The sequence below is a fragment of the Photobacterium sp. GB-210 genome, from assembly GCF_003026075.1.
GTDB lineage: Bacteria > Pseudomonadota > Gammaproteobacteria > Enterobacterales > Vibrionaceae > Photobacterium.
Genome location: NZ_PYNU01000006.1, coordinates 57,672 through 115,342, shown reverse-complemented (window position 1 = coordinate 115,342; position 57,671 = coordinate 57,672). Strand labels below are relative to the sequence as shown.

The following is a 57,671-nucleotide window of genomic DNA, read 5'->3' as shown; positions in this document are numbered from 1 at the left end:
ATATTTTGATGTTATACACAGAGCGTTATCATGATTACACCTTACCTGGTGGTGGCATTGATGCTGGAGAAGATAAAGTCGAAGGGTTGATCCGAGAATTACAAGAAGAAACTGGCGCAAGAAATATTCGAGATATTAAAGCGTTTGGTCAATATGACGAATATCGCCCGTGGTATAAGCCAGATCATGATGTGGTTTATATGAAATCATACTGTTACGTTTGTACTATTGATAAAGAGTTAGGCGCAACTCGCTTTGAAGATTACGAAATTAAAAATGGTATGAAGCCGGTATGGATCAATATTTTTGATGCGATAGCGCATAATGAAGAGACGATGAAACATTCTGAGAAAAAGGGGATGTCGATTGAGCGTGAAACCTTTTTATTGAAATTGATAGCAGAAGAGCTCATCACTGTTAATGCATAAAAAAACGGAGGTATTGAGCCTCCGTTGCATTGAAATCAATCGGTGAATTATTTTACTTTCTTAAATGTCACGGTGTGACGTTCAGAGCTGATAATCAATGTGTTCTGGTTCACTAGGTAATCTGATGGACCTGTTAGCATTCTTTTTACGAATCCATCAACAATAGCTTGTTCGTTTTGAATACACATTTTACGGGTTGACGCTAAATTTTTAGTCAGTAAATTCTGGCCAGTTAGTGTCAGCTTGCCTTTTAATGTATTACAGCCGTGGTAAGTGACCGTCAAATTATTATCAATCACTAATTCTGGCTTTTTAGGTAATGCATCTACAGGCTCTGAATGCCCATCAATCGCCATTACTTCCCATGTGCTTGGAAGCGCTGCAGCATCTTTAGGAGAAGAACTACAACCAGTTAATAGTGATGTCAGTAAAAGCGTACTTAATAAAATCTTTTTCATTATTTTTCTCATGTCGTACAGCAAGAAGGTGCGTTAGATACAGGTGTTGACGATGATAAAGAGCAACGGTCAATAGTCAGATGTGTCAAAAATAACGCAATATTATTCTGTGTCTTGCTTACAAAAGTCAGATGAACATTAAAACTTAACAAGCCATGAAGTGTGACAAATAACCGTAAAAATGTAAACGGCATCTGTTTTTTATTTTTATGTTTTTATTCATTCATAAATATATGAATAATAGACGTACTCATGATCATTAAGGATAATTATTTGATGCAGAAGATTACGCTAAGTTCACCCACTGGAGATAAGTATATAACACCATCAAAAGTGGTATGTGTTGGTCGAAATTACGTTGAGCATATCTATGAGTTAAATAATGAAATTCCTACGCAACTTGTCTTGTTTACGAAACCCAATTCTGCCATTTCTCAACAACTCAAAGCTAAGCATAGTAACGATTTCCTACATTATGAAGTTGAAATTTGTTTTATGTACCAACAAGGTCAGTTTATGGCTGCGGGAGTGGGAATAGATTTAACAAAGCGAGAATTGCAAGCGACCTTAAAACAAAAGGGCCTACCGTGGGAACGAGCAAAAGCGTTTGATGGATCCGTGCTTTTTAGTGATTTCGTGCCACTTCCTAATATTGCTGAAACGGAATTTGAAGTGGTGTTTGAACAACAACAAGAGGTTTTACAGCGAGGCGTTAGCTCTCAAATGATCACAAAACCTGCCGCTATTTTGCAGGAAATCCAATCATTCATGACATTAGAAGATGGTGATATTGTTATGACGGGAACACCAAAAGGTGTCGGCGAAGTGAATGCTGGTGGTCATTACACTGCAAGCCTTTATATTGATGGGCAAAGAGTGGTCGCCCAGTCATGGGATGCGGCATAGCGTGATAATCAACTGATTTTTAATTGACAAAAATTTCGCATATTTACAGCTAAGCATTGTTACAATACTTAGCTGTTTTTCTATGTGAAGAAAGTAATGTTTCAGCAAGAGCATGTGATTAAATTAGCAAATATGAAAATGCCGTTTGGTAAGTACGCCGGTCGAATCCTTATCGACTTACCTGAAGAGTATTTATTGTGGTTTCAGAAACAAGGATTTCCTGACGGTGAGTTAGGTATGCTGATGGCTTTGGCGCTTGATTTTAAAATTGAAGGTCTCGAAAGCGTGATTCGACCATTGCGCAAAGACTAAGCGTCGTTTTAATACAGGTAATAGAAAAGATTTTTAAATGAAAAAAGTATTCTCATCTATATTGCTGTTTTTGGGTGGATTGACATTGTCAGGTTGTGCCCAGCATTATGCGGCAATCAGTGATATTCCGTTTGCTGATGCTAACTTTAAACGTTGCGTCATTTTGCAAGGCAAAGTATATAGCGAACACATTACTGAGTTGAAATGTGACGGTTTACATATATCAAAAATTAAAGAATTAAGTAACTTTCCTAACTTACAACAGTTAGATTTATCACATAATCATTTAACCCAGCTTGATGTTAGTCATAATCCAAAATTAGCGCTACTTAGTGTTGAAAATAACCAGCTTAATAAATTGAATATTAAGCATAATAAAAAATTAAGAGTGCTTAATGTGAGTTTCAATCACTTAGTATCGCTTGATGTGAAAAAAAATAAAGATCTCACGTATTTAAATTATTCAGGAAATCATATTAAAGATGTGGATATTCAGAATAATCCACATTTATTAGCCCCTTATGAAAAAGCCTACATTACTAATGGCCCCTCTAATTAATCTCGTTAAAATCAGATAAGGAAAGCATTTTATGTTTAACGGAATGCATCATGTTGCGATCATATGCTCTGATTATCAGCGTTCTAAGTACTTCTATAGTCAAATATTAAAACTAGAGATCATTAATGAAACCTATAGAGCGCAACGTCAGTCGTACAAACTCGATCTACGTTTACCAGATAATAGCCAAATCGAACTGTTTTCTTTTCCTGATGCACCTCAAAGACCCAGTTATCCTGAGGCCCAAGGGCTACGTCATCTGGCGTTTTCAGTTGATGATGTGGAATCTGTAGCAGCATATTTAGTTGAACATCATATTGAGGTAGAAGCGATCCGTATTGATGAATTAACGGGAAAGAAATTTACTTTTTTTAGCGATCCAGATGGATTACCACTTGAGTTGTATCAGTCTTAACGTTGAGAAGTGTGGGTTTTTAGCTAACAAAGATATGCATATAAGGGTATATTGTATTGGTTAATAATTAATCATTGGAAGGGATGTAATGCGCAGGATTATATTTAATCAGAAAGGTGGGGTGGGTAAATCAAGTATTACCGTAAATTTAGCGGCTATTAGTGCGGCGAAAGGGTACAAGACATTGGTGATAGATCTCGATGTACAAGGTAATTCAAGCCATTATTTAGGGTTCGATATTAATCAAAAAAGCGATAAAACCATTGCTGATTTACTTAATCAAACCGCTTCTTGGTTTTCAATGGCATCACCAACATTGGATTACCCCCAACCGACCGATTATGATAATTTATTTCTTATTCCATCGAGCCCCAAATTAGATAAATTAGAGCCAGAATTAGAACGCCGCTATAAGATCTATAAGTTACGTGAAACATTAGATGAATTAGAAAAAGAATATGAACACATTTATATTGATACCCCACCAAATCTAAATTTTTATACTAAGTCGGGATTAATTGCGGCGCATAACTTATTGATTCCATTTGATTGTGATAGTTTTTCACAACAGGCATTGATCAATTTAATGGACAATTTAGCAGAGCTTCGAGACGATCATAATCGTGAGTTGTCATTAGAAGGTATTGTGGTCAATATGTTTAATGCTCAGGCAAATTTTCCCCGTCAAATTATTGAGAGTGTCAAAGAATTAGGCTTCCCAGTATTAGAGCCTTATCTACCTCAATCGATCAAAATGAAAGAATCACATTTTCAACAAATCCCGCTTATTCATTTCCAACCAAAGCATAAGTTAACTCAGCAATTTTCGCTATTACATCAACAATTAAGTGATGTTAAACAAGCTGTCAAAAGTTAGCCGTATTTTTTATTGCTTACAATTAAAAAGAGCGAGATTAATGCTCGCTCTTTTTCAGGTTAGTCATCTTTGTTGGGAAAATGCTTTTCGTATTCTTCCATAAAATCTTGTCGAATTTCTTGCTCTAAATGTGTCGCTTGCTCTGTTGGACAAAATAACATGAAGTGAACAATTTGTTCGCCTGTCGCACCACTACTGATATGGATGTGTGGCTCTGAGCCCGGTAAATCAACACCCGCATGTTTTTCTATCATGCTGTTATAGCGACGAGCGACGTCTATAAAATCTTCACAATGGTGCTCTATTTTTTTGACCATAGTTGGTAGTAAAGGGTAGAGGTTGAGGAAATTGGGTACGACGATAGAAAAGTTATGGTAAACATAACGCTTCATAAAATTGAGGTTTTTTACTGGGTAAGTGAAAAACATACTATTAGGTAAGGTTGCTGTTTTCCCTGTGTAATGATATTGGCCATGATGAAGATCGATTTCTTGGATAACCGTTGCCATCATATTGTGTTCGATGACTTCGCCGCATAACTTGCCCACTTCAATCCAGTCACCGATTCGAAACGAACGTGAGCTTGCGCGTTGAATTGATCCTGTAATACAAAGAATAATTTCTTTCGATGCGACAACAATGGCAACCGCGATCGCTGTGACAGATAATGCAAACTCATTAATTTCTGAGCGCCAAAGGATAAAGAGTAAAAGGATAAGAATAGAAAAGGTGCCATTTTTGGTTCGAGACATCCATTTTCGTTGTTCTTCTGAAAGAAAGAGTTCTTCCCCTCGAATTTTGGTCAAAACCAGACGACGGATCAGTGAAACAATCACAATGATCAGAGCACTTAGTAGTAATTTGTGTGCGATGAGGAAATTAATAACTTCCGTAACCTTATCCATCGTTATTCCTTTTTATTTCAATACATCAATAAAGAGTTATATCAAAAAAAACAGATGAATGTGTTAGAGAAATCAAAACTTTATAGAATTGGGTATAAGACAACTTGGTATTTGAAAATAGAGTACAGAGAAAAAGAGCGATAAGCTCCTTTAAAAATGTGATGAGATCTTATTTATTATCGCGTTTGTATCATTCAGTAAAAGAACGTTGGTAAGCGACGGCAATTTTTTTGATGATTTAGTTGGGTGTTAATGGTGAGTGCAATATGAGGTTTTTGATAAAAACAGCCATTATCGAGGAGATAATTAGTGAAACTATCAAAAGTCCATGTTAACTGATTCTATTTAGAGCTTGATATTCATGTTAGTGTTTTCATTGGGTGTTTTTTATACGGAGGTGATGGTGAAAAAACAAGTATGGACACAGTTCAGAAGATAAAGCACAAGCATATAATGAGTTTGTAGTGTTTAGCTCAGTAACAGTCGTCTCTTTACTTGCTAGCATCGCAGGCTTAATAACATGATTGGTTGGTATCAGCTTACCCTTCTTGTCATTCCATTCATGTTCGTCATTATAGCTATGTTATTTATGTTTAAACCTAAATTAATAGTTTCGATTTAACCTCAAAAGTAACGCTATGTTTATGATTATTTATCGTAATTTTAAGGACTTCAGTCTAAGTTTGATAAAGATAGAATCATAAAATGTAGAGAATCTCTGAGTATGAAAAGTGACATAATTCTTATCGGTAAGGGCGAAAACAAAATTGGGATCCATCCTAAATATGCCAATCGTCATGGTTTTATTGCTGGAGCAACAGGTACAGGTAAAACGGTAACACTTCAATGTTTAGCTGAGGGTTTTTCATCCCTTGGTGTCCCCGTTTTTCTTGCTGACGTAAAAGGTGACTTATCAGGTATGGCGAAGGCTGGTACTGATAACGCCGTTGTTCAAAAACGTTGTCGAGAAATTGGTATTGATGATTTTCAATTTACTTCCTTTCCCGTTGAGTTCTGGGATTTGTTTGGGAAGGAAGGGGCAAAAATCCGCGCGACGTTAGAAGACATGGGACCGCTATTATTAAGTCGTTTGTTAGATTGTAATGATGTCCAAGAAGGGCTAATTAATTTAGCGTTTGAATATGCAGAACAAAACCAAATGCCGATGTTGGATTTGGATGATTTTTCTACCGCACTAAATTACTTAGGCGATAACTCAAAACAACTGGGTGGGATGTACGGACGTATCAGTAAGTCCTCTATTGCTGCTATTGAGCGGCGTTTATTGGGCTTTAAACGCCAAGGTGGTAGCGAGTTTTTTGGTGAGCCAGCATTGGATTACCATGATTTCATGAAAACTGCCGCAGATGGTCGAGGCATTATAAATATTCTGGATGCAAGTACCTTGATCCAATCACCAAAGTTGTACTCAACCTTCTTATTATGGTTGTTGTCTGAGCTTTATGAAAACCTACCGGAAGTCGGTGATCTCGATAAACCTAAATTTGTGTTCTTTTTCGATGAGGCTCATCTCCTGTTTGATGATGTACCGAAGGTCTTCTTAGATCAGATTGAGCAAGTGGTACGTTTGATCCGCTCTAAAGCGGTTGGGATCTATTTTGTAAGTCAAAATCCAACCGATATTCCAGATTCAGTATTAGGACAGCTGGGTAATCGCATTCAACATGCGTTACGTGCCTATACCCCAAAAGAGAGAAAAGCCGTAAAAGTTGCAGCTGAATCATTTAGGGATAACCCAAATTTAGATGTAGTTACCTTACTGGGTGAATTAGGCGTAGGTGAAGCACTAGTATCAGTATTAGAAGAGGGCGGTGTACCATCGGTAGTTGAACATGCCACTATTCGCCCTCCAGAGTCGCAAATTGGTCCTATTCGTGCTGATAAGCGCATTGAAATGCTAAACGCCAGTCAGTATTTTCAGCAATATAAAGTAGCAGTGAATCGTGAGTCAGCCCATGAGATATTAAATAAGCGCACAGAGCAGAAAAAGCAGCAAACACAAGAAGCTGAACATGAACGTGCAAGTATTCGAAAACCTCGTCGCTCTCAGCGCCAAACATACACTGAATCGTTTATTAAAACCTTATTAAGGCAACTTGCGAATGCAATCGTAAGAGCGTTATTCAAGCGGCGTTAATTTGATGACTAAATCTCTTCTGTGTTATCGATAAAGAGATACGGTGTAAATCTTATATTGTTGTCGATAAATATGTTACTGAGCCCATGGCTTTTTTATAAGAAAAGCGTAAGGTCTTAAGCTTCTATTTTTAAAGGATAATAGTAGACGTGCATATTTTTACAGATAGAAAAAAAATCCTGATTGATACGCGAAGTTCTGATGAGTTCTTAGCGGGTCATGTTGAAGGTAGTGTATTTGTTGGATTTGGCGGGAAACAATTTAAATGGTGGCTTGAATTAATGCTGCCGGATAAAGACATTCAATTAGGCGTTATTGCTTCACCTAATAATCAAGACCAAGTAAAAGAAACATTGCAATCACTAGGTTATACCCATATCCGTTTTCAAGCGCTTGAGGGGACACTGTCTCAGGTTGAACACATATCTGCTGAAACGTTAGTAACGAAGGCATCAGATCTAAATATTTTAGATGTGCGTGAACAAGATGAAATAGCAAAAGGTGCGCTACCTAATGCTGAGGCATTACCGTTATCCGATATTGTGCAAGGCAAACTGCCTTCAGAGAAAGATAACTTTGTTGTCCATTGTGCGAGTGGATACCGTTCTTTGATTGCTATCTCATTGCTTAAATTACTACGACAATGCCATTTTATTCAAATTGATGGCGGATTCTCTGCAATTAAACGCCATATATAACTGTTTTATATAAAATTAAGTCATTGATAAATAATGTTTATTGATATTGTTTTTTATAAAAGTTATCGATGGCTTTGTTTTTCTCCTTCTAAAAAAAACTTTTTTTGGCCTAAAAATAGCTTTTCGAGGGGGATTTTTAATACGGTTAAATGTTATCAAAATGTTGTTGATTGTTTGCCTCTTGTTGCAAAATCCATGAAATCTAGAAATTCTTGTACGAATATTTGTGCAAAAGAATTGATCCCTGACTTATTTTTTTTGAAAAATAGCCAGTCTCTGAAATGCTGAATACATGTTTCTACTAATAAAAAAAGTCATACCCTGTACCAGACGTAGAAGCATTATATGCTTAATGTTGAGTATAAATTCAAGGATTGAGAGATAGATTATGATTCGATTTAACCTTTGTGCAGCAGGAATATCCCTTGCACTGTCAGGCGCTGCTTTCGCGGCCCCTACGGCACCAAGCATTGATCTGTATGGTTCTAACAACCTTCAGTTCTCTAAAATTGAGCTAGCGATGGAAACAACATCTGGCTATAACGACATGGTTAAATACCATGACAAAGCTAAGATTAATGTGAAATTTAACCAATGGAGTGGTAAATCAGGCGATACTTACAACATCTATTTTGATGGTGAAAAGGTCGCATCTGGTCCAATCAAAGGTAGTCAAACCACCGCTTCTTTTGAGTACGAGCAAGGCGGCTTGTACCAAATGGAAATCGAAGCCTGTGACGAAACAGGATGTGCGAAAAGTGCGCCAGCACAAATCACCATTGCAGATACAGATGGTTCACACTTACCTCCTCTAGCAATGAATGTTGATCCAAACAACAAATCATTTGATACCGACCCAAGCGTTGTTATGGGGACGTATTTCGTTGAGTGGGGTATCTATGGCCGTGAATATACAGTAGATAACATTCCTGCAGACAACTTGACCCATATTCTTTATGGCTTCATCCCAATTTGTGGTCCAAACGAGTCTGTGAAATCGGTAGGTGGTAATAGCTTCAACGCACTACAAACTGCGTGTAAAGGTGTTAATGATTACGAAGTTGTTATCCATGACCCATGGGCTGCATTCCAAAAGAGCTTTAAGCAAGCAGGTCATGAATATAGCACACCTATCAAGGGTAACTACGCAATGCTAATGGCATTGAAACAGCGTAACCCTGATCTGAAAATTATCCCATCAATCGGTGGCTGGACATTGTCTGACCCATTCTTTGATTTTGTAGATAAAGCAAACCGTGACACATTCGTTGCCTCTGTTGAGAAATTCCTAAAAACGTGGAAATTCTATGATGGTGTAGATATTGACTGGGAATTCCCTGGTGGCGGCGGCCAAGCAGCAGATCGTGGTGATGTAGTAAAAGATGGTCCTGCTTACATTGCTTTAATGCGTGAACTGCGTGCGATGCTTGATAAGCTAGAAGCTGATACAGGTCGTACTTATGAGCTAACATCAGCAATCGGTGTTGGTTACGATAAAATTGAAGACGTTGATTATGGCGAAGCTATCCAATACATGGATTACATCTTCGCAATGACATACGACTTCTACGGCGGTTGGAACAACGTTCCTGGTCACCAAACAGCACTTTACTGTGGTAACTTCATGCGTCCTGGTCAGTGTGACGGTACTGGTCTAGATGAAAATGGCGAACCGTACAAAGGACCTGCATACACCTCTGATATTGGTATTCAGTTACTGCTAGATCAGGGCGTTCCTGCTAACAAACTGGTTCTTGGTGCTGCAATGTATGGTCGTGGTTGGACGGGTGTAACACCTGATACGCTAACAGATCCAACAGATCCAATGACAGGTACAGGTACTGGCAAACTGACGGGCAGCAAAGCTCAAGGTGTTTGGGAAGACGGCGTTATTGATTACAAAGGCATTAAATCATACATGCTTGGTGCTAACAGCCAAGGTATCAATGGCTTTGAATATGGTTACGATGAGCAAGCAGAAGCACCGTATGTGTGGAATCGTTCAACAGGTGACTTGATCACATTTGATGATGAGCGTTCTGTTAAAGCTAAAGGTAACTACGTTAAATCACTTGGCCTTGCTGGTTTATTCTCATGGGAAATTGATGCGGATAACGGTGATATCCTAAATGCAATGCATGAAGGTGTATCGGGCGCGGTGATTGATAAGCCAAACAAGGCACCAACAGCAGCAGCTGGCGTGGATCAAACGGTTTCAGGTCCTGCATCTGTAACACTTGATGGTTCAAGCTCGAAAGACTCAGATGGTAGCATTGCTAGTTATGCTTGGGAGCAAGTATCAGGTACAGCGGTAGCATTAACTGGTGCTGATTCTGCTACAGCAAGTTTTGCCGCTGCAGAAGTGGTAGAAGCTGAGCAATTAACGTTCAAACTAACAGTAACAGATAACAAAGGTGCATCGTCATCAGATACTGTTGTTGTCACTGTAACCCCTAAAGATGTTGTCGTACCACCAACAAACACGGCACCAGTTGCAAGTGTAACTGCACCACAAACAGCAAACGCTGGCGATGTAGTTGTTGTTGATGCATCAGCTTCTTCTGATGCAGATGCGGGTGATACGCTAACATTTGATTGGACATTACCAGCTGGTGTTAATGCAACAGTTAATGGTTCACAAGTACTATTTACTGCGGCTGAGTACTCGCAAGACACTAACGTAGTCTTTACTGTAACGGTATCTGATGGTGAAGCAAGCTCAAGCGCTTCAGCGACAGTTGTTGTTGCTAAACATACAACGGTAGAGCCACCTGTTGATACATGTGATAACGCATGGGACGCAGCAACAGTTTACACTGGCGGTGACCAAGCGACTAAAGATGGTAAGGTTTGGGAAGCTAAGTGGTGGACACGTGGCGAAGACCCAGCGAAATCTGGTCAATGGGGTGTATGGAAAGAAGTTGGCGTAGCTAACTGTCAATAAGCGTAAAATTAATGAGCTGGTAATAGTGCAGTAATAACCTACTCATCAGCCATTACAACATGCTTTAAGTAATTATCCCCTGAGACATTTAGTGTCTCAGGGGATTTTTTATTATGCGGATAAAAAAGGCGCTAAGCATTAAGCAAAGCGCCTTTAAGATATTGATTACATTATGTTAGTTAATGTATTAACGGCTAAGAAATGCGTAGCCTGTTGTAAATGCAGCTTCTTGGAATTGACGTAAACCGGTATCACGGAAGTCAACCGCCATTGGGTTACGCTTTAGCTTTTGCTTAATGTCAGCATTGGTCATGAAGTTAACATCAACATCTGGAATAAGCTGGATAGCCGATTCTAATTTAAAACCTACTGCGCTACCTGCAAATTTGCCACGCGTTTCACGGTTACGGATAACAACCTTATCTACTTGGTAATCATCCAGTAGCTTTTTAAATGCGAATTGGAAATCACGCATTTGTTGGTTATCTAGAGAATCTTCCATGATGAACTTTTGTGTACGACATTGTGGAATATCGAACATGCCATTTTGAAGTGAAAGAAGGCAAATAACCGCTTCGTTACTACGTAGCTCAACAGCACAAATTTTCATGTTAACACCTGAATCTGAATATTTTGGCGCTTATTGTAGGCGAAAAAGTGATTTGCTGTTAGTACCTATTACATTTTTATCGTTCTTTGAGTTAGAGGCGCCTAATGAGTGAGTCTTCGTAAAGGACAATGAAAGAGAGGGGAAATGAATAAGATGTGTAAACGCATTTTTTCGTAATGGTATAGCGTTGCATTATTTTATGATGAACTACATCGTAAAAATCAAATCATTTTAAGATTGTTAAAAAGTAATATGAATAATTACTACTAAGTATTTTGCGTGGTAGTAGTGACAATGTTTCTTAACTTTTTAAGGGTAATATCGGTTTTTTTTTGTAGAAAGAATGGCTCTGATACAGCAAAGCTAGATTTAGCTATCAATGTTTTAGTGCGTTGTATGAAACAACCAATCATGCATTTAGGGCTATTATTGTTAACCATGGTTGTTTCGGTTAACGCAAGAGCTGATAGTGATCATTTATTATTACCTCAAGATCCGGCTTGGATCACTGGAAAGCTTGTTACAGGTTTTACATATCACATATTGCCAGTTGATGAGCAAAGCGATCGAATACAGTTATATCTTCGCGTTAAAGCGGGCTCTGTACAAGAAACGGATCAGCAAAAAGGTTATGCTCATTTGCTTGAGCATATGGCATTTAATGGCACAAAACATTTTCCTAAAAACGAAATTATCAGGCTTTTTGAGCAAGCTGGATTAGAGTTTGGCCGTGATCTAAATGCTTTTACAAGTTTTGAAAATACCGTCTATCAACTAAGCATTCCTGAGGGTAATGAGCAATTATTAAAAAAAGTTTTACAATATTTAGCTGATATTAGTTATCAAATAAATTTGGAACAAGATGAAATAGCGAAAGAGATAGGTGTTGTCCAAGGTGAAATTTATGCTCGTGCTAATTTAATTGATAATCCTTATATTGCTTATATGGAGAATTTTGGTGAGGGAACTAAATATCAATATCAGAAAATAACAGGTACAGTTAATAGTATAAAGAAAGCTACACATAAAGGTCTTAAGGCTTACTATGATAGTTGGTATCACCCTACTAATATGGAGCTTTTAATTGTAGGAAATGTAAAAGAGAAGACCACAGTTAAATTTATAAAAGAACAGTTCTCTGATTTTAAAGGGTATCGTCAATTAGAGTTGAAACAACCACCGCATTTACCAACCTTTAAGCAAACGCCTTTTACCGTTTTTAGCTCACAGATAAAAGAAGAAACGTCATCGCTTGTATTTAATTTGTCAGATTATCAATATAAAACGTATCAAGATGATTATCATAATAGATTAGTTAACTTTTTGAATCAATTGATTAATCATCGTTTAACGCGAAGTAATGAGTTGTTAAAAACACCTTATAAATATGCATATTCTTATCTTGGGACACCGAATGATGCCGGTAATAAGTGGGTTTACTCATTAGGTGTTGGTCATGATAATTTTTATAAGAATAGAAGCGGAGCAATAAAATTTTTAGCAACTGAAGTGGCTAGATTACATCAATATGGTTTCACCAATGAAGAGTTTGAGCTACAAAAAAATTTATTATCAGCACAGATAATAAAATCAAATGTTGATTATAAAAATCAGAAATCAGTTGATATTATAAACAGAGCGTTAGATTCATTAATACATAATAAAGTGAATGTTTCTCCATCGTTAGATAACACTTTAGCGAAAAAATTTTTAGCTGAAATACGTTTAGATGAAATTAATAATTTTACGTCTGAAGTATTAGTTAACCCACAATTTAGCGCGTTTTATACAAAAGGGGCAGGGGCTCCAGATACAGATAAGATTATTGCTGATATTCAGCAGATTCTTTTGACTAAGCAGAGTCTACCTAATGGTAGTTTGGTCACAGAGAGTAAAGCATTAATCGTCAATTTACCTTCCTTAGGTAAAATTGTTAAAAGTAGTGATCATCCTAAATATAATATGCAAGAATTACATTTAGACAATGGCGTCGCGGTTTTATTACAGCCTGATGCCAGTGCTGATGGAAAAGTGTATTTAGAATTTTCAGCGCCAGGTGGTATTACAATACTTGATCCTAAATATAGAGCTGCTGCTGTTGCGTTAACCGATATATATTTTAACAGTGGTTTGTCAGGTATGACGAATCAGCAAACGACACAGTTGTTTCAACTCAATAATACTCAGCTAATTCCTTATATTAGCAATACTACACAAGGCTTCACGATAGAAACGGTGGCAGACAATTTAGATTTTGCGATGTCGAGTATTTATGCTGCTATGTTAAACGGAGAAATTGATGACACTGTGTTTCACCATGTTAAGCAATCTATGATTCAATGGACCAGAAATAATGATCCTAACTTTGAGTCGGTCACGAAAGGTGACTTGTTTTCACATAATCCTTATGAAGGTAAGTTATCACTTAAACAGTTATATGATCTTGATAAAGACAAAGTCAAAACTGTATATAAGCGGTTATTTGGTCATGCGAATGGGTATAAACTCACTGTAATTGGTGATTTTGAACCGTTAAAAGCGAAAGCCTTAATAGAAAAATATATAGGTAGCTTACCAGAAGGCAAAAAGCATCAATATACAACGAAAAAACAACCCGTTTTAAATAAGAAAGTGAGTTTAAAAAGGGGGATTAATAAATTAGATCGTGCAGATTTAGTGTTTAATTTTATTTTTGAGGCAACAGAACCGAATATTAAAGATATATATGCATCGGATCTTATCTCTCGAATCTTACAAAGAAAAATGCTTACCTATGTTAGAGAAGAACTCTCGCTGACCTATTCACCTAACGCTTGGTGTGGCTCTGCAACACCTGGAAGTAATTATGCACGATGTCAGATAAACGTGGTAACTGATAAAAAAGATGCAAAAAAAGGTATTGAGGCGGTGGAGTATGCATTAGCTGATCTTTATAAAACAGGAGTACCGCAATTTGAGTTGGATGAGCATAAAAAAGCTTTAGTTTTAGCGATGCTTGATAATGATAAGTTGCCGAAAGATCGGGCTTGGTTTGTTCATCGAGATTTTATCAATGGCTTTCCTATCGGTGCAGTTCTAGAGCCACAAACTGTGGTTGATGAAATTGATAAGGCTTATATTGACTCATTGATTAACCACTATTTAAAAAATGCGGGGCAGGTCACTTTAACTGTTTTACCTTAGCGTTTTTCAGTGATAAAGCTTTTTAAATTAAATAAGGATAATAAAACTAGAAAACTGTTCCATATTTCTATATTCATGACGTTTTAGTCAGTGTAATTGCATCGATAATGGTGAAATAGGGAAGGGGAAAATCGCATTTGTTCTGTTTTTAGTTACGGTTATTTTTAGCAAACTGAGTACAGTTTCTAGAGAGGAGAACCGTTATGACTATAACGAATGTGATGTCGCAATTTTACCTTCAACGTCTTAATGATACTGAAAATAACGAAGAATATGATGCCATAATCAAAATGCTTACGTTATGTAACTGGGTGCCTCGTGTTCAAGATGAAGAAGAATAAGTGTGTAGCTAGAAACCGCCAATAAAAGAACGTTATTGGCGGTGTAAATTCTTTCGTATTAGCTACGTTTTGCAGGTGTGTACGAACGACCTGCAGCTTGATACGTTTCTTTATCGTTAATTTCAAAGGTCGTGTAGAAGAACCATGCAATGAAGCGCATCAGCTCATCATTAGCATTCATTACCCACTCGGCAAACTCTTCTTCTTCGCCTTGATCGTTTTCTTGAGTGAAAACGTGGTAAATACGCTGTTGCCCGTCGATTTCAGCAAGACTAAAGTGACCAATCATTGCTGCTGCTGTTTCTGCAATTTCAGGCTCATCGTTGTCTTTTAAGGCATTTAGGATCGCTGAAACGCTATCGAGTGCTGCCAATTCTTTTACTAAAATCTCAAATTCTTCTTGTTGCATGCTTAATATCTCTGTGACGTTTTACGTTATTGTAATCGTAATTAAATCGACGACCTAATTTTTCCATAGAAAGAGGAGTACTGGCCTTAATCGTTTTTCGGTTGAGAATAAATTGGGCCTAATAGTTCGAGTTGGGTCAGGTACATACGCATATCGAACTCCAATTGGTGATAGCGAGGTTCCATATGGCAACATAATGCGTAGAACGCTTTATTGTGTTCTTTCTCTCGCAAGTGTGCCAATTCATGAACCACAATCATACGCAGGAATTCAAGTGGCGCAGACTTAAAGACGGAAGCAATACGGATTTCATGCTTGGCTTTTAGCTTACTTCCATGAACACGCGAGATGAAGGTATGTAGGCCTAGTGCATGATTAATAACGTTGATCTTATTATCATAAGCCACTTTACTGATCGGTGCTGATTTTTTTAGATAGGCATTTTTAAGTTCAACGACATAATCATACAGTGCTTTTTCTGTTTTGATGTTATGTGGCGTCGGGTAGCGCTTTAAGAGCAGTGTCTTGAGCGTATCATTATCGATAAGCTGTTGTACTTGCTCAGTAAGATGAGTTGGGTAACCCTGTAGATATTTTAGTGGCTGCATAACGTGACAAAATAGATAAAACGGTCATGCTATAAGTTGATCGCATTTGAGGCAAATAAAATATCTACTGGATGTAATTATATCTATAATATCAAAGTGATACTTAATCTGTTTTAGAAGGCTCTCTGTATGTCGTTGCGTGTCCCTCCTCCAATATTATTGTTATTATCCGTGTTAGCCATGTACTTACTTTCTCGCTTTTATCCGATTCTAACCATTGACTTTAGTGGTAAGAGTTTTCTGGTTTCGGTGTTGTGTTTTATTGGCGCTATCCCAGGATTTACAGCGATAATTGCGTTTGCAAAGGCCAATACAACAATTGATCCCCGCCATCCACAGAAAACATCACGGTTGGTGACGACCGGTATTTATCGCTTTACGCGTAACCCAATGTATATAGGATTAGTCTTTTTTCTATTAGCTGTTGCTTTTTATTTTTCTGCGCTGAGTTGCTTTGTGATCGTACCTGTTTTTATATGGGTGATGAACAATTTTCAAATAGAGCCAGAAGAAGAGGTATTACTCGCTATGTTTGGTGAAGAATATTTGCAATATTGTAGAAATGTTCGTCGTTGGTGTTAATACGTCAGACGATATTAATTGATAATAGAGAGTGTAAGGAAAATAACGGTTTACCTCGACGTCATTTTCCTTACACTTGCGAGCACGTGAGTTTATTACTTAAAAGATTAAGTAATAAAGAGACAAAAGAAAACTGAGGGAAAACGAATGAGCAAAGCGAAAATTGGTATTGTTACGGTAAGTGATCGCGCAAGTGCTGGCATTTATGAAGACATTTCAGGCCAAGCGATTATCGATACGCTAAATGATTATTTAACCTCAGAGTGGGAGCCTGTTTATAAGGTGATCCCTGATGAGCAAGATGTGATTGAAGCAACACTTATTGCAATGGCAGACGAAGAAAATTGCAGCCTTATTGTTACGACAGGCGGCACTGGCCCTGCTAAGCGTGACGTGACACCTGAAGCGACTGAAGCGGTTTGCGATCGTATGATGCCAGGTTTTGGTGAGTTGATGCGTGCTGAATCACTTAAGTTTGTACCCACTGCGATATTGTCTCGCCAAACTGCGGGTTTACGTGGCGATAGCTTAATTGTTAATTTACCAGGTAAGCCTAAATCGATTCGTGAATGTTTAGATGCTGTTTTTCCTGCGATTCCATACTGTATTGATTTAATGGATGGTCCATTCTTAGAATGTGATGATGCGGTGATAAAGCCTTTTAGACCAAAACAGAAGTAATATAGCGCTATAAATAAAAAAGTAACCTTATGGTTACTTTTTTATTTAGCCAGAGTAAAAAGGCAGTGTATATATATACAGTATTATGAGTTCCATATCTTTTCTTGTTATTTTTTTGTAAATGAAATTAGTACTTGCTCACGAAATTAAGCATAATATAAATATGAATTCCAAAATTATTTATTCATATTCTCAAAACTGAAATTCAAAAAAAACACGTAAAAAATAAAATCATTTAAAAACATATGGTTAGTTATTTTTGTTTTTTAAATATATACTTAAACTTATATTTGGTGCCTTTTTGAACAGTATTTGACTTTATATTAATCATTTGTTTTTCAATTGCTAATATAATATTCTATGCGACCAAAGAGGAACATCTCTGATATTTATTACACATACTGTGTATTTATCCATTATATAAATAAACAGTATGTTTTATGGTTTTTAAAGCAGGCTAGAATATGGATGTTAAACAAAGCTGGGGTTTTATTTCAATTTCAATTGGCGTTGTATCGCTATTATGGGCAAGTATTTCTTTAAGTGGTATGGTCGGACAAGAGCACGTACTAATGGAAATGGGTGCATATATTCATGCGAGCAGTACTGATTTGCCTAATGCCAATTATGCAGAAAAAGTTTTAGCCGCTGAACGTCATAAAAACTTTGTGGTGTTATTAACGGGCCTTGTCATGGCATTGATCGGCTCGATCATGGTTAAAGGTCGATTTAACAAGTTTTAAATTACTTTTTCTTATCAGAATACCGCAACCATGTATGTTAAAAGTACATGGTTGCGGTGTATAAACCGATATTACTGCGCAGATTGTGGTGTTACGTCTTTGGGTACGTAAGCTTTCGTTCCCCAAAGAGGCACAGTTGATAAGCTATGCTTGTAGCTACCTGATGTTTCTTTTGTTGAGTATGATAAATACATCAATGTTTCAGAAGCAGGATCATAAATACGACGAATTTTCATTGTCTTAAAGAAAATACTTTTCGACTTTTTAAATACCACTTCACCCGATTTTGATTTGTCTATTTTTGCAATCATATCAGGTGTAATTTCACCTGTTTGACGACATGAAATCGATGAATCGGATGGATCTGCAAGGCTTAAATCTGCCTCAATACTTGCTATATGACAGGTAACACCGGGCACTAATGGGTCAACTAAAGTATTTAATTTAATATCTTTGGTGGTAAATACCCCTAGTGATACATCGCCAACTTCATTATCTGAACAACCACTTGTTAATAGCGCTGATGCTACCAATCCTGCCACCATTATGGCTTTTTTCATTATTCTCTCCTTAGTCTATTCGCCGTAATCGATTTGTTTTTATTTACGGTAGATCGAATATATAGCTTTATACGTGAAAAATGTCTTATTTTCACTAAACGTTTGATATTTAAACCACATATTAAGGTTTTGCTATTTTTAGGACAAAAAAAACCGAGATACGGCTTGAGTAACTCGGATAAGTGGCGCTACAAGGCTCCAAATCAAAAATGTTTTGTTAGAGGAAATGCATGAAAATCGAACAATATTGGTCATCGTTGATAGTTGTACGAAAAAAAAATAAGAAAAGTTTAAATTTATTTTTATTTGTTTATCTATATGTTTATTAAAGGTTTTATAGAGTTAGGATAGGGCATGTTAGATTTAAAAAATGTTATACTTATAACGTTTTTTCAAAATTGTGCTTTTCAGAATGAATAAATACACATAGGATAAATGTAACGGTATTGTTACAGGGAAATTTGTTAGGGACTTCACAGTTACTGTCTATGGGAGGATATTATGTCGAATATTCTTACTTTTCCAGTAAAAGAACAACCGAGAGAACGGACACCTTTAGAAACCATTGTTGAGCAGGAACTGCTTGATTTAAATGCTGATCAATACATGATTGATGTCGTTTTAGAGCGAATGGAGAAGTTTTTGGCTCTAGCATCTTTTGAGTTTGATTTAAAAATGAAGGTATCAAAGGAATGTTTAGATGAAATGCATGAGAACGTATTTCCTGCTATATCGGAAATGCAAGCGTCAGTTCGTGACAACATGAATGAAATTCTGACAGAACGTGTATTACATGAGATCCGTCTTTATAATCTTGAAATGCAAGCAGTAAGATAATATATCTATTTTTTTGAGTATCGACTTTGTTACAGATAGCGTTTATAAATAATTTACCGATATAAAGCCACTTTAAACAGTGGCTTTATTTTTGTCATTAAAACGGCAATAGATTGAAACCCCTTCGTCATTTATCCTTTTTATACTGACACCAAATTCGGTGATTTGCGGTGAAAGTATGGAAACGGACACGCCTTTTTTACTTCCAAGAAAAACGCCACTAGGTATTGCTGAGAACGTGGCTGAATGGGTGACAGGACTAAAGCAGCTTAATCAGTATTATTTAAAACGCCCCGTTGATTCAGATAGAACAACTTTTGTGCGCTATGCGTTAGAATCGTTAGGGATTGATTATCAACTCCAACAAGGCTCGGTACAAACGATCCCACAGCAAGGCTCAACCTTGATTGTTGCCAATCATCCTCTTGGCGGTGTGGAAGGCATTATTCTTGCTGAGCTTCTGCTCTCAGTTCGTGCAGATATAAAAATTTTGGCTAATCAATATTTAAAAACAGTGCCTGAATTAGATTCTCTGTTCATTGGCGTTGATGTTTTTGAAAGTCAATCCACAGTAAAAGCGAATGCAAAAGCAGTAAGAGAAGCACATCATCACCTTGCTGCGGGGGGCTTATTGCTGGTATTCCCAGCAGGAGAAGTATCGACTAAAGATCAAAAAAAAAGGTTAGTCGATAAAAGTTGGAATCGCTCGGTCAGTCGCTTTATTCGCCGTCATAAAGCAGTTGTAGTGCCGATTTTTATTAGTGGTGAAAACAGTAAAAAGTTTTATTTAGCAGGGAAAATTCATCCTTTATTACGTACAGCAATGCTTGGGCGAGAGATGCTAAATAAACGCCAACAATGTATAGGGCTAGCGATCGGTGAAGCTATACATTATTCGGAAGTGAAAAATATTAATGATGACTATCAATTAGTTAATTACTTACGGCTCAATACATATCTTTTAGGTTCAAGCTATTTATCTCAGTCAACAAAGCAAGAACCAGTATCGAACCCTGAAATGGCTACGATCCATCCTCCTATCCCAGCTCAATTACTAGCAGCAGAAATTGCACATTTGCCACATGATCAGAAGCTTATTGAAAATTCTCGCTTTGATGTTTATTGCACCACAGCTGCAGACGCGCCACATTTATTAAAAGAAATTGGTAGAGTGCGAGAAGTTAATTTTAGGGCTGTCGGGGAAGGCACTGGAAAAGCATTGGACTTAGATCGGTTTGATGACTTTTATTATCATTTATTCGTATGGGATAAAGAGCAGCAGCAGTTGGTTGGTGCATATCGTTTAGGTGCATCTGATCAAATCATACAGCAGCAAGGGATTGAAGGGTTATACTCAAGAACCTTGTTTAATTATGATCAGGCGTTAGTGAAACAGTTAGGTAATTCATTAGAATTAGGACGTTCTTTTGTTGCTCAGCCTTATCAGCGTAGCCTTAGCCCACTATTGTTACTGTGGAAGGGAATATGCGAATTTGTCTATCGTCATCCGCAATATACGCACTTATTTGGTCCTGTGAGTATAAGTAATGACTATAGTTTAGAGGCTCGCCAATTATTAGCGGCTAGTCTAGAGGTGCACTATTACGATCAGCAGGTAGCAACGTTGGTAAAGCCGAGTTATCCTTTGCCGAAAGGGGATCGTTGTTATCATCATCCCGATATATTGGCCGCGCTTACTGATATTCAACTGCTCTCAAAAGTTGTGAGTCGATTAGATAACGATAAGAAAGGTGTTCCTGTCTTATTAAGGCAATATCTAAGCTTAAATGGCAAGCTACTTTGCTTTAATGTTGATCCTGCTTTTAATGATGCGTTAGATGGTTTAGTTGTGGTTGATTTACGTCAGGTAGCAGAAAAGACGCTGGCTAAGTATATGGGACTTAAAAAGGCCAAACAGTACATAGCCTATCATCGATAGAGATTGAATCGATGACTTTCATAATGGGATAGCTTTACTATTAAGCTATCCCATTTTCATGGTATGGAAGAATGTGTTTTATTTACTGATAAGGTTGCCATAACTTTTCAGCTCGTGTTCCGATAAACCAAAAGCTAAGAGCAAGTATCGCAAAGAAAAGTGCTTTATGGATCTCGCCCCAAAAATACGAGAAATATTCGGTATACAGCACAACTAACATAAAAGTAATACCGAATGTACGCGTCATAACATCATTAGCTTTGATGCCAATAACAATTGCGATAGTACAACAAGTCAAAGCTAAAAGACTCCATGCCCATAACTCCACTTGTTTTATCTGTGACCACTCATGAAAACTGTCATAGTTGCCGAATATAGTCAGTAGCCATAAAAAAGTGAAAAAATAGAACAGTCCAGCAAAACGCGTTGCTTCCGTTAGTGGTTTTACTATTTTTATTTTTGGAAAAAACAGACTAATTAAGATAATGATAGCGCCAAAACAAGTAAATTGTAGCGGAATATTCATTCCTAAAAAGAGGTAATGGCTATCACTTAAATAGGACGTTTCTGAGAGTAAATAAAGCCCTGCGCTTAGTAAGAAAAATAACCAAATTAAAACCGATCTTAACTTGATACCTAACCCACAATAGATGCTGGCAGGAATAGCAATAAATAGACTTTCTCGCCAATGTTCAGCGAGTGTTGTTTTACTTAAAAAACCGACAGAAACAGCTGTGAGTAAAACACCAAAAAAGAAAATGGCTTCATTACTAATGCTTTTTTCAGGGAACTTAGTACGTCTTCTAACACCTAGATAGTATAAAGCGGCGGATAAAAACGCGGTAAAAATAGTTAAAACACTGGCAGGAGTATTAATCAATTTGGCCAATAACGACATTAAATAGTTATCAGCAACTAATAAAATGACGGAGAGGATAAAACAAGCAATAGCTATCCAGAATGAATAAACAGCAAGCAGTTTCCAGTCAAAATTTGCGACTTGATAACTTTGCCGTAAGTGTTCACTTTGTTCCATAGTTACAAGTTTTTCTTGTTCCCAGTGCGCAATAGCTTCATCAAGGATTTGTGCTTTTCTTTTATTAAGCTTAAGTGTCATTTCACTGTCCTAGTAACAAAAGGCGTGCAAAGCGATCTATATAAGTTAGAACGCCATTTATTATTAAGCGAGAGGTTGCTTTGATAAGCACTGACGACATAAGCAGCGTCCTGAAGGACAATCTGCAGTATCGCGTTTATCTAATTCGAAACACCAACACGTTGTCTTTCCCGCACTAATATCGCAATGTGCGGGCTCATGGCATTCAGGGCAAAAATGAGTATCAGGCTGCCCCTTTATTTCAGCCATAACTGATTCTCGCTTGGCATCATCAAAGTTTTGCCATTCGATAACTTCTTTCATGGTGCGTAAGCAACCACTACATATACCATCACTATTTTTACACTTGGCAACACATGGGCTTTTCACTACAAGATCCCTTTTTACGATAATTTTTGATGTTGGCGAGTATATCAAAAACATCACTCACTCATAGCGTAGCTTATCAACAATATACTGAGCGATAGGAAAGCATGACGTAGCCGCTGGTGAAGGCGCGTTACATACGACAAGACTTAATGTTGTTTGATGAAACATAAAATCATCAATCAGTTGGCCTTGTTTATTCACCGCTTGGGCTCGTATCCCACATGGATACGGTTGTAAATCAGAGGTTGTTAATTGAGGGTAATAGCTCTGTACTTTAGCTAAATAAGAAGGTTTCCATACTGCTTGAGTAAACTCTGTCAATGCTGATGATAAGTGTTTGTATAGCAGAGGATATAAGCCTTTAAAGCTAAGTAAGTCCAAACTATCTTTAAGATTAAACATTGGTGAATCATAAGCTTCACGCGCAAAATTGAGGACGGCATTGGGTCCAACAGTAATGCTGCCATCGATCATTTTAGTTAAGTGGATCCCTAGAAAAGGCAAGGTAGGATCTGGGACAGGATAGATTAAATGGTTTATTTGATCGTAGTGCTTGTTTGGGAGTTGATAGTAATCGCCTCTAAAAGGAACAATAGAAAATGAGGGTTGAGTACCGAGCATAGAAACAATTCTATCGGATTGTAGTCCAGCACACGCAATTAATTTACCCGCGACAAATGTTTTCGTTTTACATTTAACAGCAACGCTATCAGTCTTTTCTTCTATTGCTTCAACGGTTTGGTTAAAAATAACATGACCGTTGTGATGTCGGATCAACTCAACAAGTTTTTGACAAATCAATCGATAATTAACGATGGCAGAATCTGGGACAAAAATAGCACTCATGCCTGTAATGTTAGGCTCTTGTTGTTTCAGTGCATGCTGATCAAGAAGGGTGATATCAATATCAAGATGAGCAGCTCGTATTGCTAGTTGTTGTAATCGTTGTTGCTCGGAAGTGTTTGTGGCAACGACTAATTTTCCGCATTGTTCGAAAGGAATATCAAATTCATTACAAAAGGCTTTAATAGCTTGATTACCACGAAGACAAAAATCACTTTTTAAGCTGCCTGGAGGGTAATAAATACCAGCATGTATGACACCACTATTGTGGCCTGTTTGATGGAAAGCTTCATGAGCTTCTTTTTCGATAACCCATATCTTTTTTTGGGGAAAACGTTGTTGCAGCTCCCATGCTGTACTTAATCCAATTATTCCAGCCCCAATAACTAGAAAGTCACAATCTAACACTAAAACCTCCCATTGGTATGGCGATGCGTGATGAGAGTTATCATAAGGCTACTTACTATACGGAGTCGTTATTCAGTCGGTATCATGCTGAGGTTGTGATCTCATACAGTGAAATGTCATCATTTATATTGTCTATAGAAGCAATAGAAAGTTTATCAACAGGGCACATACCCACTTTTAGCATGACCTTTGCAGGATCTGTGATGCTTTTACTGTGGCGACCATAAATATGTTTGAGATGTAATCGGTTAAAACCAAACTCTTTAAGACGTTCAACCGCTTCAGTACAATATCCATTGCCCCAGTAAGGTACACCAATCCAATAACCCAATTGACCACTCCCGTTTTGTATATTTTCAAGTCCAGCACAGCCAACCAGTTGGTGATTTGCTTTTAATGTTATCGCAAAGATTGCTGAGTTCTGGGTGAGCCAACCACCTAAATGCTTACCAATCCATTTACCCGCCATACCGTCAGAGTAAGGATGAGGAACATTGATAGTACTATTTGCAATATCGATGTTGCCTGCTAAATGTTGAATTTTTGTCGCATCTGATAATTGTAGTGGACGAAGAATTAATCTGTCAGTTGTTAGTAGTGGTTGTGATTGGTACATAGTCTTAACGACCTCTCAACGTAGTTATTAATGCAATTAAAGGCATATTGTTGAGCTATTAAAACGTATTTTGATATGTACGTCCTCGATTCAATCAAAGATCGCGCAACAAGAGGCATGTTTATGGGAAGAGAAAATCAAAAATGTAGAGTTGATCGCGATTTGCTGTTGCGCATTATTTAATGCGGGCTTTGGTTGGAATGTCTTTTATTGAAGTGGTATTACGTGAATAAGGTTTCGCTGTCGTTGTGGATTTCCACATATCTTCACTGTGTTTAATAACGTTTGCTAGTGCTTGTTTTAAGAAGTTTTGTATTTGAAACTTAATTAACCAGCCAGTGCCTTTAATTTTAGGGGAAAAAGTAATGCGATAATGAATTTTACTTTGGGTTGCATTGATACTTTTAAACTTTATCCACCCGCCATGTTCATTCACTGGAGCGCCTTGAATTATTTGATAGTGAATGTGTTCATTTTCTTTAAAATCAATGATTTGCTCTTGATATGTAAATGGCCCTTGAATGACTTCGCGTATAGCACCGATCCCATTAATCTCTGGTTTTCCTGAGCGAATCAACGAGTACTGAGCATTAAAAAAACGCCCTAATTTAGCGTGATCAGAAAGTAATGCAAAGAGGACGGTTTTAGGTACATTAGCGGTTACCTCTAAAGTAACGGTATGAATCGTCATTATCGTCTCCATAGCACTTAATTACATCTAACATACCATTTACAATTGGTTGTTGGAAGCCAAAGCGCAAGCTTTAAAGGGATTTTTTCTTTTTTATGATGGTATTAAAAGGAATGAATTGGTGATGATATTAATAATAAAAAGTGAAAATTGGCTGTTTTGATTAAATTTTTGAGAGGGTAGGACGTTGGTATAGATTGCCGATAGCTATAAAAATATACTTATTTTGCAATAGGTTAAGATTATCGTTAATAAGGTATGATCACTTGTATAATAAAATAAAGAGTTGAATCACAAAAAAAATCTATTTTAGTGGTTGTCAAATGAGCAAAAGATACATATATTAAATTGTCGATATAAATTGTTCGAGGTTTTTTAAAGTAAGAAAACGTAGCTGATAATATTTAGCTATGGTTGCATTTCAATACTTCCTATCGAACCCATATCTATAAAAATCATTTTAATAATCTACTGTGAACTTTTCTGATAGTTTGCTGCCTAAGATATATTAATAAAAAAGATGTTCACAAAAAAACTATTGTGATGTCATGTTTATGTCACATCAAGTTGTTTAAGTAGAACAGATAAGTAAAGAGTAAGAACGGTATTAATTTTAGTGATATCAACCTTACTCATATAAGATTAATGAGAGGTTTTAAATGAAAACACGTAACCGTAGACAGTGGTTTTACTATAAAAATCAAACTACTAAAGTTGAAAAAGCATAATCAATGCTGACAGAAAGGCTTTCTTTTAGGTGATTCAGAAAGTCTTATACATTTAGCAAATCCCCCGTTAAATGTTCAAAATCTTAGGAATGTAAATTTAAATACTTATTGAGTATCAGTGGCCAGAAATAAATGAATATTTCTGGCTTTCTTATATTTAAATTCGCATTTAACTATATTTAGATAGGCATTTAAATTAAAAGGCAAACGATTGCTATTTTTAAATGCAAAATAATCCAATGGCTTGTTAATTGATAATACGACCTTTTATTTTTGCATTATCTGGAATGCTTGTTATTTGAGTGCCCTTAATGTGGATATCGCCATCAACGATGATTTGATTAGGAAGTTTAGTTATTTTGCTGTTGTTTAAGTAAAGATCCCCTTTGACATAAAGGTTATCTGGAAGCGTTTGGATCTCCGTTCCCATTAAACTGAGATCTCCCTTTACTCTCATACCATAGTTAAGTGCTTTAATTTTTGAATGAGCAAGGTTAACGAATCCATCGACGTTAAATACCACGGGGAGGTACTCAACTTCAGTATAAGCAAGATTAAGATTACCATTTACAGTCAGGCTACGTGGAAGTTGTGAAATCTTGCTTTTTTCAAGATTCAAGTTACCAGTGATCACAAGAGGATCGGGTAGTTGTATATCTCTACTATTTCTTAATGAGACATTGCCATATGAATCGACATAGTTCAGTAAGTGAATAGGTGAAAGAGCATAAGCATATAGCGGCGCAGAGCTAGCTAGCAATAAGAAAGTGGCGAACGTATGCAGCGTCAATCTTGTTTTTAATTGTTTTTTCATGATTTCGTTATTCGTCATGCTTGAGTTTGGTTGTTCACGAGTGATGTCCATATTATTGCTATCGTGTTTAAAGTGGTTAACTTTAATTATTACCTTATTAGTAATGAAATTTTGTTATTAGAGTAAATAGCGAAAGACTGTTTTGGAACCAAGCTCAACATAAACAAAGCATTCATTCTAAAAAGTCATTAGCTGACAGTCTACGCGAAAAATAAAAAGCATAGTAATGAACCAGAAATCGATTTCTATTTTCTAAATGAATTATCATGTGTTTGAAATAAATACTTACACTTGAAGTGCTTTTTAGACGCTTAAATTCAGCTCTATTCAGGTTGCATTTAGTTAATAAAATAGTGTTTTATTTGTTAAGTTTTCGTACAGGAGAGATGCTTTAGTTTTGTTGCTAACGAAAAGACACAGGTATTTTGAAAGCCAATTAATCTTCCCTTTAGATTAATGACTTTCACTAATAACAATAAGTTAGGAATAAAATCATGAAAAAGTCTATTTTATCTACGGTCGTTTTAGCAGGTATCGTATCAGCGCCAGCGATGGCAACAAATGTGGAAACATTTATGGGTGGTGGTGTGGGTTATCAATTAGATAACTTTAAAGATGCAGCTAAAATGCATAGTGAAGATGCTAGCTATCAAATCCGTGGTGGTGTAATTGTCGATAACCATCACCGCTTAATGGCAACTTACGGTTATAAGAAAGATAAATTCAATATCGCTGAATCTGGAGAAGAAACTATCAAGGCTAAGCATAAACAAGATTTATTTTTAGTTTCTTATGATTACCTAGTACCAGTCACTTCTAATATTAACCTTTTTGCTGGTGCGTCAATGGGTGCTGCTCATAATAAATTAACAGCTAAGACATCAGAAGCGAGTGGTAAAGATAGCTCTACTGATTTTGTATGGGGTGGACAACTAGGTGCAATGGTTCAACTAACGGATAATATTTCATCAGATCTTACATACCGTTATCTTGATCAAAATTACAAAACAGATGGTGTTCGTTTAAAAGGAACAGAGCAAATTGTTTGGAGTGTTGATTATAAATTCTAATAAATTTAATTATTTATAAAAACGTAGCACCTCACATAAAGTGGGGTGCTATGCGATGTAGAAGCTAAAAGGTAAGCAATAAAATTATTTATTTGTTGTAATACTATAATCTGAATCACTACCACTAAGCATAAATGTATTGTCGATAAATCTTTTTATCCTGCCATTTTCAAGTTCGGATTGTTGCATAACACGAAAAGTTCTCTTGATTCCTTCTGTATCTACGGAGTGAGATAAATGCGTGTCTGTTATCTTAGTGCCGTCTTTTGAGGTAAAAAAGTTAACTACTTCAACTTTAACCTTTGCATTCTTTTTCAACCAAACCATACGTTGCTTAAAAGCATCAGCATCATATTCTTTATCGTTAATATTTATATAGCAATCTTCCGTAAAATAATGATGAAACTTTGATGTATCAGGGTTGACTAATATTTCCTGATATAACTTCTCGTAAGTTTTTATATTATCCCAGTCAGGAGCTCTTGATTCTGTCATTGAGTGTACCTTTTGTTGTTTTATTAAAGCTGTGGTTACTTTAACAGACTGTTTTATTTTGTTTTGATAGTACACGACAATTGCTAGTGATTTTTCGCCAAAGATTAAGCGACATCTTTAGTCATTATATCTGTCAATGTTACTTTTAATTGATCGTTAAATGCTCTTTTAGGGGGATCTTGTTCTAGATAAGTCGCTTTTTAGGAAGATACACAATGACGAAAATATGAATTCAGACAAAGTCGTATTATGATATGGCGCGTTTGAGATCATAGGCAGTAATAGTGAATAAGCAAAAGTTATTAAATCAGGTACAAATTAGGCTACAACAAATATTAGAAGCGGCGACTGAAGCGGCTTTACGTGCCTATAATACGGCGACTGATGATGAAAATGTTGCCGAAAATCAATATGACACATTGGCGCTTGAAGCGTCTTATTTAGCGCATGGTCAGGCACAAAGAGTAGAAGAGTGCAAAGCTGATATAGCAGCTTATCAAGTATTACAAGCTAACTTACCTAAAGCCTTTGATACTGTACTACTTGGGCATATTGTAACGTTAGCTGATGAAGATGATAACGTGCGTTTTGTTTTTCTGGGCCCCAGCTCTGGTGGACTAGTCGTAACGTTTGATCAGTATTCTGTCACGATAGTGACACCAACTTCGCCATTTGGTGATGCATTGATTGGTCGTGAGATCGGTGAAGAAGTCGATGTTCATATTGGTGATAATGTCACTTGGTATGAAGTTATGGCGATCAATTAAATCATTTTATTTAAAGGTATCTCGGTATTTTTGATAATACTGATAAATATGCTCAATGAAGAGTTTCACTTTCATTGGTTGCTGTTTGGTATACGGATATACCGCATAAATGCCTAATGATTTCGCAACATAATCAGTGAGAACTTCAATCAAGCGACCTTTTTTAAGATCTTCAGCGACTAATACTTTGGGAATGTAGACTAAGCCTTGTCCGTGTAATGCCGCGCCACGTAAAGCAGAAGCGTTATTAGTGGTAAAGTTGCCTTTTACTTTAACGGTATGAATACCTAATGTATCTTCAATTAGCCATTCGTTCGCCCCTGTTTCTTGGAAGCTATAACCCAGACAGTTATGTTTTTCTAAATCATAAGGCTGTGTTGGTATGCCATATTGCTTGATATAGCTGGGGGATGCACATATCACCCAGCGAGCTTGAACCAATTGACGGGCAATAAAGCTTGAATCTGGCATTGCGCCTGTTCTTATCGCAATATCAAATCCTTCCTGTACTAAATCAACAAAGCGATTGTCGAGTTCCATTTCAATATGAATCTCAGGATATTGACGGCTAAATGCTGCAATTGCTTCGGGTAAAATAAGTTCGCCCGAAATGGTAGGGACAGTAATACGGATTTTACCGGTTAAGCTTTCTCCCAATCCACTCATTGCATCTTCTGCATTTTGAACCGCATTGTAGACTTCTCTCGCATGATGATAAAAAACATCACCAGCTTCTGTCAGTGTCAATTTGCGTGTAGTCCGATAAATAAGCTGAACGCCTAACGCTTGTTCAAGTGCTGTGATACGTTTGCTTACCACCGATTTTGTTAAGCCAATGTGTTCGGCTGCTTTGCTAAAAGAGCCTTTATCAATTAGGTGATAAAAAAGGAGTAGATTATTCGTCGTCTTCATTTATTAGTGTACTTTTTTCAACAAACATGTGAATTAGTCAATATTTATCAACCATACAGAGTAAAGTAGAATATACCTATAAGAAATAAAACAATTAACTCGTATATATACATGGAGCCATGATGCAGCAGCCCTACCTTGAACTGATTGCGCTATTAGAACAACAAATAGATAAAAGTCGCATTATCACCGATCCAACACTCGCACTGGCCTATGGTACCGATGCTAGCTTTTACCGTTTAACACCTCAAGTTGTCCTTCAACTGGATAGTTTGCAAGAGGTGATTTTTGCCGTTAAAACGTGCTACGAGCGCCAAATTCCGGTGACATTTAGAGCTGCTGGTACTAGCTTATCTGGTCAAGCTCAGTCCGATTCTGTGTTAATCACGCTGACTCGAAATTGGCGTGATTATGAGATATTAAATGATGGTGAACAGATTTGGCTCCAGCCGGGAATCATTGGTGCTGAAGTCAATGCGTATTTAGCGCCATTTGGCCGTAAAATTGGCCCAGATCCTGGCTCAATCAATACCTGTAAAATTGGTGGTATTGTCGCTAACAATGCGTCAGGTATGTGTTGTGGCACTTCAGAGAATAGTTACCGCACAGTTGCTGGGATGACGGTTGTTTTAGCTGACGGTACAGTGCTAAATACATTAGATAGTGCCAGTGTTGAAGCTTTTAAACTCAGTCATGCAGAAATGATTGATGAGTTGATGACACTCGTCACCCAGTGTCAGGAAGATAGCGAACTGGCAGCTAAGATCCGCCATAAGTACCGTTTAAAAAACACCACAGGTTATAGTCTTAATTCACTGATTGACTTTGATGATCCAATTGACGTTTTGCAACACCTTTTCATTGGTTCAGAAGGCACATTAGGTTTTATTGCTGACGTAACTTACAACACAGTTGTGAATCATGCACACAAAGCATCTGGGTTGTTTGTTTTCAGTGATATTGAGATCACTTGCCTTGCAGTAAGTGAGTTGAGTAAAACTTCAGTCGCTGCGGTTGAATTAATGGATAGCCGTTCTTTAGCTTCTGTTGCCGACAAGCCAGGAATGCCAGGTTTTATCGCAGAGCTTGGTGAAAAAGGTGATACTGAAGCCGCGGCATTATTGATAGAGATTCATGCTGAGAATGAGGCTGCATTACAGCAACAAATTGAACAGTTGCTAGCTATTATTAATGGTTTCTCGCCGATTGCTCAGGTTGATTTTAGTCGTGATACCAAAACCTGTGAGCAGTTATGGGGGATCCGTAAAGAGCTATTCCCATCAGTGGGGGCTGTGCGAGAGACTGGAACCACAGTTATCATTGAAGATGTAGCCTTTCCGATTGAACAATTAGCCCCTGCTGTACGTGAACTACAGGAGTTATTTACTCAGTTCAATTACCATGAAGCGATCATTTTTGGTCACGCATTGGCGGGAAATCTACACTTTGTATTCACGCAGTCATTTGATAGCCAAGTAGAAATAACACGTTATAGTGATTTTATGGATGCAGTGGCTCAGTTAGTGGCCGTTGATTATAAAGGGTCATTAAAAGCAGAGCATGGTACTGGGCGTAATATGGCGCCGTTTATCGAGCTTGAGTGGGGCGCTGATGGCTATCAATTAATGCAAAATATTAAACGCATTTTTGATAAGCGCGGCATTTTAAACCCTGGTGTGATCATCAATGAAGACAAAGAATCACATATCAAAAACTTAAAAGGGATGCCTGAAGCGGATGAGTTGATTGATAAGTGTGTTGAATGTGGTTTCTGTGAGCCTGTTTGTCCTTCTCGTAATTTATCGTTAACACCACGCCAACGTAATACAGTATTTCGTGAAATCTCTCGCTTAAGAAAAACTAACGAAGATCCTAGCCGTCTTGCTGAGATGGAAAAAACCTATCGTTACTACGGCCTAGATACCTGTGCCGCAACAGGATTATGTGCCGATCGTTGCCCTGTTGGGATCAATACCGGCGATCTTGTTCGTAAATTACGTCAAAACCATACAGATAAAGCAAAACAAATTGCGAACTGGACTGCGGATCATTTTTCAACCGTTACGTCAGTAGCTAAAACTGGTTTAACTGTCGCAAATGGTATGCATAAGGTACTTGGCACTAATAAAATGCGTAAGTTGACGAAGGCGGCTTATGACTTATCGGGTCATCGTATTCCGATGTGGTCTTCACATATGCCTGTCGCGGTAAAATCCACTGAAATGTTGAAAGTTAAAAAAGTGGGTCGAGAAAAGATAGTTTATTTCCCGAGTTGTTCTGCACGTACAATGGGCACTGAAGCGAATGCAAAAGATCCTCGACCATTAGTCGATGTGACGATTTCTCTGCTTGAAAAAGCGGGCTATGAAGTTGTTATTCCGAAGGATTTAAACAATCAATGTTGTGGTATGCCATATACCAGTAAAGGTTTTCCTGAAACGGCAGCGAAAAAAGCACAGCAATTAGAAAATGCGCTATGGGAAGCATCTAGCCAAGGAACCTATCCTGTATTAATGGATACCAGCCCTTGTGCAAGTACAGGAAAAGAAACACTACGCAGTGAAATTAAAATCTACGAGCCTTTTGAATTTGTCGCAAATTATGTATTGCCCAAATTAGCTATAACACAGCAAGAAGAGCCTGTGATGTTACACATTACCTGTACTTCACGTCGTAAAGGGTTAGCTGGGGTGATGGAAAAAGTCACGAAAGCTTGTGCGAAGACAGTGATTATTCCAGATGACATTACCTGTTGCGGTTTTGCTGGCGATAAAGGTTTTACCAAACCAGAACTTAACGCAAGTTCACTAGCGCCTTTAAAACGTCAAGTACCTGTAGACTGTACTGAAGGTTATTCAAATAGTCGTACTTGTGAGTTAGGGCTATCTGAACATAGCGGGATAGAGTATCGCTCAATTCTCTATTTAGTTGATAAAGTCAGTATGTAAGTGATCAATTTTTAAATGAAAACGCTGATATGAAAGTATCAGCGTTTTTTTATGTTCAATGAGGGTTATTTATAAAATAAGGCTGTTTGGTTGGAATGCTATTTTAAATGGCTTATTTTGATATATTACATTGCATAAATGATTGGCTGAAAGTTAAGAGAACATGTTGTTTTTTCGTATACTATTAGATCTATAACTCTATTTAAATATATAGATAGATTAGCCGATAGGTTCTTTTCGGATTTGTAATTTATCCGTTATTACTCATCTAACGATGAGTGAATATTCAGCTATGGATTATAAATCCCATATAATATAAAGGGTTTAATATGCATTTTCACTCAACTGCTCGCGGTATTTTAATTAACGATGATGCAGTGCTTGTAACCCGAGTTAAAGGTGATGATAAAACATTTTTACCTGGTGGACATATTGATGCAAAAGAATCAGCAGCGACAACGGTGATTCGAGAATTGAATGAAGAAGCGAACTTAAAGGTTAACATTGATTGTTTTTTGGGGGCCGTAGAAAATAACTGGCATATAGGGCAAGAATTAAATACTGAACTATGCTTATTATTTTTATTGTCATCAAAAACAGATAATAATCTTGATACTATTAAGAGTTGTGAAGCTCATATCGATTATTTTTGGTTAAAAAAAGAAGATCTGGTAACGAGTAATTTATACCCATTAGCATTAAGAGAGTGGCTAATGTCTTCGCAATTAGAATTTACAAAATCCCAACCAGCATTTTGGGGCAGTGATTTGTAAATACGTGATTTATTACAACAATATATATTTATCATCTAGACTCAAATTTAGCGATATTTCAGCTAAATAGGATATTTTAATGGCAACGACTGATAACTCGCCGTCTGAACAACTTCAGACGCCAGAAAATGATTCACATATGTTCCGTAATCTATTAATTTTTGTACTTTTAGCGGCACTGTTAGGAACGGCTGGGTATTTTTATATTCGCCATCAAAAGTTATATCCAGCGACGGATGATGCCTATGTCCACGCCAATATTTTATATGTTGCACCACAAATTAGTGGCAAAGTACTTACAGTCAATGTGAATGATTACCAGCATGTAGCGGAAGGCGATTTATTATTATCGATTGATCCTGCTCCTTTTGAAATAGAGTTAGAAAAAGCAAAAGCTGCGTATGAAGTTGCGACACAAGAAAATAAAGCGACAGATGATGCAATTTTAGCGGCAAGTGCTAATGTACGATCAGCAGACGCTACGCTTGTTGATGTGCAAAAAAATTATCGTCGAGTAATGGATTTAGTGAATCGCAAATTATTACCTTTACAGCAAGGTGATGATGCTAAAGCTAAATTAGCCTCCGCTCAAACAGCATTAGAAGCTGCACGTGCTAAAATGAGCCAGTTAATTAACCAGCAAGGTGCTAAAGGTGATGAAGCGCCTCAGGTTAAGCAAGCGGCGGCAGCATTAAGCCAAGCGACGTTGAATTTATCCTACACCAATATTTATGCTCCCCATGACGGTAGTTTAGGTAAGGTGAGTGTCCGACCTGGCAGTATTGTATCGCCAGGGTTATCTGTCATGCCTTTAATTGAAGATAATACGGCGTGGCTTCAAGCTAATTACAAAGAAAAGTCGATTGGTTTATTAAAACCAGGCATGAAAGCCAGTATTGTTTTAGATATGTACCCAGATGTGACATATCAAGGCCACGTTATTGCCTTATCACCAGCAAGCGGTTCATCGTTCTCATTACTCCCTCCTGAAAACGCAACGGGTAATTGGGTTAAAGTACCTCAACGTTTCCCTGTTCGTATTCAATTTGATGATTTAAAAGGTAAGCCTTTACTTCGTGTTGGAGCGAGTGCGGAAGTCACTATTGATACGTTAACAGAGACTAAGTAATGACGGGTGCTACGTTAACGCCAGCCAATCGGTTGTTGATCACTTTTGCTGTCATGCTATCTGCCATTATGGTGCTGATAGACATGACTATCGCGAATGTTGCTTTGCCTCATATGATGGGAGCGTTAGGCGTAACTTCAGAGCAAGTAACATGGGTGTTAACCTCATATTCGATGGCAGAAGCGATCTTCATTCCTTTAGCGAGCTATTTGGCGCTTAAACTTGGAGTACGTAAATTATTGCTCTTTTCGGTTGCCGGTTTTGTGGCTATGTCTGCTTTATGTGGACAGGCTGACAGCCTTGCTGAAATGGTAACTTTTCGAATATTTCAAGGCGCGTTCGGCGCATCAGTGATCCCCTTATCACAATCTATCATGGTGCAAATATATCCGCCTGAAGAACGTGGTAAAGCAATGGCGTTATTCAGTGTTGGGATATTATTAGGGCCTATTTTAGGCCCTACCGTTGGCGGTATCATTACCGAAAATATGGATTGGCGCTGGATTTTTTACGTTAATGTACCCATTGGTTTGATTTGTTTATCTCTGCTTTATTTCTTTGTGAAGTTAGATGGACGCGGTAAGAGCAAACTAGATTGGCCTTTAGTGATAGGTATGACTATCGGTATTGGGCTGTTACAAATGGTATTAGACAGAGGTAATGAAGAAGGATGGTTTGAATCTAACTTTATTCTGTTCTCTGCGGTGATCAGCGTTATCGCGTGGATTTTCTTTATCGCACGCTCATGGATCACTAAAGGCGATGTTGCTCCTATGTGGTTGCTTAAAGATAGAAACCTTGCTGTTTCTTGTTTAATGATGGCTGGCTTCTCAATGGGGATGTTTGGTATTACCCAATTACAACCTATGATGCTAGAACAGTTACTACATTACCCAGTAGAAGCAACAGGGTTTGCCATGGCGCCCAGGGGATTAACCTCTGCAATTGTACTACTAGTGATTGCTAGATTTATGGATAGATTAGATCCACGTATGCTAGTAGCAGTAGGGCTCGGTTTTAATATTCTTGGTACATACTTAATGATGCAGTATTCAATGAATATTGATTATTACTGGGTAGTAATGCCATCGATTGTTCAGGGGTTAGGGATGGGGCTTGTATTCGCGCCATTAAGCCAAATGGCATATCGAACATTAAGTCATACAGATACAATTGGTGGTGCGGTTATTTTCAACCTTTGCCGAACCATTGGTGGTTCATTTGGTATCTCTATTGTTAATACGTATTTTACACGTACAGAGCAACGAGAGTGGCATGCCTTAGGGGCGGATTTAACATTAACTAATCCGCAATTACAGCAGCAGGCAATGATGCAGCATACAACTGTAACCGATCCTCATTTTATCGCCCAAATCAGTGAGCTATTACATCAGCAGTCAACTTTGCTTGCTTTTGTGTATACCTTTGGATTTATTTTTGTCTCTTACATTGTGCTGTTACCACTCTTAACACTGTTCAAGTTTAAGAAAACATAGTCAGTGCCTAAGAATGTAAATATACATTAATCGAGTGATAGAAAAAAAGCAGATCAATAATGATCTGCTTTTTTATAGGTGATATGTGTATTAAATTATTTTAAATCAGTTGGTTATAATTTATTTTGGTTTTTTTTATAAAAAACAGTTTACAGTCAATACATTTAATGTGATGATGTCTTCGCTCTGTTGTTCAGAGTTATTAATGAAAAGTTAAGTTAAAGAAAATCTCCAGAAGTATCTTCGTTTAGTTGTACCTTTGTGTTTCCTTCGCTTCATCATATTTAATAATTCAAGCTTTCAGTGCATCGCAATTTTGCGATATTTTCTATGAATTTTATATAAGGGACACATTATGTCTAAGTCAACTGGTATCGTTAAGTGGTTCAACGAAGAGAAAGGTTTTGGTTTCATTACTCAAGACAACGGCGGTGCTGACGTATTCGTTCACTTCCGTGCTATCGCTTCTGAAGGTTTCAAAACTCTTGCTGAAGGCCAAAAAGTGTCTTTTGAAGTAGAGCAAGGCCAAAAAGGTCTTCAAGCTGCAAACGTTGTAGCTCTTTAATTTTATAGTTTCTATAAGATTTCTAAGTGGTGTAACTTGTTACACCACTTAATCCAAAAATATCTTCTGCGCTACACTCTTCGAAATACTTTACTCATCTTTGTTTTACTTCTTAGCAGTTTTGCTAATCGCTATATTCATAATCTTCATTAAAAATTCATAACGCTATAAAACCGTTGATAATTAGCTTTACTAATGTCATAGCTAAAATTCATCAACGCGACAATTTAAAGAGGTATATTATGATTATCAACTTCAAGGTTAATGATCTTAGCTGGAATGCATCTATGCATCAGTTAAATAGTGATGTATTGCGCCGACATGTTTTAATTAACGGTAAGCTAGATACATTAGATGTCAACTTTACGTACTGTGAACAATCAGAAAAAGGCATTATTACTAATCACAATAATAAAGAGATTGGGCATTTTTCAATTATTGATTAAGGTTTAAAATAACATGTTTGCAAGTCATGGTTTATTTAAAGCAGAGAGGCAGAACGGGGTGTCTGCCTTAAACTAAAACTAGCAAATAGTTACCCGTTAGTAAGTAAAAATCATCATTTGTCTATGGTTATGTTGGCTTACATACACTTCCTTTATTTTCCCATATTGCCAACAATAATAACTTTCTCTCCCTTGTTTATTCTGTATCCTCGTTAATAAAAACATTGAACGTCACAACTAACGTGATAGAGCGCCTCCAGTGCTGCCTTCCACACCATCGCGATAAAAAGCAGTTGTCCCTTAGCATCGATTCTCCCAGCTATGATCCTTCTATGAACGGCTTGATGTTCAACACACCTAGCTTGTCGATGATCCTGACGTATCTATTTGTATCCCTTATTAAATTATATGTAGTCAACTTACTTGGTGAGTGTCATTCTCTATGTGTAGTAAAGGGCTAGGTTGATTTTGGCACTGAATTGAATGTGCAAAAGGTAGGATAATGTGGCGCTCGTTATAAAAAAGCTGCAGAACGTTGCGCTCTACAGCTTATTAATAAACCAGTGAGATCTTAATGATTTTCAGCTAGTAGTTGTTCTTGTGTCTGATGACGTGTCGAATATAGTTTGTAGCTCATAATAACAATCACTAATGCTTTAATGATCATCATTTGTGGATTGCCATAATATCCTGCCATACCAACAAAACCTGATGTTAGCATTAACATGCGATAATTTTTCAGTGAAGTCATATAAAGCGCGGCAACAATAACGGCTAAATCTAAATATTGTAATGCGACAGTAATCGTTGGCTCTGCAATGAAAGCACTAATAGCAACGTAAGTTATATATATAATGGCAGATGCCATAATGGCAGCGAGTGTGTGGACTATTGCCTTCCCCATTTTGGTGAAGTCTTTTACATAGCGATAAGCATTAATCGCATTAACGGAAAGGTTTAAAATTACTTTCGGCCACCATCCCATTAGAATTGACCAAACAGTATCATTTGTTGCAGATGCAAAAGCAGCATAACGAGTGAATTTCATGCTGTTAAATATAGTAAGCAGGATATATAAGACGACGGAAGTCCAGCCTAATACTTCTTTTAATAGATCAACCAATGTAAATATCTCTCAGTGATGTCATTGATAGTAATGACATTTAATAGTGCTTGATTCTGTTTATTAACGTTTAAGCAACATTAGTTACTTGTTGTTAAGCTAATTTCGAGGGATCCTACCACAGTTGTCATTTCCATGACATTAGATGAAGCTTCATATTTCAACTAATTTCTTCTTATACGGAATGAATTAAATGTGCAGAGTTCACATAAATTATATCTTATTCAGCGAATCGTTATTCTTGATTAGTACGTATAAATACGTAGTGTAAGTTTTTTTATAACTTATTGATAAATAATAATTTAAATTTTATCGATACGATTTTATACGTAGTTTTCTTTTTGTGTTTATTAACGGTTTTTAACTTTTAATCCGTAGTCCTTCTCATTTTATCTTGTATAGCGTTAAGCCAAAGTATGTTGAAGATCATTTTGTAGCCTAATCATATAAAGCAAGGATGAGAGAATGACTATTATTGGTAGCGTAGTGAAACGTGTGGTGAAAAAAAGCCTAATCGTTGCACTAGGGTGTGTTGCTATTCTGGCAACAAGCGCACAAGCATCAGAAAAAGTATACCGTTTAAAATTAGCTGAAACATGGGGACCCAATTTTCCGATCTTTGGTGATGCCACAAAGAACATGGCGGCGATGGCAGAAAAAATGTCTAACGGCCGTTTGAAAATTCGTATTGACTCTGCCAATAAGCACAAAGCACCACTTGGTATCTTCGATATGGTGAAATCTGGTCAATACGATATGGGACATTCAGGATCGTATTACTGGAAGGGGAAGGTTCCAAACACCTTATACTTTACCTCTATGCCTTTTGGTATGACCCCTGCTGAGCAATATGCGTGGTTCTATCATGGTGGTGGTATGGAGTTGATGGAGCAAGTCTATTCACCTCATAACTTGCTTTCATTTCCTGGCGGTAATTCAGATATTCAAATGGGGGGATGGTTTCAAAAAGAGATCAATACCGTTGATGATCTGAAAGGGTTGAAAATGAGAATCCCTGGTTTTGCGGGTGAAATTCTTGCTGAAGTTGGTGCTAAGCCAACCAATATTGCACCAGGAGAGCTCTATACTTCACTTGAGCGAAATACCATTGATGCGCTTGAGTGGGTAGGCCCATCATTAGATTTGCGCATGGGTTTTCATAAAATAGCACCTTATTACTACACAGGTTGGCATGAGCCAGGATCAGAATTACAGTTCCTAGTGAATAAGCGCACATGGGAGCGTCTACCTGCCGATCTTCAAGAGATCTTACGTGTTGCAATGCGTACTGCGGCTTATGATATGTATACCCAAGCTACTCATGCAAGCGGTAAAAACTGGTCAACAATTCAACAAACTTACCCTGATATAAAAGTGAAAGATTTCCCGCCAGCAGTGATGAAAGCATTACGTGACGCGAATGATCGCCTCCTTGCACAACATGCAGAAAAAGATGAACAAGCAAAAGCGATTCAAAAATCACAAGCGGATTATCTAAACCAGGTACGTTCATGGACCAATATATCTCATCGTGCCTACCTTAATAGCCAAGCGCAATAAGTCTGTTTAAATAAGGACGTTATTATCCTGCCATTTATGCATATAAGATCGCAGTTATGCGTATTTGGTGGGATTCCATGGAGTAAGGAATGAAAAGTCTGATTACGCTAGAGCGTTTTTTTAATCGTATTGGTGATGTGCTCGGTTGGTTTGCCAGTATCCTATTTATATTATTATTAGTTAATGTCGTTTATGACGTTGTTATGCGCTACGTTTTTAATGATGTTTCCATTGCCCTTCAAGAAATGGAATGGCACCTGTTTTCCGCTGTGTTTTTACTTGGCGTTCCTTACGCGATCCGTTCTGCGGGACATGTTCGTGTTGATGTTTTTTATGAGCGTCTATCCCGTAAAAGCCAAGCGATCATTGATATTTTAGGTACACTTTTCTTTTTACTACCTTTTTGTTTACTGGTGGCATGGTATGGCATTGATTTCGCCAAAGAGAGCTATGCATTAGGCGAAACATCTGGCGATCCTGGTGGTCTTGCTTATCGATGGATAATTAAAGCAATGATCCCTCTCTCATTTGGCTTAATGGCGATCAGCGGTTTAGGGCTGGTTGTTCACTCATTAAATACCTTATTTAATCCGCACCACGCGGCATTAAAACAAGATCAGTAAAGGAATACGTCAATGATCGGAATCGTGATGTTTTTTGTTGCATTATTTGCCTTATTACTGGGCTTTCCTGTGGCATTTACTTTTGGCGGAATAGCCTTAATTTTTGGTGTTTGGGCTGAAGGTTTCGACATGTTTGCATTTATGCCTTATCGCATTCAGTCAATCATGGAAAATACGGTGCTTATGGCGGTGCCTCTGTTTGTTTTTATGGGCTTAGTGCTCCAGAAAACCCGTTTAGCTGAGCAGTTATTAGAGTCAATGGGGCGTCTGTTTGGTGGCGTTCGTGGTGGTATTGCAATTTCGACTGTACTCGTTGGTGCATTACTCGCGGCATCAACGGGTGTGGTCGGGGCATCTGTTGTTGCGATGGGGCTTATCTCATTACCCGTTATGCTCAAATATAATTACGATAAAGGCCTTGCGTGTGGAACTATCTGTGCATCGGGGACATTAGGACAAATTATTCCACCATCGATTGTATTAATACTATTAGGTGATGTGCTAGGTGTGCCTGTTGGTGATTTATTTCAAGCGGCTATTTTACCGGGTTTTGTATTGGTAGGTGCGTACGTCGCTTATATTTTAATTTATGCCAAGCTTAACCCTGAAGCGGCACAGCCAATTGAGCGAGATGACAGCATTAGTCGTTCGCAAGAGGTTTTTACTGCGTTAAAAGCGGTTATTCCACCATTAGCGTTAATTATCGTGGTGCTAGGTTCTATTTTTGCAGGTATTGCGACGCCTACAGAGTCTGCTGCATTAGGTGGATTTGGCGCGATTGTGTTAGCAATTTTATATCGCATGTTTAGTTGGAAAATGATCTATGAGGCAGCAAAAGAAACGGTAAAAGTCACGGCAATGGTCTTTGCTATTTTGTTAGGTGCGACCGCATTTTCGATGGCATTTACCTACACTGGTGGTGATTACTTAGTTGAAGAATGGATGATGGCACTACCCGGTGAAAAGTGGGGATTTTTGATCATTACTATGCTGGTTATTTTAATACTTGGTTTCTTTATCGATTTTGTTGAGATCTGTTTCATTATCGTACCGATTTTAGCGCCTGTTGCCGAAGCGATGGGATTAAATATGACTTGGTTTGCCATACTTGTCGCGATGAACCTTCAAACTTCATTTTTAACACCACCATTTGGCTTTAGTTTGTTTTACTTGAAAGGTGTTGCACCTGCAGGTGTCACGACACGTGATATTTACCGTGGAGTTATGCCATTTATCGCTATTCAAATTGCGGTACTGGCTTCTATTTTGATTTTCCCGAATTTCTATGGCATGGGTTAATATTGATAATGTGATCTATAAAAGTAAAAAATGATAATAAATTGTTAATATGAGCTGGTGGTAAAACATCAGCTTTTTGCTGTTTGGAGGTCTCTATGCCATTAAAAGCAAAATTGATCTTATTAACCTTATTACCGTTACTGATTGTGACTGTCAGTATCAGTTGGATATCGATTTATCAGGCAAAAACCTTAGGCCAGAAAGAAGTCACTGTTTTTCGTGATAGTTTAATTGATGCCAAAGAAGCAGCATTGAAAGATAGCGTTGATCTTGCTTTAAATGCCATTTCCCATATTTATCATGATTCTACAATTGATGTTGATATAGCGCAGCAGCGTGTTAAAGCAATATTGACTAATTTACGTTATGGAAAAGACGGTTACTTTTTTGTTTATGATAAAAATGGAGTCAGTTTAGTTCATCCGATCATGCCTGAGTTGATTGGTAAAAATCTTATTAAGATACAAGATGAACAAGGCGATTTTTTAATTGCTTCTTTGTTATCGCAAGCACAAAGTGGGGGGGGCTATCATCAGTATTTATGGCAGAAACCATCAACGGGAGAAACGGTTACTAAGTTAAGTTATTCCGCATGGTTAGATAAATGGGATTGGATGATTGGTACCGGATTATATATTGAAGATGTCAGCCAAGATGTCGCGATTATGCAGCAAGCGATTAACCATAATATTGATACGATCTTCTTTTCCATTGTGGTGATATTAACAATAACTGTCGCAGTAATTATCGTGATCACATTGGCAATTAACTTACATGAACATCGATTGGCTGATAGAAATCTTAAAGAGTTAGCGCATAAAACGGTCTTATTTCAAGAAGCTGAAAAAAAACATGTCGCCCGAGAATTACATGATGGGATCAATCAGTTATTAGTCTCAAGTAAATGTCACTTAGAGTTACTTAGCCTTCAGTCCATTGATGTAAAGTTTGTCGATTACCTGAATAAATCGATGCATTCCTTAACATTAGCGATTAATGAAGTAAGGCATATTTCTCATAAATTACGCCCAAGCTCTCTGGATGATATTGGTTTAGAAGCGGCACTCACCACATTATTACAAGACTATCAATCTCACGCCGGTACATCAGTTGATATGCTATTTGATACAAAGGCTGGAAAGCTAGACTCTGATGTTGCAACAACACTTTATCGGGTAGTACAAGAATCGCTAAATAATATTGTTAAGCATGCAGATGCGACGCATGTTGAAGTGCATTTGAAACAACTTGGAAAGTTATTGCAATTGATCATTCGAGATAATGGAAAAGGATTTGATAGCCAAAATCGTTATCATTTAAAAGGGATTGGTTTGCGAAATATGCGCGAGAGAGTGGAGTTTATTGGTGGCGAGTTTGATCTTAATAGTGAGCCCGGATTTGGTACTGAACTCACCGTATTATTAAACTTGGATGGTTTAGTGTATGACAGAACAAACGATTAAAATTGTGATAGTCGATGATCATCAAGTGGTGATTGATGGTTTTATGGCAAGGTTACAATTAGAGCCTGATATCGAGGTCATTGGTACTGCAAGTAATGGCTTAGAGGCACTAGATACCGTCAGTTATCTTCAACCTGACGTTATTTTAATGGATATCAGTATGCCCATCATGAACGGTATTGATGCAACAGAGCAAATTAAAAAAACACTGCCTAATGCAAAAGTATTGATGCTGACGATGCATGATAACCGTGAATATATCATGAAGGTAATGCAGGTTGGTGCAATGGGCTATATGTTGAAAGAAATTTCGGCAGAAAAAATGGTTCAAGCGATTAAAACAGTGAATCAAGGTGCGACATATTTTTGTGAAACGACGAGCCAAACTATTTTTACTCAGACATCTTCACCAGTGAAAAGCCCTGATATTAATCCTTTGAGCCGTCGCGAAGAAAGGGTACTTAAACATGTTGCCGAAGGGTTGAGCAGTAAGCAAATTGCTAAAGCATTAGAGATTAGTTATCGGACCGTTGAGACGCATCGTCAGAATATAAAACATAAGCTTGAATTGCATTCAACAGCCGAGTTAGCGAAATATGCATTAGAAAAAGGGCTTATTGAATAGTATCCAATTATTTTGAAAAAATAGATCTTTCATTATTTATTTACTATATCAATCGCAAAAAATAGTTTTGGTTGTTTAATTCTTATATAAGTTATTTGTAAAGTAAGTTCTTATTGTGTTGATAAGGATTTCAAATGAAAAAAATTATAATAATGAATACCTTAGTCTTTCTAAGTTTGCTAGGTTGTGGTGGTGGAGATAGCGGCGATACAGAAAATAAAGGTGATACAAGTATAACCAAAGATAGAAATAGTAAACCTAAATTGAATGGAAGTAATGTTTATTACTACATTGGTAATGATGCTCTCACTCAAAAGTTACCTATCACTGACCAAGATGGTGATAGAGTAACGTTTGAAATCATTAACTCTCCAAAAAGTGGTAACTTTTCAATTGATAATGAAAATAGTGAATTTACATTTATATCTAATTTGTCATCAATAAAAGAAGAGGTTGTTTCTTTAATCGCTTCGGATGGTATTGATGAAACTGAATTTGAGATTACTTTAAAGCCTGAGTTGGTACTTAAACCTGAAGAATTTGAAAGCTTAAACAATATAGTTGAAGGAAAGTTTGAATTTATTGCCGGCGCTGATGTTGAGTTTAGCTATAACGTAATATCAGATGATAATACTCCGTCGTTTATACCGTTAATAAGTGATGTAAATAGAGCGCAAATACCTGATGTCAATTCTTTTGTAATTAATAACGATGGTTCTTTTAAATTAACGGCACAGCCTTATTCAGAGCCCATTTATATTGATGTTACGTTAACAAGTAACAATAAAACGGTAACTGCTCAAATAAAGTATTTAACAGAGCAAAAGAATATCAATATTGATGCTTTTTCCGATCCATTATATTTCCAACAATGGCATCTAAATAATACAGGTCAAGATGCTTACGCGTTATCAAAGGCAAGTGAAGGATTTGATATTAATATTGGCCAACTGCACGCTCAAGGGATCACTGGAAAGGATATTCATGTCGCTATTGTTGATTCCGGTTTAGAAATTGCGCATGAAGATTTAGTTGAGAATGTTATTCCTGGTATGTCATATGATTTCGTCGAGCAGGATAATGATCCTAGTCCGAATCAATATGAAACATATGGTGATCATGGTACCTCAGTTGCGGGGTTAACCGCTGCTGTTGGTTTTAATGGTAAAGGGGGGCGCGGTGTTGCTCCATCTGCATCTTTGTCTGGTTTTAATTACCTGAAAGAACAAGGTCTGGATGTGTTTTATGAAACACACGGTGGTGATAAAACTCAAACTGCTGATGTCATAAATCAAAGTTATGGCTTTAATAGCAATATCTTTTTTCCAGTCAAATATTCATCTAATGAAACGCTGATTTTAAAATCATATTATGAAACGGCGAGTAAACCAGCGTTAATGATCAAATCTGCGGGCAATGGATTTAAATGGTTAAGTAATTATAAGCGTGTAGATAGTATTGAAGAAGAGGAACGCTTACCTGCTCAAATAGCTAATTCAGATCCTGAAAATGCGAGTTTTTATAATACGGTCGTTTCTGCTTTAAATGCCAATAGAGAAACACCATTATCGAGCTATTCAACGGTAGGATCTTCTGTATTGTTTGCTGCTCCTGGTGGAGAATATGGCTATGAATATCCTGCTATGATAACAACGGATGTTGCTGGCTGTGACCGAGGATATTCAATTGAGTATGAATTTGGCGGCTATTCTGGTGGATTAGATGATGAAATACAGAGTGAATCAGAGTGTAGCTATACTTCAAAATTTAATGGTACATCATCTGCGGCGCCTATAGCATCTGGGGTTGCAGCATTAATTATGCAATCAAACCCTGAATTATCGTGGCGTGATGTGAGATATATCATGGCAAAAACAGCCACAAAAATAGATTTAGATTTTGCGCCCGTTATTTTATCACAAGATGGAGAGCAGTATATTGCAGAACCCGGTTGGGTTACTAACGGGGCTGGGAATAGTTATCATAACTGGTATGGCTATGGCATGATTAATGCTGTTGAAGCTGTACAAATGGCAACTCGAAATTATACATTATTACCTCCGTTGATTGAGTCGGAATTTATCACTAGTGATGTTATCGGAGCTGTTGATATTCCAGAAAATTTTGAAGGAATAACAAAACAAATTGAAATTACCGATGATATAACAATTGAGGCTATTCAACTAAAACTTGATTTAGACCATGAAAGAATGAGTGATATCGCCGTTGAAGTTATTTCCCCTTCAGGTACACGATCTGTTGTTGCGACACCAAGACATTTACATTATATCAATCCGAAAAATTACTTTGGATATGATGCTGAAATTCTATTTCTTAGTCATGCATTTTTAGATGAAGTCGCTGCTGGTATTTGGACTGTTAAGATTGTTGATACAAATAAAAACACTATGAAGATAGTTGATTACGATGATAACGAGCTGGAATTGCCTAACAACTATTTCTCAGGTTTGTTATTTGATGCCAGTATCAAAGTTTATGGACATAAATAAGGATTTATCGTTATGGAAAAGAGCAATCATTTACTATTCATTAGCTTATTTATGTTAACGAGCTGTAGTGCTAATGCCTATACATCTACAACGTTCACTAGTGGTGGTTTAGATTATGAAGTTATTGCGAGTGAACAAACTGCATTTAGTGCGACTCACTCTCAAGACAATAAAGTCACTAAAGGCGTAAAAGTTCAAAATGAAGACCTAAATATTAACGGGCTAGTGTCAGGTAGTATTATTTTAAAAACAATATTTTCTGATGCACTACCATTCGATGAGCCAGATATGTCTAAAAAGCGTCTTGGTGGTGGTATTTGGATAATTCAGTATCCTGAAGGCGCTGATTTAAGAAAAAAATTAAATTGGTTACAACAGCAGGATGGTGTTAAAAAAGCTGAAATAGAAGTAGTAAATAATCTTTTAAAACCTAATTGATTGTTTGAGGGCATAGAAGCGCGAGTAAATTATTAAAGTTGATTAAAACCTAGCCTGTTGAACGTTTTTTTTAATTAAACAGTTTACAGAAAGTAATAATCTACGTATTATTCGCGGCATTGGAGAGATGGCTGAGTGGTTGAAAGCACCGGTCTTGAAAACCGGCATACGTTTATAGCGTATCTAGGGTTCAAATCCCTATCTCTCCGCCATATTCTAGAAGTTCGATATTATCGGGTTTCATAAAGAATTGGAGCGGTAGTTCAGTTGGTTAGAATACCGGCCTGTCACGCCGGGGGTCGCGGGTTCGAGTCCCGTCCGCTCCGCCAATACAACGAAGCCTCGTCAGCAATGACGGGGCTTTTTTGTATCTAAAATTTGATTGTTGTTGGTATGTCTTGATGCACCTAGCCGAGGTTGAGAGTCCCGCTGGAATGCCAGTCCAACCTTCCGCCAACACAACGAAGCCCCGTCAGTAATGACGGGGCTTTTTGTATATAAAATCTATATTGTTATTGAAATGTGATGGCTTCTGTATGCAGAAAGCCAGCTATTCACACTGTAAATCAATAGTATAGTAAAAGCCAAACAACGACCTGTTTGGCTTTAGAGACTGGTTTATTCACCGTTATATTGTAATTCTAACGCTTGAGCGGTTTGGTAGCCTTGATGCTTTTGTAGCTGCTCTGCGTAACGTTGAATATTTGGAAACGCAGCTAATACGCCATAGTTACCAAGGATTTCAGTAATAAATGACATCATGAAATCGGCACCGGTTAAACGCTCTTCTACAAGATAAGTTTTATCCACTAACCGTTGATCAAAATATTGCATTACTTTCTGAGTTTCCATGTCAGCATAATCACCAAGGAAATTCATTTTTGCACCATCTTTGGTGACAAACATCTTTAAAAGTAACGGTAAAATGGCTGAACTTTCGGCAAAATGCAGCCATTGAATATAATCAATATAGGCTTGAGTGCCACGTTCAGGCATAAATTTACCGTTACCGTAAGTTTCAATTAAATATTCTGTGATAGCGCCTGATTCGGTAATGATCATTCCGTTATCTTCCAATACCGGTGATTTACCTAGTGGATGAACACTTTTAAGTTCTGGTGGCGCAAGAAATGTGACCTTGTCTCGGCAATAAGGTTGAATTTTATATTCAACACCTAGCTCTTCAAGTAGCCAGATAATACGCTTTGAACGAGATTGATTAAGATGGTGCAATATGATCATGATAAGTCCTTTTTAGGTTTAGTTAGCTAACTTTAACTACAACTTTGCCGAAGTTTTTACCTTCAAGTAAGCCAATAAAAGCGTGTGGAGCTTGCTCTAGGCCTTCGACTCTATCTTCACGGTAATGAATTTTTCCTTCAGCAAGCCATTGCGACATTTGTTGTGCAAATTCGTCATAACGGTGAGCATAATCGTCAAAGATAATGAAACCTTGCATCTTGATACGCTTAACCAGTAGTTGTCCCATTAACATATTCATACGATCTGGGCCGTCTGGAAGCGATGTTGCATTGTATTGAGAGATCAAGCCACAAAGCGGAATGCGTGCGCCTGTATTCAGTAGAGGAAGCACTGCATCAAAGACTTTACCGCCAACATTTTCATAATAAATATCAATGCCATCGGTACATGCATCTGCTAATTGTTGAGCAAAGTCAGCAGCATGGTGATCAATACATTCATCAAATCCTAATGTCTCTTTTGCGTATTGGCATTTTTCGTTACCACCTGCGATACCAACAACACGACAGCCTTTTATCTTACCAATTTGACCAACCATAGAGCCTACTGCGCCAGTTGCAGCAGCAACAACGATAGTGTCACCTTGCTTTGGTTGACCGATATCGAGTAGCCCCATGTATGCGGTAAAGCCTGGCATACCCATTACTCCTAATGCATAGGATGGGTGACTGGGATTCATTCCTAACTTTATTAATCCTTCACCATTTGAAACGGCATAATCTTGCCAACCAGAATACGCTAATACCCATTCACCCACTTGATAGTCAGGGTGGTGAGAAGCGGTTACTTGGCATACCGTGCCACCGACCATCACTTCATTAATACCGACAGGCTCAGCATAGGATTTTTTATCACTCATACGCCCACGCATATAAGGGTCGAGTGAGAGATAAACGGTTTTAAGTAGTAACTCGCCTTGTTGCGGGCTTGGGATCGTTGTTTCTGTTAAATGAAAATTTTCAGGAGTTGGTGCGCCTACAGGACGAGAGGCTAATAGTAGTTGGCGATTAGTGGCTGTCATTGCTGATTTCCTTTTTTCAATTAGACCAGTCGTCTAGTTGGTGTTTCAAAAAATCCCGCCTTATCGCATCGTTAATGTGTAGATAGGCGGGCATTATCTTTTCAATACTGCGGTTTATCACTATTACGTGTCTTGTCGATAATCATTTTGGTTGCAGTAGTGATTGTGTTGTTTTTAATGCTTGCTGTAATCCTGATAAATCGTGACTTAGTTTGTTGAGTAAACTTGCTCCAAGCCATAAATTATAAAGAGTTTGGGCGGTTACATGGCTGTCGCAGTTAGCGATTGAGCCATCTTTTATTCCTCTTTCTATTGTTTTGGCGATTAAAGCGACAACACTATCTGCTCCTTGCTTTAATGCTTCTCGCATAGGCTCGGAGAGATCGGAGACTTCTGCACTGAGCTTTACCACCAAACATTTATTGGCATTACAGATGCCGTTTTCAACTTTGATCCATAGCTTGAAATACTCATTGAGTTGTTCAAAGCCTGTGCCTTGCTCGCTTTTTAATACCAGAGCGACACGTTGTAAATAATGATGAAAATAAGAGTGGATCAATGCTTCACCAAATTGCTCTTTAGATTTGAAATAATGATAAAAAGAGCCTTTAGGTACTTCTGCCGCACTTAATAATTGCGATAAACCAACACTCGTAAATCCTTTCGTGACCACTAGCTGGTAACCAACATTAAGAATGTGCTGCCGTGTATCAATTGTTTTTTCGTTCATGAAGTCACTATAGAATAAATTAGACCAGTCGTCTAGTGCTTGGGTTTGAATGATTTTACTATAAATTAGCTTAAGAGTAATGATTTGATGTTTGATACTCTATTTTTAAGTTAGCTCTGCTAAGACTGGTCACCCACTTACTGTGGGGGGATTTGTTTTATTGTGTGTAAAACAAGATTATGAAACTATAACGATCTTCAAGTAGAACGCTTTTCTGCTTATTTTATTGGTTAAAAAGGTTAAGTGATGGATTTTCAAAATTACTACGAGATCATTATAGAAGTACTGGTTGATAATTTTGATTTAGACGATGGCGAATACTATGGCGAGGTCATCTTAACGGATGAGCTTTATCAAACAAGCTGCGATATCGCTAAACAGTTTGATGTTGGTTTTAATGACGAACATACCGCACTGGCTGTACTTGAAATGTCTAAGCAAGCAGGTGTAGAGCCAAATACATTCTCAGTATCATCAGCCGCTGTTGGTTGTGTTGTTGATTACTTAGAAGATAACTTCGTTGTCGAATTCGATGATGAAGAGTTTGACGAAGAGTAATGCTCGTCGCATAAAGAAATATAACTATTGAAGCCGACATGATGTCGGCTTTTGATTATCGGAGGCGATGATATGCATCTCAAGACATTAGAATCAATATTAACGACAGAGCTTGAGCTGTTAAATAGTGCAGATGCAGCGCATGATAAAGCGCATGTTTTACGTGTGGTGAAAGTAGCAAAACAGCTTGCTAAGCAAGAGCAAGCACGATTAAACATTACTCTTGCTGCGGCCTATTTACATGACTGTGTTGCCGTTGCTAAAAATGATCCTCGAAGAAAACAAGCTTCAACACTTGCAGCTAATAAAGCGATCGAATTTTTATCAGACAAAAAGTTACTCGTTGACCATCATGATGAGATTCATCATGCGATTGTGGCGCATAGCTTTAGTGCTGATATTAAACCGTTAACATTGGAAGCAAAAATTGTTCAAGATGCTGATAGATTAGATGCACTTGGCGCGATAGGTTTAACACGGTGTATTCAGGTTGGCACATCTTTAGGTCGACCATTGTATGCTCTTGACGATCCTTTTTGTCAAAACCGACAACCTGATGACACGAGTTACACCCTAGATCACTTTTATATTAAGTTACTTGGTTTAGCTGACACCATGCAAACAGATGCTGCGAAGATTGAAGCGGTTAAACGGATCGAGTTTATGAAAAGTTATCTCTTGCAGTTAGAGTCAGAGATAGGGTGAGATAGTACAAAGAATAAGCATTTATGCTGTGTTTGATCTTGCTGAAAGAGTAAATAGTAAGATAACGCTGTAATAGTAACCACTTAATTTAGATGGGTATTTACATCTACATATTATCTCCGTATTATTCGCGCCATGGAGAGATGGCTGAGTGGTTGAAAGCACCGGTCTTGAAAACCGGCATACGTTTATAGCGTATCTAGGGTTCAAATCCCTATCTCTCCGCCATATTTTAAGCCTCGTCAGCAATGACGGGGCTTTTTTGCATCTGAAATTTAAACTGTGAGTTCGCTTCTTTAGCATTGAGTATATTGACTAATAAAATCAGCTTGCGCCATTGCCATAATTGAAGCTGTTAAACGTAGAGCTGCGTTGATTGCATCATCCGATTCATTCAATGATCGTAATAATTCAACATGTCCATCTAGACAACTATAACCTTGGTTTACCATACATGCCGCAATGCAAGCATAGTAGTAAGCAGTTTCATCATCGATATCTAAACTATGTAATGGTTTGAGCTCTAACGCATTAGTTTGTTTGATATTGGATAAATGTAAGTTTTGAATTGCCATATAGTAGTTATTTGTCATGGCCATACGCATGACAGCGTGATTAATATCGGCGAATTGTAAGCTATTAATATCACCGACTTGCTGTTTGATACGTTGTAGCACGGTACTATTTTGTGTCGCGAGTGCTGCTGCATAAGCAATATATTGAATTCGGTTATTCGCAAGTAGCGATTGTCGAGAAATGAGTGAGTGAAGTAAATCAGAATGATCAAAAGTAGTGTCAGTTGGCATAGCAATGCTTCCTTTTACGCTAACAAAATGTGCAAGATAACTGCACGAATGCATTTAATGATATTCCCTTCATTCAGTGACGCAATTGCCAGTTATGCAGCATTACTGTGTAGAAATGATCAGAATAGTTGATGAATAACGTTGGGATAGGTAAGTGATTTAGAGAAGTAGAGGCTTTTGTCTCTTTATTACGCAGTCAAACGGCTACTGATTTACATAACTAAAAATAGCGAGTAGTATTTGCAGCATGGAGAGATGGCTGAGTGGTTGAAAGCACCGGTCTTGAAAACCGGCATACGTTTATAGCGTATCTAGGGTTCAAATCCCTATCTCTCCGCCACATTTTAAACCTCGCCAGAAATGACGAGGTTTTTTTATATCAAAATAGAATTGATGATTATCAATAATCCCCGAAGAGTGAACAAACAAGCTTCAAGAGTCGTAAGATATTTGGCCTAAAAGATTATTGCTGTTTGAATGAAATCGTGTGATTGCAAGTTTATATTTATTTTTAGAAAAGAGTTGTAGCAGAATGCTATAAAATAGAACCATAAACACACTTATTTTATTTTTTTAAGTTATATTTGAAAATAAAATATCTAAATCATAATTTTCTCGTGCTAGTGAACGTTTTAAACTACTTAAGGATTTTATTTGAAGTTGACGTATACGTTCTCTTGTTAGTCCAACAGCATCGGCAACTTCTTGTAATGTATGCGGTTCGTAGCCCATCAGGCCATAACGACGACAGATGATCTCCTTATCTCTTGCATTCATTCTATTTAGTATCAAGTTCGTGATTTTTACCATGTCATCATTATCGACCTCTGCACTCGGTGATGTTATTTGTTCATCCGCCACTAAATAAGCAATGGTGTGTGATTGTTCAGTATCACCAATGGTTTGATCGAGTGAAATAACATTGACTTCATTAGAGAATAAGGCTGATATTTCTTTACTTTCTTTATTGAGTGCTTGCGCAATATCTTCGTGAGTAGGTTCATTATTATTTCGCTTCATTAGCTCACGATGAGTACGAATTAATGTGTTGATTTCTTTAGAAATATGGACTGGTAAACGTATAGTTCTGTTTTGATTGTGAATAGCACGTTCGATGGTTTGTTTAATCCACCATGAAGCATAAGTAGAGAAACGAAACCCTTTTTCTGGATCGAATTTTTCAACGGCAGTCATTAAACCAATGTTACCTTCATCGATAAGATCACTTAATGAGAGATTAGAAGCACGATATTTTTTTGCAATGCTAACGACAAGCCTTAAATTAGATTCAATAAGAATTTTTTTTGAAGCAAGATCGCCAGTTAAAGACTTACGGCTATATTGAATTTCATCATCTTTATTAAGTAAAGGTTTATTTGAAATATCATTAAGATATAGGCGTATTACATCCACTTCAAAACTTGTCGTTTCCATTTTATTCATCCTTAATAAATAAATGCAGGGGTGCAATCAATCCGTGAACACCTTGTTGATTATATAAATATAAATATAAATGTTAATAAAAAGCAAACATTAATTGTAACATTTATGTAATATTAATGTAATATTCTGTTGGGTGTGGTAAATTTATAAATTTATTGGCTTCATATCTAAATTAAACAATCAATAAACGTAATGTTATTTTTACACTGCTCTTTTTTTGTTGTTTATATATCGTGTTGGTATATATCGTTGTACTATATAAAAAATATATATGAGTTTGTAAATATGTCATCATTAGTTAAAAATGTGTCTCTATCAATCGCACTGTTATCTTCTTTATGTTTTTCTTATGCTAATGCAGCTGAGATATCTGGTAATTCGATTGTGGTTCAATCCTGTATTGATAACCAAAATTTTGATGAGCAAGGCTTGATTCATTGCTATCAACAAGCTGAAGCAACAGCAAAAGATCAAGTTTATAATTTATCAAGTCAAGGTGAGCATTATAAAAGTGCTATCGATAGCCAATGTCAAAAGTTACAAGTAAAACTTAATACAGATACAACAATGATTAAATCTGACAAAGAAGCTAAAATAGCGGCTTGTTATGCTAATGGCTGGTCTCGTGCACGTGATACAGTGTTAAATGAAAAATACTAGTCGAATGGTTGGGGATTATGCGACATTTATCTGACTATCAACAACAGATAGACGTGATTGTTCAAGAGCATTCAGGAAGTCTTGAACAATCACTAGAATCATTACAGCGATTGCTAGATGCTATCGCTGATGATAGGGCATTAACAGATAGTCAATTAAAACAGGATTAAGTTGCTTTAAGAATAAACGGATGAAGATACAATGATCATCCGTTTTTATTTGGTTTTAGATAGTTGCAAAATAGAATTGTATAACAAAACTGTTGATGGGTTATTTTTATTATCTTGAGGACACACGAGATAATAAGTTGGCATTTTATCATTAATGTAAGTGATGTTGAGTCGTTCAACCAAGGTGCCATCATTAAGTTGCTTTTGGACTAAGATTCTATTTACAAAAGCGATGCCTAAACCGTTACAAGCCGCCTCTATGGCTTGAATTGAGTTTTGGAAAAAAACTTTATTCTGATTTCTGTTCGGTTTGATCTTCATATTATGTAAAACAAGATCCCATTGAATTAGACGATTAGTCGTTTCTATCAATGTGATTTCACTGAGTAGTTGCTCTGTGAGTTTTACTTTAGATGAAGGAATATAATCAGGAGTGCAGACTGCAACCATCTTTTCTTTAAATAAGACATCATATTCATGTTGCTCTGGTGGCTTTAATCCATATCGAATCGCAATGTCTATATTCTCTTTGCCAAAATCGAGCGTTTCTAATGTATCAATAAAATTGAGCGAGATCCCTTGCTGAGATAACTGTCGAATATTAATGAGTGGCAAAAGCCATTTATTTAATAACGCAGGTGGTATCGCAACGGTTAACTTTTGATTTTTTTTAGAGATACCGAGATCGGCCGTTGCTTGTTCTAGTTCATTTAAAATTATTGTTGTTCGACTAAAGTAACGAAGACCTGCATTAGTGAGAGTAATACTGCGGTTATGTCGCTGAAATAATTTTTGTTCTATAAAATCTTCAAGTGTGCTTATTTGATGACTAACAGCCCCTGGCGTTACATATAATTCTTCTGCGGCTAGTTTAAAGCTTTGTAGTCTTGCAGCGGCTTCAAAATAGACAATGGCTTTTATTGGTGGGATGACCCGCATTGGTATACCTTCAAGTTATTTTTTCTAAGTTCACAAAATATTATTATCGATTTGTAGTATTTATTTTTTGTGCATATAATTCAAAACGAACAAAAAGTGTTTGGCAGTATACCAATTTAGAATAACATTATGCTGTTAAATCGTTATTAATCTATAATGATGAGTACTAACAATGAAGATCAAACAAGTAGTAGCAGCTGTACTTCTAGCAGTTCCTGCATTTATGTCGCAAGCGATGGTGCTAACGAGCCACGATATTACTAATGATAAAACATTACAAAATCAGCAACTGTTTAACCAATGGGGTTGTACAGGCAAGAATGTATCACCACAATTAACATGGAAAGATGTTCCTGCTGGAACAAAAAGCTTCGCTGTTACGATGTATGATCCTGATGCACCAACAGGTAGTGGTTGGTGGCATTGGAGTGTTATTAACATTCCTGCTGATGTACATAGTTTAGCTGCGGGCGCGGGTGCTGTTGGCGGTAAAGAATTACCAAAAGGCGCAAGTATGGTAACGAATGATTTTGGCTTTAAAGGTTTTGGTGGTGCATGTCCTCCGCCAAACTCAAAACCGCATAATTATGAAATTACAGTGTATGCATTAAATACGGCGAATATTAAATTACCAGAGAATGCATCACCAGCATTAGCAGGCTATAACATTCTTGCTCATGTTATTGGTAAAGCTGTGCTTGTTGCGCCAACGAATGCACGTTAATTGAAATTAGATGAAAAAGCCACTTACCTAAACTATCAATCGTTTTTGTAAGTGGCTTTTTGTTAAGTATTTTTTCATTTACGACGTTTTTACAGGTAATGTTGCCGTGATATATATTTAATCCATTACGTAGATGTTTATCTGTGAGAAGTGCTTGTTTATAATCTTTATATGCTAATGCAAGAATATAAGGCAGTGTTGCGTTATTTAAAGCAATGGCACCTGGCATATTGGCAATACAATAATGTAAGTGGGATCATCATGTGTTGTTGGGTGTGATGTTTCTACACAGCCACTTTGGTCAATAGCAACATCTACAATAGCAGTTCCAGGCTTCATTTTTCTATCATTGCTTTTGTGAACAGTTTAGGTGCTGCTACGCCTGCAATAAGACCCCTCCAATAACAAGATCAGCTCTTATTACATGATCTTCTATAGTGAACTCGTTGCATATTTTGTATTGATTTCACTATCAAATTGTATACTCCCAAGCAATATGAAAATAACCTGCGATTACATGGGGTTAGTTTCTTAGAATGTAAAGTCGTGAAAGAATTTGCAACTTAAGCTCACTTAGGCATAACAGTATCTATGTGCCTCCATATCATTATAACGTAACATTCTGAGTTCATTTGTCTTTTGTATTATTATAAATATCTATTGCTGTTATTAGAGTGGTACTAGAGATCAATAATAAAATGAGCAACACAGAAAGATAAGTAGAGGAGAGGCGTTAACGGTGAATATAAGGAATGAGTAAAAGTCGCTATTTACTAGCGACTTTTTTACTTAATGTCACGAAATTAAATTTCGAACTCAGAAAGTTGTGCGCCATTATCTAGCAGTTGTTGCAGTGCTTTTGGAGTACGGCCTTGGCCTGTCCATGTTTTTTCTTCGCCGTTTTCATCTGTAAACTTATATTTAGCAGGGCGAGCAGCACGTTTTTTCTTTGCTTTAGGTGCATCACCTAAAAGGGCAACAAGCTCTTCGGCAGTAATACCTTCAGCTTCAAGCATGTCTCGGTATTTTTGAAGCTTAGCTTCTTGCTCTTTGTTTATAGCATTTGCTGCTTCTTCTTCCTCACGTCGTTCTTCAACAACTTGAGTGAATTTTTGTAGGCCTTCTTGAAGATCTGCAACTGACATTTCACGTGCTTGTGCACGCAATGAACGTAGGTTTAAAAGAATATCAATCATGTAATTTGATTCTGAAATAAAAAGAAGTATTAGATCCTATTGTACTTAAGTTTTTAAATAAGGCACGAAAAATAAAGCGATATATTTGAAACTAAATCTCATTTTTAAAAAATTAATAAAATAGAAATGCCGCAATTAAAAATATAGAAATGAAACATTCTAAATATAGAATGCTATTTTATCTAAAGTGCTAAAATGACGGAGTGTAAGCATAAAAAATCGTTTTTTGAACAATGTTCAGGAATTCCAATATGAGCATTTATTCACTGCAATTATTATCGGCTCACTCGTTTTATCTCATTTGTTGTTGCGTAGATAGAAGGTAGAAGTTGCTATTAAATACCAAATGAAAATGAAATGGTAATACAAATCAATATCATTAAGTGTGTGGTTTTGACCTGTACTCTTACTATAGACGTTGTAAATGATTTTTTACCTGTAGTGTTGGAAATACCTTAATAATTTAATGTTTAAA

At 37.2% G+C, this 57,671-nt stretch carries 58 protein-coding genes, 4 tRNA genes and 1 pseudogene (1 of these 63 only partly in view); 40 read left to right on the top strand and 23 right to left on the bottom strand.

Annotation, left to right across the window (positions count from 1 at the left end; all coding sequences use genetic code 11):
- Positions 1-428: the 3' portion of an NUDIX domain-containing protein gene (locus tag C9J38_RS10655; protein WP_107207065.1), read on the top strand. It extends 115 nt beyond the left edge of the window; 428 of the gene's 543 nt are visible here — the last part of the coding sequence; its start codon lies beyond the left edge, outside the window; it ends in the stop codon at positions 426-428.
- Positions 429-475: 47 nt separating this feature from the next.
- Here C9J38_RS10655 and C9J38_RS10650 read toward each other — a convergent pair whose 3' ends face one another.
- A complete protein-coding gene (locus C9J38_RS10650) occupies positions 476-886 on the bottom strand; it encodes an META domain-containing protein (protein WP_107207064.1) in 411 nt (136 codons plus the stop codon).
- 276 nt (positions 887-1,162) lie between these two features.
- Between C9J38_RS10650 and C9J38_RS10645 the strand changes: the two genes are divergently transcribed.
- The 5 genes from C9J38_RS10645 (at position 1,163) to C9J38_RS10625 (ending at position 3,955) form a co-directional block, all read left to right on the top strand.
- Positions 1,163-1,792 carry a fumarylacetoacetate hydrolase family protein gene (locus tag C9J38_RS10645; protein ID WP_107207063.1) on the top strand — a complete coding sequence of 210 codons (630 nt, stop codon included), beginning with the start codon at positions 1,163-1,165 and terminating at the stop codon, positions 1,790-1,792.
- 96 nt (positions 1,793-1,888) lie between these two features.
- Complete coding sequence (locus tag C9J38_RS10640; RefSeq protein ID WP_107207062.1) at positions 1,889-2,104, top strand: DUF3820 family protein; 216 nt, start codon at positions 1,889-1,891, stop codon at positions 2,102-2,104.
- A 37-nt stretch (positions 2,105-2,141) separates the two neighbouring features.
- On the top strand, positions 2,142-2,663 hold the full coding sequence (locus C9J38_RS10635) for a hypothetical protein (protein WP_107207061.1): 522 nt from the start codon (positions 2,142-2,144) through the stop codon (positions 2,661-2,663).
- Between the two features lie 31 nt (positions 2,664-2,694).
- Positions 2,695-3,078, top strand: coding sequence for a VOC family protein (locus C9J38_RS10630; RefSeq protein WP_107207060.1), 384 nt, complete (start codon positions 2,695-2,697; stop codon positions 3,076-3,078).
- An 88-nt stretch (positions 3,079-3,166) separates the two neighbouring features.
- On the top strand, positions 3,167-3,955 hold the full coding sequence (locus C9J38_RS10625) for a ParA family protein (RefSeq protein WP_107207059.1): 789 nt from the start codon (positions 3,167-3,169) through the stop codon (positions 3,953-3,955).
- Positions 3,956-4,014: 59 nt separating this feature from the next.
- Here the strand turns inward: C9J38_RS10625 and C9J38_RS10620 are convergent, their stop codons facing one another.
- The gene (locus tag C9J38_RS10620; RefSeq protein WP_107207058.1) at positions 4,015-4,860 is read right to left on the bottom strand and encodes a mechanosensitive ion channel family protein; all 846 of its coding nucleotides are present in this window, start codon (positions 4,858-4,860) and stop codon (positions 4,015-4,017) included.
- A 724-nt stretch (positions 4,861-5,584) separates the two neighbouring features.
- Here C9J38_RS10620 and C9J38_RS10615 point away from each other — a divergent pair.
- The 3 genes from C9J38_RS10615 to C9J38_RS10605 all read left to right on the top strand — a co-directional run bounded on the left by C9J38_RS10615 (position 5,585) and on the right by C9J38_RS10605 (position 10,660).
- The gene (locus tag C9J38_RS10615) at positions 5,585-7,018 is read left to right on the top strand and encodes a helicase HerA-like domain-containing protein (protein WP_107207057.1); all 1,434 of its coding nucleotides are present in this window, start codon (positions 5,585-5,587) and stop codon (positions 7,016-7,018) included.
- Positions 7,019-7,167: 149 nt separating this feature from the next.
- Positions 7,168-7,716, top strand: coding sequence for a rhodanese-like domain-containing protein (locus C9J38_RS10610; RefSeq protein ID WP_107207056.1), 549 nt, complete (start codon positions 7,168-7,170; stop codon positions 7,714-7,716).
- Between the two features lie 388 nt (positions 7,717-8,104).
- Complete coding sequence (locus C9J38_RS10605) at positions 8,105-10,660, top strand: glycosyl hydrolase family 18 protein (RefSeq protein ID WP_107207055.1); 2,556 nt, start codon at positions 8,105-8,107, stop codon at positions 10,658-10,660.
- Between the two features lie 187 nt (positions 10,661-10,847).
- Here the strand turns inward: C9J38_RS10605 and C9J38_RS10600 are convergent, their stop codons facing one another.
- Positions 10,848-11,270, bottom strand: coding sequence for a DUF3010 family protein (locus C9J38_RS10600; protein ID WP_006644285.1), 423 nt, complete (start codon positions 11,268-11,270; stop codon positions 10,848-10,850).
- A gap of 396 nt (positions 11,271-11,666) precedes the next feature.
- Between C9J38_RS10600 and C9J38_RS10595 the strand changes: the two genes are divergently transcribed.
- Positions 11,667-14,453 carry a pitrilysin family protein gene (locus C9J38_RS10595; RefSeq protein WP_158259503.1) on the top strand — a complete coding sequence of 929 codons (2,787 nt, stop codon included), beginning with the start codon at positions 11,667-11,669 and terminating at the stop codon, positions 14,451-14,453.
- 203 nt (positions 14,454-14,656) lie between these two features.
- Positions 14,657-14,794, top strand: a complete 138-nt coding sequence (locus C9J38_RS21895) for a hypothetical protein (protein WP_181316924.1) — start codon at positions 14,657-14,659, stop codon at positions 14,792-14,794.
- A 58-nt stretch (positions 14,795-14,852) separates the two neighbouring features.
- On the opposite strand, the gene C9J38_RS10590 is transcribed toward C9J38_RS21895, so the two are convergent.
- Both C9J38_RS10590 and C9J38_RS10585 read right to left on the bottom strand, forming a co-directional pair.
- The gene (locus tag C9J38_RS10590) at positions 14,853-15,203 is read right to left on the bottom strand and encodes a hypothetical protein (RefSeq protein ID WP_005364069.1); all 351 of its coding nucleotides are present in this window, start codon (positions 15,201-15,203) and stop codon (positions 14,853-14,855) included.
- 86 nt (positions 15,204-15,289) lie between these two features.
- Positions 15,290-15,811, bottom strand: coding sequence for a M48 family metallopeptidase (locus tag C9J38_RS10585; protein ID WP_107207053.1), 522 nt, complete (start codon positions 15,809-15,811; stop codon positions 15,290-15,292).
- A gap of 129 nt (positions 15,812-15,940) precedes the next feature.
- On the opposite strand from C9J38_RS10585, the gene C9J38_RS10580 reads away from it, so the two are divergent.
- The 3 genes from C9J38_RS10580 to C9J38_RS10570 all read left to right on the top strand — a co-directional run bounded on the left by C9J38_RS10580 (position 15,941) and on the right by C9J38_RS10570 (position 17,817).
- Positions 15,941-16,393 (top strand): isoprenylcysteine carboxylmethyltransferase family protein, encoded by a 453-nt coding sequence (locus C9J38_RS10580; RefSeq protein ID WP_107207052.1) that lies wholly within the window; start codon positions 15,941-15,943, stop codon positions 16,391-16,393.
- A 147-nt stretch (positions 16,394-16,540) separates the two neighbouring features.
- A complete protein-coding gene (gene mog, locus C9J38_RS10575; protein WP_105061821.1) occupies positions 16,541-17,074 on the top strand; it encodes a molybdopterin adenylyltransferase in 534 nt (177 codons plus the stop codon).
- Between the two features lie 464 nt (positions 17,075-17,538).
- Positions 17,539-17,817 carry a molybdenum cofactor biosynthesis protein gene (locus tag C9J38_RS10570; protein WP_107207051.1) on the top strand — a complete coding sequence of 93 codons (279 nt, stop codon included), beginning with the start codon at positions 17,539-17,541 and terminating at the stop codon, positions 17,815-17,817.
- A gap of 71 nt (positions 17,818-17,888) precedes the next feature.
- Here C9J38_RS10570 and C9J38_RS10565 read toward each other — a convergent pair whose 3' ends face one another.
- Positions 17,889-18,377 carry a CreA family protein gene (locus tag C9J38_RS10565; protein ID WP_045152230.1) on the bottom strand — a complete coding sequence of 163 codons (489 nt, stop codon included), beginning with the start codon at positions 18,375-18,377 and terminating at the stop codon, positions 17,889-17,891.
- Positions 18,378-18,878: 501 nt separating this feature from the next.
- On the opposite strand from C9J38_RS10565, the gene C9J38_RS10560 reads away from it, so the two are divergent.
- Positions 18,879-19,214 (top strand): hypothetical protein, encoded by a 336-nt coding sequence (locus C9J38_RS10560; protein ID WP_005364081.1) that lies wholly within the window; start codon positions 18,879-18,881, stop codon positions 19,212-19,214.
- A 178-nt stretch (positions 19,215-19,392) separates the two neighbouring features.
- Entirely contained in the window at positions 19,393-21,153 is a 1,761-nt protein-coding gene (locus C9J38_RS10555) for a lysophospholipid acyltransferase family protein (RefSeq protein ID WP_107207050.1), read from the top strand.
- Positions 21,154-21,235: 82 nt separating this feature from the next.
- Here the strand turns inward: C9J38_RS10555 and C9J38_RS10550 are convergent, their stop codons facing one another.
- The 6 genes from C9J38_RS10550 to C9J38_RS10525 form a co-directional block, all read right to left on the bottom strand.
- Complete coding sequence (locus C9J38_RS10550) at positions 21,236-22,270, bottom strand: DUF2157 domain-containing protein (protein ID WP_107207049.1); 1,035 nt, start codon at positions 22,268-22,270, stop codon at positions 21,236-21,238.
- A 63-nt stretch (positions 22,271-22,333) separates the two neighbouring features.
- Positions 22,334-22,639, bottom strand: a complete 306-nt coding sequence (locus tag C9J38_RS10545; RefSeq protein ID WP_107207048.1) for a DUF1289 domain-containing protein — start codon at positions 22,637-22,639, stop codon at positions 22,334-22,336.
- A 57-nt stretch (positions 22,640-22,696) separates the two neighbouring features.
- Positions 22,697-23,890 carry an L-2-hydroxyglutarate oxidase gene (gene lhgO, locus C9J38_RS10540; protein WP_107207047.1) on the bottom strand — a complete coding sequence of 398 codons (1,194 nt, stop codon included), beginning with the start codon at positions 23,888-23,890 and terminating at the stop codon, positions 22,697-22,699.
- Between the two features lie 82 nt (positions 23,891-23,972).
- The gene (locus C9J38_RS10535) at positions 23,973-24,506 is read right to left on the bottom strand and encodes a GNAT family N-acetyltransferase (protein ID WP_107207046.1); all 534 of its coding nucleotides are present in this window, start codon (positions 24,504-24,506) and stop codon (positions 23,973-23,975) included.
- A 175-nt stretch (positions 24,507-24,681) separates the two neighbouring features.
- Entirely contained in the window at positions 24,682-25,197 is a 516-nt protein-coding gene (locus tag C9J38_RS10530) for an SRPBCC family protein (protein ID WP_107207045.1), read from the bottom strand.
- 975 nt (positions 25,198-26,172) lie between these two features.
- Positions 26,173-26,790 (bottom strand): hypothetical protein, encoded by a 618-nt coding sequence (locus C9J38_RS10525; protein WP_107207044.1) that lies wholly within the window; start codon positions 26,788-26,790, stop codon positions 26,173-26,175.
- A 443-nt stretch (positions 26,791-27,233) separates the two neighbouring features.
- Between C9J38_RS10525 and C9J38_RS10520 the strand changes: the two genes are divergently transcribed.
- Positions 27,234-27,809 carry a porin family protein gene (locus C9J38_RS10520; protein ID WP_107207043.1) on the top strand — a complete coding sequence of 192 codons (576 nt, stop codon included), beginning with the start codon at positions 27,234-27,236 and terminating at the stop codon, positions 27,807-27,809.
- An 84-nt stretch (positions 27,810-27,893) separates the two neighbouring features.
- Here C9J38_RS10520 and C9J38_RS10515 read toward each other — a convergent pair whose 3' ends face one another.
- Positions 27,894-28,304, bottom strand: a complete 411-nt coding sequence (locus tag C9J38_RS10515) for a hypothetical protein (RefSeq protein WP_107207042.1) — start codon at positions 28,302-28,304, stop codon at positions 27,894-27,896.
- A gap of 284 nt (positions 28,305-28,588) precedes the next feature.
- Here C9J38_RS10515 and C9J38_RS10510 point away from each other — a divergent pair, with 284 nt between their 5' ends.
- Positions 28,589-29,071, top strand: coding sequence for a GreA/GreB family elongation factor (locus C9J38_RS10510; protein WP_107207041.1), 483 nt, complete (start codon positions 28,589-28,591; stop codon positions 29,069-29,071).
- Positions 29,072-29,077: 6 nt separating this feature from the next.
- Here C9J38_RS10510 and C9J38_RS10505 read toward each other — a convergent pair whose 3' ends face one another.
- Positions 29,078-29,983, bottom strand: a complete 906-nt coding sequence (locus tag C9J38_RS10505; protein WP_107207040.1) for a LysR family transcriptional regulator — start codon at positions 29,981-29,983, stop codon at positions 29,078-29,080.
- Positions 29,984-30,105: 122 nt separating this feature from the next.
- On the opposite strand from C9J38_RS10505, the gene C9J38_RS10500 reads away from it, so the two are divergent.
- The 6 genes from C9J38_RS10500 to C9J38_RS10475 all read left to right on the top strand — a co-directional run bounded on the left by C9J38_RS10500 (position 30,106) and on the right by C9J38_RS10475 (position 37,340).
- Complete coding sequence (locus tag C9J38_RS10500; RefSeq protein ID WP_107207039.1) at positions 30,106-32,931, top strand: FAD-binding and (Fe-S)-binding domain-containing protein; 2,826 nt, start codon at positions 30,106-30,108, stop codon at positions 32,929-32,931.
- Between the two features lie 329 nt (positions 32,932-33,260).
- Positions 33,261-33,704: an NUDIX domain-containing protein gene (locus tag C9J38_RS10495; protein WP_107207038.1), complete on the top strand. Its 444-nt coding sequence runs from the start codon at positions 33,261-33,263 to the stop codon at positions 33,702-33,704.
- 79 nt (positions 33,705-33,783) lie between these two features.
- Positions 33,784-34,833 (top strand): HlyD family secretion protein, encoded by a 1,050-nt coding sequence (locus C9J38_RS10490; protein WP_107207037.1) that lies wholly within the window; start codon positions 33,784-33,786, stop codon positions 34,831-34,833.
- Positions 34,833-36,329, top strand: coding sequence for a DHA2 family efflux MFS transporter permease subunit (locus C9J38_RS10485; protein WP_107207036.1), 1,497 nt, complete (start codon positions 34,833-34,835; stop codon positions 36,327-36,329). Before C9J38_RS10490 ends, C9J38_RS10485 begins: the two co-directional genes overlap by 1 nt.
- Before the next feature lie 355 nt (positions 36,330-36,684).
- Positions 36,685-36,894 carry a cold-shock protein gene (locus C9J38_RS10480; RefSeq protein WP_005364106.1) on the top strand — a complete coding sequence of 70 codons (210 nt, stop codon included), beginning with the start codon at positions 36,685-36,687 and terminating at the stop codon, positions 36,892-36,894.
- 242 nt (positions 36,895-37,136) lie between these two features.
- Positions 37,137-37,340: a hypothetical protein gene (locus C9J38_RS10475; protein ID WP_107207035.1), complete on the top strand. Its 204-nt coding sequence runs from the start codon at positions 37,137-37,139 to the stop codon at positions 37,338-37,340.
- 571 nt (positions 37,341-37,911) lie between these two features.
- On the opposite strand, the gene C9J38_RS10470 is transcribed toward C9J38_RS10475, so the two are convergent.
- Positions 37,912-38,463, bottom strand: coding sequence for a hypothetical protein (locus C9J38_RS10470; RefSeq protein ID WP_107207034.1), 552 nt, complete (start codon positions 38,461-38,463; stop codon positions 37,912-37,914).
- Between the two features lie 465 nt (positions 38,464-38,928).
- Here C9J38_RS10470 and C9J38_RS10465 point away from each other — a divergent pair, with 465 nt between their 5' ends.
- The 9 genes from C9J38_RS10465 to C9J38_RS10425 all read left to right on the top strand — a co-directional run bounded on the left by C9J38_RS10465 (position 38,929) and on the right by C9J38_RS10425 (position 47,310).
- Positions 38,929-40,023 (top strand): TRAP transporter substrate-binding protein, encoded by a 1,095-nt coding sequence (locus tag C9J38_RS10465; protein WP_107207033.1) that lies wholly within the window; start codon positions 38,929-38,931, stop codon positions 40,021-40,023.
- 89 nt (positions 40,024-40,112) lie between these two features.
- Positions 40,113-40,646, top strand: coding sequence for a TRAP transporter small permease subunit (locus tag C9J38_RS10460; protein ID WP_107207032.1), 534 nt, complete (start codon positions 40,113-40,115; stop codon positions 40,644-40,646).
- 12 nt (positions 40,647-40,658) lie between these two features.
- Positions 40,659-41,945, top strand: a complete 1,287-nt coding sequence (locus tag C9J38_RS10455; protein WP_045149978.1) for a TRAP transporter large permease subunit — start codon at positions 40,659-40,661, stop codon at positions 41,943-41,945.
- Positions 41,946-42,040: 95 nt separating this feature from the next.
- On the top strand, positions 42,041-43,408 hold the full coding sequence (locus tag C9J38_RS10450; protein ID WP_107207031.1) for a cache domain-containing protein: 1,368 nt from the start codon (positions 42,041-42,043) through the stop codon (positions 43,406-43,408).
- Positions 43,389-44,033 (top strand): response regulator transcription factor, encoded by a 645-nt coding sequence (locus C9J38_RS10445; protein ID WP_107207030.1) that lies wholly within the window; start codon positions 43,389-43,391, stop codon positions 44,031-44,033. The genes C9J38_RS10450 and C9J38_RS10445 overlap by 20 nt, the downstream gene beginning before the upstream one ends.
- A 134-nt stretch (positions 44,034-44,167) precedes the next feature.
- On the top strand, positions 44,168-46,543 hold the full coding sequence (locus tag C9J38_RS10440; RefSeq protein ID WP_107207029.1) for a S8 family serine peptidase: 2,376 nt from the start codon (positions 44,168-44,170) through the stop codon (positions 46,541-46,543).
- A 12-nt stretch (positions 46,544-46,555) separates the two neighbouring features.
- Entirely contained in the window at positions 46,556-46,981 is a 426-nt protein-coding gene (locus tag C9J38_RS10435) for a hypothetical protein (protein WP_107207028.1), read from the top strand.
- 121 nt (positions 46,982-47,102) lie between these two features.
- A tRNA-Ser gene (locus C9J38_RS10430) sits at positions 47,103-47,193 on the top strand.
- 40 nt (positions 47,194-47,233) lie between these two features.
- A tRNA-Asp gene (locus C9J38_RS10425) sits at positions 47,234-47,310 on the top strand.
- A gap of 289 nt (positions 47,311-47,599) precedes the next feature.
- Here the strand turns inward: C9J38_RS10425 and C9J38_RS10420 are convergent.
- The 3 genes from C9J38_RS10420 to C9J38_RS10410 all read right to left on the bottom strand — a co-directional run bounded on the left by C9J38_RS10420 (position 47,600) and on the right by C9J38_RS10410 (position 49,995).
- Positions 47,600-48,223, bottom strand: coding sequence for a glutathione S-transferase family protein (locus C9J38_RS10420; protein WP_107207027.1), 624 nt, complete (start codon positions 48,221-48,223; stop codon positions 47,600-47,602).
- A 22-nt stretch (positions 48,224-48,245) separates the two neighbouring features.
- A complete protein-coding gene (locus C9J38_RS10415; RefSeq protein ID WP_107207026.1) occupies positions 48,246-49,265 on the bottom strand; it encodes an NADP-dependent oxidoreductase in 1,020 nt (339 codons plus the stop codon).
- Positions 49,266-49,407: 142 nt separating this feature from the next.
- Positions 49,408-49,995, bottom strand: coding sequence for a TetR/AcrR family transcriptional regulator (locus C9J38_RS10410; protein ID WP_107207025.1), 588 nt, complete (start codon positions 49,993-49,995; stop codon positions 49,408-49,410).
- Positions 49,996-50,241: 246 nt separating this feature from the next.
- Between C9J38_RS10410 and C9J38_RS10405 the strand changes: the two genes are divergently transcribed.
- The 3 genes from C9J38_RS10405 (at position 50,242) to C9J38_RS10395 (ending at position 51,486) form a co-directional block, all read left to right on the top strand.
- Entirely contained in the window at positions 50,242-50,553 is a 312-nt protein-coding gene (locus tag C9J38_RS10405) for a hypothetical protein (protein WP_107207024.1), read from the top strand.
- A 72-nt stretch (positions 50,554-50,625) separates the two neighbouring features.
- The gene (locus C9J38_RS10400) at positions 50,626-51,258 is read left to right on the top strand and encodes an HD domain-containing protein (protein WP_107207023.1); all 633 of its coding nucleotides are present in this window, start codon (positions 50,626-50,628) and stop codon (positions 51,256-51,258) included.
- A 137-nt stretch (positions 51,259-51,395) separates the two neighbouring features.
- Positions 51,396-51,486, top strand: a tRNA-Ser gene (locus C9J38_RS10395).
- Between the two features lie 68 nt (positions 51,487-51,554).
- On the opposite strand, the gene C9J38_RS10390 is transcribed toward C9J38_RS10395, so the two are convergent.
- On the bottom strand, positions 51,555-52,064 hold the full coding sequence (locus C9J38_RS10390; protein ID WP_107207022.1) for a hypothetical protein: 510 nt from the start codon (positions 52,062-52,064) through the stop codon (positions 51,555-51,557).
- A 249-nt stretch (positions 52,065-52,313) separates the two neighbouring features.
- Here C9J38_RS10390 and C9J38_RS10385 point away from each other — a divergent pair.
- Positions 52,314-52,404: transfer RNA gene (locus C9J38_RS10385), tRNA-Ser, on the top strand.
- 233 nt (positions 52,405-52,637) lie between these two features.
- Here C9J38_RS10385 and rpoS read toward each other — a convergent pair.
- A complete protein-coding gene (gene rpoS, locus C9J38_RS10380; protein WP_107207021.1) occupies positions 52,638-53,498 on the bottom strand; it encodes an RNA polymerase sigma factor RpoS in 861 nt (286 codons plus the stop codon).
- Positions 53,499-53,792: 294 nt separating this feature from the next.
- On the opposite strand from rpoS, the gene C9J38_RS10375 reads away from it, so the two are divergent.
- Complete coding sequence (locus C9J38_RS10375) at positions 53,793-54,167, top strand: hypothetical protein (protein WP_107207020.1); 375 nt, start codon at positions 53,793-53,795, stop codon at positions 54,165-54,167.
- A gap of 17 nt (positions 54,168-54,184) precedes the next feature.
- Positions 54,185-54,337: a hypothetical protein gene (locus C9J38_RS21770; RefSeq protein WP_158259278.1), complete on the top strand. Its 153-nt coding sequence runs from the start codon at positions 54,185-54,187 to the stop codon at positions 54,335-54,337.
- A 45-nt stretch (positions 54,338-54,382) separates the two neighbouring features.
- On the opposite strand, the gene C9J38_RS10370 is transcribed toward C9J38_RS21770, so the two are convergent.
- On the bottom strand, positions 54,383-55,276 hold the full coding sequence (locus C9J38_RS10370) for a LysR substrate-binding domain-containing protein (protein WP_107207019.1): 894 nt from the start codon (positions 55,274-55,276) through the stop codon (positions 54,383-54,385).
- 172 nt (positions 55,277-55,448) lie between these two features.
- Here C9J38_RS10370 and C9J38_RS10365 point away from each other — a divergent pair, with 172 nt between their 5' ends.
- Positions 55,449-56,000: a YbhB/YbcL family Raf kinase inhibitor-like protein gene (locus C9J38_RS10365; RefSeq protein WP_107207018.1), complete on the top strand. Its 552-nt coding sequence runs from the start codon at positions 55,449-55,451 to the stop codon at positions 55,998-56,000.
- Positions 56,001-56,076: 76 nt separating this feature from the next.
- On the opposite strand, the pseudogene C9J38_RS10360 reads toward C9J38_RS10365, so the two are convergent.
- Positions 56,077-56,445 (bottom strand): annotated as a pseudogene (locus tag C9J38_RS10360) (alanine dehydrogenase); the annotation flags it as partial.
- 358 nt (positions 56,446-56,803) lie between these two features.
- Positions 56,804-57,196, bottom strand: a complete 393-nt coding sequence (locus C9J38_RS10355; RefSeq protein ID WP_107207017.1) for an H-NS family nucleoid-associated regulatory protein — start codon at positions 57,194-57,196, stop codon at positions 56,804-56,806.
- Between the last annotated feature and the right edge of the window lie 475 nt (positions 57,197-57,671).

Coding starts and splice junctions, on each gene's coding strand:
- C9J38_RS10565 (WP_045152230.1), bottom strand. CDS start 18,377: ATGAAAAAAGCCATAATGGTGGCAGGATTGGTAGCATCAGCGCTATTA.
- C9J38_RS10445 (WP_107207030.1), top strand. CDS start 43,389: ATGACAGAACAAACGATTAAAATTGTGATAGTCGATGATCATCAAGTG.
- C9J38_RS10600 (WP_006644285.1), bottom strand. CDS start 11,270: ATGAAAATTTGTGCTGTTGAGCTACGTAGTAACGAAGCGGTTATTTGC.
- C9J38_RS10595 (WP_158259503.1), top strand. CDS start 11,667: ATGAAACAACCAATCATGCATTTAGGGCTATTATTGTTAACCATGGTT.
- C9J38_RS10465 (WP_107207033.1), top strand. CDS start 38,929: ATGACTATTATTGGTAGCGTAGTGAAACGTGTGGTGAAAAAAAGCCTA.
- C9J38_RS10640 (WP_107207062.1), top strand. CDS start 1,889: ATGTTTCAGCAAGAGCATGTGATTAAATTAGCAAATATGAAAATGCCG.
- C9J38_RS10560 (WP_005364081.1), top strand. CDS start 18,879: ATGTCGAATATTCTTACTTTTCCAGTAAAAGAACAACCGAGAGAACGG.
- mog (WP_105061821.1), top strand. CDS start 16,541: ATGAGCAAAGCGAAAATTGGTATTGTTACGGTAAGTGATCGCGCAAGT.
- C9J38_RS10580 (WP_107207052.1), top strand. CDS start 15,941: ATGTCGTTGCGTGTCCCTCCTCCAATATTATTGTTATTATCCGTGTTA.
- C9J38_RS21770 (WP_158259278.1), top strand. CDS start 54,185: ATGCGACATTTATCTGACTATCAACAACAGATAGACGTGATTGTTCAA.
- C9J38_RS10650 (WP_107207064.1), bottom strand. CDS start 886: ATGAAAAAGATTTTATTAAGTACGCTTTTACTGACATCACTATTAACT.
- C9J38_RS10635 (WP_107207061.1), top strand. CDS start 2,142: ATGAAAAAAGTATTCTCATCTATATTGCTGTTTTTGGGTGGATTGACA.
- C9J38_RS21895 (WP_181316924.1), top strand. CDS start 14,657: ATGACTATAACGAATGTGATGTCGCAATTTTACCTTCAACGTCTTAAT.
- C9J38_RS10370 (WP_107207019.1), bottom strand. CDS start 55,276: ATGCGGGTCATCCCACCAATAAAAGCCATTGTCTATTTTGAAGCCGCT.
- C9J38_RS10605 (WP_107207055.1), top strand. CDS start 8,105: ATGATTCGATTTAACCTTTGTGCAGCAGGAATATCCCTTGCACTGTCA.
- C9J38_RS10400 (WP_107207023.1), top strand. CDS start 50,626: ATGCATCTCAAGACATTAGAATCAATATTAACGACAGAGCTTGAGCTG.
- C9J38_RS10525 (WP_107207044.1), bottom strand. CDS start 26,790: ATGGACATCACTCGTGAACAACCAAACTCAAGCATGACGAATAACGAA.
- C9J38_RS10485 (WP_107207036.1), top strand. CDS start 34,833: ATGACGGGTGCTACGTTAACGCCAGCCAATCGGTTGTTGATCACTTTT.
- C9J38_RS10460 (WP_107207032.1), top strand. CDS start 40,113: ATGAAAAGTCTGATTACGCTAGAGCGTTTTTTTAATCGTATTGGTGAT.
- C9J38_RS10570 (WP_107207051.1), top strand. CDS start 17,539: ATGGATGTTAAACAAAGCTGGGGTTTTATTTCAATTTCAATTGGCGTT.
- C9J38_RS10475 (WP_107207035.1), top strand. CDS start 37,137: ATGATTATCAACTTCAAGGTTAATGATCTTAGCTGGAATGCATCTATG.
- C9J38_RS10490 (WP_107207037.1), top strand. CDS start 33,784: ATGGCAACGACTGATAACTCGCCGTCTGAACAACTTCAGACGCCAGAA.
- C9J38_RS10630 (WP_107207060.1), top strand. CDS start 2,695: ATGTTTAACGGAATGCATCATGTTGCGATCATATGCTCTGATTATCAG.
- C9J38_RS10495 (WP_107207038.1), top strand. CDS start 33,261: ATGCATTTTCACTCAACTGCTCGCGGTATTTTAATTAACGATGATGCA.
- C9J38_RS10535 (WP_107207046.1), bottom strand. CDS start 24,506: ATGTACCAATCACAACCACTACTAACAACTGACAGATTAATTCTTCGT.
- C9J38_RS10515 (WP_107207042.1), bottom strand. CDS start 28,304: ATGACAGAATCAAGAGCTCCTGACTGGGATAATATAAAAACTTACGAG.
- C9J38_RS10415 (WP_107207026.1), bottom strand. CDS start 49,265: ATGACAGCCACTAATCGCCAACTACTATTAGCCTCTCGTCCTGTAGGC.
- C9J38_RS10455 (WP_045149978.1), top strand. CDS start 40,659: ATGATCGGAATCGTGATGTTTTTTGTTGCATTATTTGCCTTATTACTG.
- C9J38_RS10375 (WP_107207020.1), top strand. CDS start 53,793: ATGTCATCATTAGTTAAAAATGTGTCTCTATCAATCGCACTGTTATCT.
- C9J38_RS10615 (WP_107207057.1), top strand. CDS start 5,585: ATGAAAAGTGACATAATTCTTATCGGTAAGGGCGAAAACAAAATTGGG.
- C9J38_RS10585 (WP_107207053.1), bottom strand. CDS start 15,811: ATGCAGCCACTAAAATATCTACAGGGTTACCCAACTCATCTTACTGAG.
- C9J38_RS10505 (WP_107207040.1), bottom strand. CDS start 29,983: ATGAAGACGACGAATAATCTACTCCTTTTTTATCACCTAATTGATAAA.
- C9J38_RS10405 (WP_107207024.1), top strand. CDS start 50,242: ATGGATTTTCAAAATTACTACGAGATCATTATAGAAGTACTGGTTGAT.
- C9J38_RS10590 (WP_005364069.1), bottom strand. CDS start 15,203: ATGCAACAAGAAGAATTTGAGATTTTAGTAAAAGAATTGGCAGCACTC.
- C9J38_RS10530 (WP_107207045.1), bottom strand. CDS start 25,197: ATGACGATTCATACCGTTACTTTAGAGGTAACCGCTAATGTACCTAAA.
- C9J38_RS10410 (WP_107207025.1), bottom strand. CDS start 49,995: ATGAACGAAAAAACAATTGATACACGGCAGCACATTCTTAATGTTGGT.
- C9J38_RS10500 (WP_107207039.1), top strand. CDS start 30,106: ATGCAGCAGCCCTACCTTGAACTGATTGCGCTATTAGAACAACAAATA.
- C9J38_RS10435 (WP_107207028.1), top strand. CDS start 46,556: ATGGAAAAGAGCAATCATTTACTATTCATTAGCTTATTTATGTTAACG.
- C9J38_RS10450 (WP_107207031.1), top strand. CDS start 42,041: ATGCCATTAAAAGCAAAATTGATCTTATTAACCTTATTACCGTTACTG.
- C9J38_RS10390 (WP_107207022.1), bottom strand. CDS start 52,064: ATGCCAACTGACACTACTTTTGATCATTCTGATTTACTTCACTCACTC.
- C9J38_RS10625 (WP_107207059.1), top strand. CDS start 3,167: ATGCGCAGGATTATATTTAATCAGAAAGGTGGGGTGGGTAAATCAAGT.
- C9J38_RS10355 (WP_107207017.1), bottom strand. CDS start 57,196: ATGATTGATATTCTTTTAAACCTACGTTCATTGCGTGCACAAGCACGT.
- C9J38_RS10645 (WP_107207063.1), top strand. CDS start 1,163: ATGCAGAAGATTACGCTAAGTTCACCCACTGGAGATAAGTATATAACA.
- C9J38_RS10550 (WP_107207049.1), bottom strand. CDS start 22,270: ATGACACTTAAGCTTAATAAAAGAAAAGCACAAATCCTTGATGAAGCT.
- C9J38_RS10480 (WP_005364106.1), top strand. CDS start 36,685: ATGTCTAAGTCAACTGGTATCGTTAAGTGGTTCAACGAAGAGAAAGGT.
- C9J38_RS10365 (WP_107207018.1), top strand. CDS start 55,449: ATGAAGATCAAACAAGTAGTAGCAGCTGTACTTCTAGCAGTTCCTGCA.
- rpoS (WP_107207021.1), bottom strand. CDS start 53,498: ATGGAAACGACAAGTTTTGAAGTGGATGTAATACGCCTATATCTTAAT.
- C9J38_RS10620 (WP_107207058.1), bottom strand. CDS start 4,860: ATGGATAAGGTTACGGAAGTTATTAATTTCCTCATCGCACACAAATTA.
- C9J38_RS10520 (WP_107207043.1), top strand. CDS start 27,234: ATGAAAAAGTCTATTTTATCTACGGTCGTTTTAGCAGGTATCGTATCA.
- C9J38_RS10555 (WP_107207050.1), top strand. CDS start 19,393: ATGGAAACGGACACGCCTTTTTTACTTCCAAGAAAAACGCCACTAGGT.
- C9J38_RS10420 (WP_107207027.1), bottom strand. CDS start 48,223: ATGATCATATTGCACCATCTTAATCAATCTCGTTCAAAGCGTATTATC.
- C9J38_RS10440 (WP_107207029.1), top strand. CDS start 44,168: ATGAAAAAAATTATAATAATGAATACCTTAGTCTTTCTAAGTTTGCTA.